Raw genomic sequence first — 51,443 nt, 5'->3', positions numbered from 1 at the left:
TAATTTAAATCTCTTATATTTCATGTGCTTATTTTAATGTTAGTGAGGTTTCCCATAAAAAAACAGTGTTGTTTTAAATTTGATATATAATATCGTTTCGAAACGATATATTTCATATTCTTGTGGTGTTCTTATGGGGCAGTGGTCTAATTTTAAAGTTTTGTGCATCAGGTAAAATAAATGTCAAAAAAAGAAGACATCATTAATACAGCGCTTAATCTCTTTAACTCACATAGCTACAATTCTATCGGTGTGGATCGAATTATTAGTGAGTCTGGCGTTGCTAAAATGACATTTTACAAATATTTCCCTTCCAAAGCTAAATTAATTGAAGAATGCTTAGTGACTAGAAACCAAAATTTGCAGCAGTCTCTCGATGCAACGATTGCTGCGTGTGACCCAAGTGATTATCTCTCACATATTCGCGCAATTTTTGAATGGTATAATACATGGTTTCATACGACAGACTTTAATGGTTGCATGTTTCAAAAAGCAGTCGAAGAAATTTCAAAAATTTATCCGTCATCGCTCCAACCAGCAATTGATTATAAAGAGTGGTTGAAAGGAAAGTTGCGCCAAGCATTGCATCATTTAGGGGTGAAGCAAGATGAACAGTTGGCTGGTTTTCTTTCTAGTATTTTGGATGGAATGACTATTCAAGCTCAAATTGACCCAAATCAAGTGCATTTGGAAGAGTATTGGAAGCGTGTGAATACATTGATTCAGATGGAATTAGTTGCGGCTTAAATTATTAAAAATAAGAATGTAGCATCTAAGAATTACATTCTTATTGATTGAAATCATGCAGACTTTTATAAAATTCAATCAAAAATAAATAAGCGCGATAACCGTTAGATTATCGCGCTTTGCTGATAATAATTTATTTTTCATATCACTCATTATTTGACACTAATGAGTGATATGAATATGAGCAACTTAAACGTGCCTTCTTATATTTTTTTGTACCCTCTGAATGTTTTCGGTCATTCAGTATTTCAGCAAAAATAGACAGACTTGTCTGTTTTGTTGAATTATAGAGAAATTGTGGAGAAAAACAACCAATATGTCTTGAGTTTGGCTGAAATTTATTCATTGCCTCTAGTATTCAATAACTTAAATAGAATTAATTTTTTTAGAATTTAATTTGCTACAGTTTCGAGTACGCTTGGGGGTAAGTAAATTGTAAATTCATTGATCGGTTCAATCAGTACACTATAAGGCTTGAGTTGATCTTCATAGGATATAAGGTTAAGCCTTGCTAACAGCTCAAAGCGCGCGTAGTGCAGTGTTGCGGGTCTAGGATTTAAGCGCTCATGCCACACACGATATGTACCGAGTTTGCCATCACGGCGATGATAAAATCCTGCCAAAGGATGTGTAAGAAAGACTTGGTAACTTTCTAAATCTGGAAAGCCTTCAAAAAACCAGTGGTCATCTTGAGCCTGAATTAAATTCACTTCAGAGCTAGCCCATGCAGATTGGGTTCGCATTTTGTATTGTATGTATAAGCCAGTCGGATCTTGTAGACAGTCAAACTCAATTTGGGCTGGATGCCATGGCAGTTGCCAAACATAGCGTGGAAAGATCAGCGTCCAAGAGTCCAAAGTTGTGCCTAGAAACCAAACACAACGTTCCTGTGTTTCCTGATCAATCACATACACTCGATAGTTGGTTTGTCCCATAGTAAATTTAGGAAAAGGGTAGACGGCGGAGCTAAAGTCAACATCAATAAAAGGAACGACAGACATCAAAGCACATTGTTGGCCTTGATAAAGGATAGTGTCTAATTTAAATCGAGGGGGAATAATGTCTTTGAAGCGTGTAGGGTCGAGTGCATAAGTAATGAGGGCGAAATGCTGAAGTTTACACTGTACATCGAGACCTTTAGGTTGAGGTCTTGGGTGTAAATAGTCTTTAAAATTGAGTTTTGGAAAGGTCATTGTATAAATTTAAGATTTGTTCTTTTGTACAAATATTAGAGAAAAAGACAAGCAGAGTAAATAAAAAAACCGAAGCCTAAGCTTCGGTTTTTTAATATCTTTATACGATCTTACTTTTCAACGAATGCACGTTCAATAACATAATCACCCAGTACACCCATTTTAGGTGATTCTTTTAGACCATGTTGATCGAGAAGTGCTGCAACGTCATCTAAGAACGCTGGGCTGCCACAAAGCATAGCGCGGTCAGTTTCTGGGTTGAAACGTGGTAGTCCAATTTTTTCAAACAATTCGCCAGTTTCAATCGCTGTCGTTACACGACCTTGGTTTGGATATTCTTCACGAGTAACCGTTGGGTAGTAAACCAATTTGTCTTTGATACCAAGTTCTTCAAAGAATTCATGGCTTGGAAGTTCATTTAGGATTAGGTCTTGGTAGGCTAATTCAGAAATGAAACGAGTACCATGTACAACAATGATTTTCTCAAAGCGTTCATAGGTTTCTGGGTCACGAATTGTAGACAAGAACGGTGCAAGACCTGTACCTGAAGAAAGGAGGTATAAGTTTTTCCCAGGGTTCAAGTCGTCGAGAACCAAAGTCCCTGTTGGTTTTTTAGAGATTAGAATCTCATCGCCCACTTTTACTTTCTGTAAGATAGATGTCAATGGGCCATCTGGAACTTTAATTGAGAAAAACTCTAGTTCTTCTTCATAGTTTGCACTGGCAATAGAATAAGCACGCATTAACGGTTTGCCATTTACTTCAAGGCCGATCATCACAAATTGACCGTTTTTAAAACGCAGTGCAGTGTCGCGTGTCGTTTTAAAAGAGAATAAAGTATCATTCCAATGGTGGACGTGAGTAATCTTTTCGACGTTGAAAGCAGCCATTAAAGGTCTCAATAAATTATCAAATTAGAACAGCTTGCTATTCTAATCTAAAATCATTCTCGATAAACTGAATATATTTAATTGAGCTTATTAGAAAAAGTGATGATAACTGAGTTAACCTTGCCAATTATTGGTTATATGCACTCTTCTTATAAAGAAAAGTTTGGTATTCCTCGCCAGCCTAATTTGGTACAAGTGGAATCCTATATTGAAATGTCAGCCCCTTATAATGATCTTTTGGCCTTTGAGGGGATTGAGGCTTTTAGTCACTTATGGTTGGTTTGGCAGTTTCATGACAATAAGAATCAAGAAAAAGCACAGTTTCGTCCACAAGTTCGACCACCTCGCTTAGGGGGCAACAAAAAAATAGGAGTGTTTGCCACACGGAGCATGTATCGTCCAGCGCCAATTGGCCTATCTGTAGTTCAATTAAAAGCGGTAAAAAAAGAAGGGCGGTCAGTTCGTGTGTATGTTACAGGGAGTGATTTGCTCGATGGTACGCCAATTGTGGATATTAAGCCTTATATTCACTATTCAGATGCAGTTTTAGATGCTGAAAGTGGTTATGCACAAGATGAGCCTAAACGAAAGGTGGTGGTGTGGTCTGATCTGGCTTTGCTACAGAAGCAGCAGCTTTTAGCAAATGGCAAAATTTCTATGCAGACAGTACAGGAGCTTGAGGCGGTTTTATCTTTAGACCCACGACCTGCATATCAAGATGATGAAGCGCGAATTTATGGGATGAGATTTGCAAACTTAGATGTGAAATTTAAGGTAAATGAAACGTGTGTGGAAATACAGGAACTTTGAGTTCCTGTAGCCATTAAAACGCTCATCGGTAGCATGCTTTTCAAGTCATTTAGAACTTTAAGTTTTGTTCTAAATAACTTGCTGCAATTGGATTATACAGGTCACAACCTTTATTTAAGCCATCTGCCTTAGCTAAACGTGCGTTTTTCTCTTCGGTAGACATATTGTTTGTGATGAGGTCTTTCTCTGATTGAATGTCATCTGCAAGATTAGACTCTACCCCAGCATTTGCTTTTGAACTTGAATAGTAACTGTCTTTGTATTGAGCATATCCAATGAAAGCATTTGCCTCAGTTCCATCAGGACTGTAATGGTAGGCAAGAACATTTTTAAATTTTGTGAGCTTAAAATACTCTTGTTTAGTTTGGTTGGTAAATCGCTCTGTATATTCTTTAAAGAGACGTTGATATTCATCATCTTTTTCAGCTAAAAGTAAATATTCCTGATTATTAGAATATTGGGTTTCCAGTAGGCAGGTTGAACCTGCTGGGAATTTTAAAGCTTGGTAGGCTTTTAATTTTGTATTGATTTCATCTGAATATTTGACGCTATATTGAGGATAGTTCAAGTTCCAATTCAACTCAGGGTCTACCGTTGCAAGTAGACTTTCGCCTGAAATATCACGTTTGCTGACAGTTGACGTGAATTCTAATCCTGTAGAACCAATTGCTGAATAAGGGCGAAGTTTGAGTTGATTATTGGAAAAGGTCATTTCACCCATTAAAGTGCCATAACGACTATGGGTTGAGCCGAATGTTTGATACTCGCCTTGCGTAGTTAAGTAAATTTCATTTGTATCATCATCTGCATCTAAAGTGGCATAGGCTTTACCATCCACCAGTGTAATTTGCGTATTCAGTACATTGAAATCACCAAATTGATTGAGTTGATCATACCAATAATCAATACGGAATATTTCCCATTGCTGAGCGGTATTTGAATTATTATTTGATGAGTCAGTAGTTGTTGAGTTGTTGCTCGTGCTTGTATTATTTGAGCTATCAGAGCTTCCACCACATGCACTCAGCATGAGTGTGCTAAAAATTGCAAATGATAATATTTTAAATTTCATAAAGTACCCAATTCAAAAAATTTATTATTAATAACGTTGTTGTTTAAAAATAAAGCGGGCTGATTATAGGTTAATAGTATTGAATAAATAAATAAATTTCATAAAAATAAGTAAGTTAAGTTTTTTTAAAAAATCATCCAGTACAGTAAGCCGATTAAAACCATCATATGTAAAATTTGAATCGGTGCAAAAGCAATAAAGTATTGCATCCCTCCTGTTAAAGCGGCATTCACAGATTTGGCAATCGCATGTGCGGCTAAACCAAATATAAAGGCGGATATAACAGCAGTATCTGTGGGGGTACCTTGCATCACCACGGTTGCCATCGCCGCATGGATTTCAAACAAAGAGACCAGTAAAGTTCCTGCAATTAAGCCAGCTTCGCCTAGCCACAGGTGAAGTCCATATACTCCTGCCTGAATGAGAGTTAAGCTCAGGGCAATAATTCCTGCCTCTTTTAAACTAAACATGCGTGAATCACTGCTCAGTTGCTGTTCTTGAGCTGGGGCAGTGCGGACTAAAGTATAGGCAGAGAGTCCTAAAATCAAACATGCGATTAGAGTGGGTAACAGTATTGTTTTGAGCCAGAGCATACTGACGCCCGCCACAATAATGAGCAGTTGCAATAAAGTTGCGATACATGACATCAGAGCAGCACCTGCATTGGATTTGGCCTGTGCCCGACCTGCTCGAACCTCCATGCCCAAGCTAGCAATAGTGGCTGTACTGGATACAAAACCAGAAGCAATGGCGGATAAAATCATGGCATTTTTAGTGCTTAACAATCGTTTGGCGATATGTGCAAGGGCTTGAACAGCCAGAATGAGTGTGACTAATTTTAAAATGATATAAGGATTCAGCACAGCGCCCCATAAAGGCGTATTCGGTGTTAAGGGAAGGGCTATTAAAATGAGAGCCAATAGGAAAATACCGTCTTTAAATTCTGCTTCTGTAATCCATTTTCCTGCAATACTGTGCATGGAGTGTTTAGTCATGAGAATAATGGTCAGCAGTACAGCCAGACCTGCTGCTAAAGGTGTATTCCACAGGCACATGGCGCCAATAAAATAAGTCATTACAAAGGCAAGCTCAGTAGTTGAGCCTAAGTCCTCAGTTTGGTTTTTCATGGAAAATAGGACAATACCTCCAATGATCAGCGCACCCACAATACCAATGGTGACACCAAATAAAAAGCAAATAGCACCAAGAAGGGCACAAATGGCAAAGGAGCGCAGTCCTGCAAAGCTCTGTTGGTTTTCTCGTTGCTTGCTTCTTTCTCGCTCTAGACCAATGAGCAAACCACAGCCCAAAGCTGAGGCCAATGTAAACAGGACGTCAGATAAAGCATAGTTGTCGATTGAAATGGTACTGAAGTCCAAAGCCTACCTCATAAACACAAATGAATCGTTTAAAATATAGGCGAATGCGGGTGGTGGATTCAAGTCAAAATAGAGAAAAAGCGTAGTTATTTCATGATTATATTGATCAGCTGACATGCTTTTTTATATTTATAGGATTTGCCTGTGCTTTGTACAAAATAATCTCGAAAATCTTGCTATAGTGGTGTTCTGTTTGGGGACGTATAACAATGAATTTTAATTTTGAAATTGATACCACTTGGTGCTTAGATCAACTTTTTAAAGATGGGCGAATTACTGAAAAAGAAAAAAATCTCGTACAAACCTCGCACCGTCAACGGGATCAATTAAAGTGGCATCCTTTACAATGGATTGCCCATTTTAATATGCAGGATCAGTCACACCCTCAGTCCAGACTGACGTTGAACCGATTATGTCAATGGTTAGCCGAAAAAACCCAGTTACCGTTTTATGTGATTGATCCACTCAAAGCTGATGTTCAAGCCTTGACTTCGGTGATGTCCCAAGAGTTTGCCTTCCGCAATAAAATCTTGGCCGTAGAGGTTCAACCCAATCAAGTGTTGATTGCGACAGATCAACCCTATATGAAGGATTGGGTAGCGAATTTGGAGCACAATGTCGCACCGAAAAAAATCCAGCGCGTATTGCTCAGCCCAGAACAATTACAACGTTATATGGTGGAGTATTATCAGGTGAGTCGCGCTGTGAGTAATTCACAGAAGTCTGGAATTTATGATCGTGAAAATAAAGGCGTTGAAGCCCTGTTACAATTAGGTGATAGTCAAAATCCTGATGCCAATGATCAACACATTGTTAAATTAGTTGATTGGGTTTTACAGTTTGCTTTTGAACAAAGTGCCAGTGATATTCACCTAGAACCTCGTAAGGACAATGGTAAAGTACGCTTCCGTATTGATGGTGTGTTACATACGATTTATAACATGCCTGCCAATACTTTAACGGCGGTCATTTCGCGAATTAAAATTTTAGGTCGAATGAACGTTGCAGAAAAACGTAAGCCACAAGATGGTCGTTTAAAAACACGTACACCCAAAGGACAAGAAACAGAACTACGTCTTTCAACCTTGCCAACGGCCTTTGGTGAAAAGTTGGTTATGCGTATTTTTGACCCAGAAGTTTTGGTACGTAGCTTTCAGCAGTTGGGTTTTGATGGGCATTTGCTCAGTGATTGGAAGGCACTGACTTCACATAGTCATGGCATTATTTTGGTGACAGGACCAACAGGCTCAGGTAAAACCACCACGCTTTATTCTTCATTGAAACAGTTGGCAACAGAACAGGTGAATGTCTGTACCATTGAAGACCCAATTGAAATGTTAGAACCAAGCTTTAACCAAATGCAGGTCAACACAGGTATTGACTTAGGTTTTGCTGATGGTGTTCGTGCACTCATGCGCCAAGATCCCGACATTATTATGGTGGGGGAGATTCGTGACCATGATACGGCCAATATGGCAATTCAAGCTGCACTTACAGGGCATTTGGTACTTTCAACCCTACATACCAATGATGCGCCTTCTAGTCTAACCCGTTTACACGATTTGGGCATACAACCATTTTTAACTGCAGCCACCATTTTGGGTGTATTGGCACAACGTTTGGTACGGCGCCTATGTCCACACTGTAAAGTGGAAAAACAAATCAATAGCCAAGAGTGGGAGCACCTGACTTTTGATTATATTATGGAGATGCCTGAAAAAGTCTTTACCGCAGTAGGCTGTGAAGAGTGTCGTCAAACGGGCTACAAAGGGCGAGTTGGTATTTATGAGTTTATGCCTATTAGCATAGAGGCTAAACAATTAATTGGTGCAAATGGTGATTTGACTGCACTGCGTCAGCAGGCCAAAAAAGAAGGCATTGAGCCTTTGCGGATTGCAGGGGCAAGAAAAGTGTTAGAGGGAGTCACCACCCTAGAAGAAGTGTTGCGTGTCGTACCTCTCAACTAAGCGTTTAATGTTTTACTTGAAGCTTTCTTAAGATTCAGCTCATCTAATTTTGGTTTAATAACTTCATCAAATAGATCAACAATTAAATAGAGGTACTGGATATGAATATGATGATGAAAGCGTTATTGGTTGCTGGTGTGATTGGTTCGACGACTGTGGCAGTAGCAAATACAGCGGTGAACCAAGCGGCTGTAGCTGCTTCAACGCCAACTACGGTTAAGCATGCATTAACTTTAAAAGATGACAGCCATGTTCAGTTAAAAGGTTATGTGGTCAAAGCCATTGGAGATGAGAAGTATGAATTTCGTGACCAAACAGGTTCAATCACTGTCGATATTGATGATGAATTATGGGGTGGCAAAGCGATTTCGGCTAAAACACCTGTCACTATTATCGGTGAAGTGGATATTGACTATAAACCAACAAAACGCGTTGAAATTGATGTAGATCAAGTGAAATTCTAAACACTCTAGTCCAACCTTAATTGGACTTTCTTAAAAAACCACATGGCTTAGATTTGATCTTAGCCCTGTGGTTTTTGTATTTTTCATCATTTCACGGCATGATTTAAACAACAGGGATAAGGCAGGTTCAGCAGTGCGGATATTGTTAGCAGAAGATGATGCCTCTCAAGCTGAAAGTATTAAAACTTGGCTTGAAATGGATGGTTATAGTGTGGACTGGGTGGAGCGGGGCGACCATGCCATTTTGGCCATTGAACAGCATCAGTATGACTGTGTGCTTTTAGACCGTGGATTGCCACATGCCACAGGTGATGACATTTTGCTGAAAGTCCGTTGCAAGAACCTCTCGACGCCTGTGATTTTTCTCACTGCGCGTGACAGCATTCGAGATCGGGTCGAAGGGCTAGATTTGGGCGCCAACGACTATTTGGTTAAACCCTTTAGTTTGGAGGAATTATCTGCTCGTATTCGCCTACAACTGAGACAGCAACAAAATAGCAGTTCGCATATATTGAGTTATGCCAATATTCAACTCGATCCACAAGCCAAAAGCGTAACTCAAAATGGTCAATCCGTGAATTTGACCGCCAAAGAGTTTCAAATTTTGCATAAATTGATGCTCAAGCCTGAACATGTGGTGACACGTGAGCAGTTAGAAGAAAGCCTATATGCGTGGGGAGATGAAATCGAAAGCAATGCCATCGAGGTTTTTATTTATCAACTGCGGAAAAAACTCGGTAGCCACTGTATTAAAACCATCCGTGGTTTGGGCTATAGAATGAATCAGGACGCATAATGGCTCAACCAATTTCATTACAACGTCAGCTCGTTAAAAGTTCGCTCCTCAGTTCGATACTGGCGGGGCTTTTGGCCTTGCTGATGTTTATCGGAGTGTCGGTTTATCAGACCATGTCTATGCAAGATGAGATCATGGATGAAATGGCCGATATGTTGTTGGCAGATGACTTAACTGTCAGCAATGGTCAGGCCTTGGCTGAACTTAGTGATGAGTTTGATATTCGCTATCGACTCGATAACGCACAACAGCTTTTAACTGCCTCAGAAGATGTGCCAGAAAAAATAACCGTGGATCATTTAAGTTTGGTTTCAGATGCTCCTTATGGCTTTTACTGGTCAGAGCAGAAACTTTGGCGTATTTATAGTGCGCAGGATGAGCATGGATTGCAGGTACAAGTCACTCAGTTGATGTCGGATCGTTTTCAAGCCTTTGGGCACACTATCTTGATTTTTAGTGGGGTATTGCTTTTAGTCTGGTGCGTACAATGGCTATTGATGCACTTTGCGATTCGACGCAAGTTTCGGACGATCCACCAAGTTTCAGAGCAAATTTCAAATAAATCGGTAAATGATTTAGCGCCTATTTCTATGCCAGAACCTGAACTGATTGAACTACAACCGATGTTATCTCAGTTGAATGCTCTATTGGCTCGTTTAGATCAGGCCTTAGTGGCAGAGCAACGCTTTACCGCAGATGCCTCGCATGAGCTACGTTCTCCATTGTCTGCGATACAAATGCGGCTTCAGGTACTCAAACGTAAGTTTCCTGAGCTAGAGCAGGAGTTTAAGCCAATTCAGCAAGATGTGAGCCGTGGGGTACAAGTTCTCGATAATTTACTTTTATTGGCACGGTTAGATCCAGAGCAAAGTCAAAGTTTAGCCAAAAGCAAATTTGATTTTAGTCTGTTAATACAAGATGTAGTCAAAGCCTTACAGCCTTTTGCAGAATCAAAACAGATTGAGGTTCAGATGGTACTTGCAAAAGAGGTCTATGTATTTGCCAATGAACAGCTGTTATTCAGTGCACTACGGAATGTACTTGATAATGCGATTCGTTATAGTCCTGAGCAGGCAAAAGTTTTTGTGACGCTGACGATTGAAAGACAGCAGCTTAGACTGAGTATTGAAAATAGCGGATATGGTGTAGATGTGACAGTTATCCATCGTTTGGGTGAACGCTTCTATCGGGCTTTAGGTACAAAAACACAAGGCTCAGGCTTAGGTCTATCCATCTGTCAAAAAATTGTCGATTTACACGCAGGGCAGTTGTTATTTAGCCCATCTGACTTAGGCGGTTTAAGCGTTGAATTGATGCTGGATGTTGTTAAGGTTTAGAGCATGCTTTTTTAGCGATAAAATTAAAATGAATATTTTAAATCAATTAAAAAGCAGTACGCGCTGACATACTGCTTGTTTCCACGATTATTGTTATTGAATTTTTATAATTCTTATTTGGTTAGAATGAGTCGATTATTGCGTGTGAGTCGTAGACGGTACTCTTCTCCTGCGTGCATAATGCGAATTTCACGGCCTAGGGCAAATAAGTTGTTCGAGTGTAGCATTGGTAGTGAATGGGCTGTTTCGTTACGAGTAAATAAGCTAAATGGTGCGTTCATTCTGGCGACTCCGTGGTGTATATTGAACGTTTTAAATGATAATCATTATCGAATGGGGCTGTCAACATTTTCTCGCTGAAAATATAAAAAACTTCTATATCGTTACATATGGTCACTGAACACACTACACATCTGAAATGGAATCTGATTATGTCAAAACCTCTGGTTCAAGTTGCTATAGCTATTCTTTTACATCAAGGCAAAGTATTGGTGGGATGGCGTCATGCTGAGCAACATCAAGGTAATAAGCACGAATTTCCAGGCGGGAAAGTTGAGTCAGGTGAAACCACAGAACACGCATGTCGCCGTGAGGTTTTAGAAGAAGTTGGAATTGATATTACAGATTGGCATGCCTTTGACAGTATTCAGTTTGAATATGAGGACGTCATTGTGCATTTACATTTGTTTCATGGCATTGTCTCAGATCATCAGCTTTCAGACATTCGTGTGCCTTGGGCATGGTTTAAACGTGCCGAGTTACAGGATTTAAACTTTCCTAAAGCCAATCAGGCCATTTTAAAGCGACTGTATGCTCCGCAGGTGATTAAGATTTCTGAGCAAATTACGCTGTTGAAGACTTTAGCTGAACAGCAAATGATGTATTGGAGAGTGCCTGTAAGCCCTGAGCATCTTTTGAATATAGCGGAACTGAGTGTGGAACAGCTGTCGCGAGTCATTGTGAATGTAAGCATGTGGAAAGAGCTGAACCCTTTACAGCAGCAAGCGATTGCGGCTATACACTTGAAACAATCTCAACTGATGCAACTTCGTAAAGGCGATTTAAAAGTTGGTCAACGTTATATTGCGGCCTGTCATGACACAGAAAGTGCAGAACATGCGCAGAATATTGGCTGTGATGCCATTTTACTTAGCCCTGTACTTGAAACTTTAAGCCATCCGAATAGTGACACTTTGGGCTGGGAGCAGTTTAGTCTGATTGCTCAAAAGATTCACATCCCAATTTTTGCCCTAGGTGGCTTACAGTTAGCTGATTTAGCCAAAGCACAAAGTTATGGTGCTTATGGTATAGCAGGTCAGCGCTCCATTTAATGGAGCGTACTTTTAAGACAGGCTTTTGATTGCAGTCTGGGCTTGTTGAATGGTTTTTTGGTTTTTCTGCATTTGACCAGCTTTTAAGATAATGCTCCAAAGTTGCTTTTTCATGGCATTACTTTGCGCATAACTCAGGCCTCGACGCGCGAGTGATTCTGCATTTGCAGGTTGTTTTTGTTGGTTGGCAATTAGCGCCAAATACAGGAAGGTTTCACTTGACTGTGGGGCGATACGTTGCGCCTGCATAGCAAAACCTTGAGCTTGGTTCCACTGACCTTGGCGGTAAGCGGTTTGTGTTTTTTGCATCAAGTTTTTGAATGCAGGGAGTTGTCGACCATCATCAAACTGCTGTTTGGTCTTTTGTTCAGGAATCACAATTTTTTGACGTTGAATTTCTTCGCGATCATAAGGGTGAATCGTTACACCTGATGGTGTTTGCTGCTCTTTGTTCGGCTCAGCCTTCTCTGGCATTTTTTTATCAGTTTGCTGTGGGAGGCTTTGGCAGCCTGCCACAGTTATGAGGATTGCTAAGATACTTAAACGTTTAAACCACATCAAAATTTAAATCCGTCCTATTTATTCAGGTTGGTAGCTACCGCTTGAAATGACCTGCGTGTCATTTTCTAGGTTGCGTTGCATATTTGATTCACTTTCACGAATATAGTTGTCTATGCTGTCGCCTTGTTCAGGTGTAGCTTGGTTACCATCTGTTTCAGGATTGTAAGTGGGTTCAACTTGATAATGAGGCAAGCCACATGCGGTTGCCTTTCGGGGAATGGTGTTACGAAGTAGAGGAATATACATTGCGCCCTCACAACCTTGGGCAGCAAGATAGCCTGAACTACTGTCAATCCAGTGCCATTGAACATCATCGGGTTGGCGTAAATTGACAGGCTTTTGACGCAGTTGACTCATTACATTTGTCCACACAGGTAAAGCACCTGAAGAACCTGTTAAGCCTGTTTGTTTGTTGTCATCCAGTCCTAACCATACTACAGAAACATAGTTGCCTGAGTAACCTGCAAACCATGAATCACGGGTGTCATTGGTGGTGCCAGATTTTCCTGCAAGCTTGAGCGACGTCGGAAGAGTATTGTACGCAGAGCGTCCCGTGCCCGAAGTCATCACTTGTTGGAGTCCATAGTTCAGGACGTAGGCAGAAGAAGGGTCAATAGTTTGTTGGACGTTTAGACCATAACGGGTCAGTAGGCGACCATTTTGATCGACAACGGTGCGAATCGCTTTGGTTGGGTATTTAAAGCCCCCTGTTGCAAAATTACCATAAATGCCAAGTACCTCCATTGGAGACATGTCTACCGCACCCAAGAAAATAGATGGATAGCTTGGGATGTTGCTAGTCACACCGAAACGTTTTAAGTGATTACTAAATGTTGATAAACCAAACTCTTGACCTAAACGTACGGATGATAAGTTATAAGAATGAGACAAAGCTTGTACCATCGGTACAACTCCATGTTCGCCACCACTATAGTTTTTTGGTGTCCATGACTGACCATTTGACTGAATGCTGATACTACTGTCTTCAACAGGACTAGCCCAGTTATAGCGACCTGACTGAATTGCACTGAGATAAATTACAGGTTTGAGCAGTGAGCCAACTTGACGTTTGGCATCTAATGCGCGGTTAAACCCAGTAAAATCTTGTGTTGATCCTACTGCTGCGACTAATTCACCATTTTCAGGATGCGCAACCAATACAGCACCTTGTAACTCTTTTAAACGATTTGACCCACGACTCAAACGATTAACTGTTGCTTTAAACGAGTCTTGAATTTTGGTCTGGGCAATCGGATCGAGTGTTGTAAAAATACGTAGACCTTGATTGGTTAAATCACCTTCTTGGTATTCGGTACGCAACTGACGACGTACAATGTCTAAGAAATCTGGGAAGCGTGATGGGCCGAGAGTTGGTTTGGCAATCACATTTAAAGGGCGAGCCGTTTCAGTTTCATACTGTTCTTGCGTCAAATAGCCCATGACCAACATGTTGTTTAAAACGATATCACGACGTTTTTTAGCCGCTTCTGGATTACGCCAAGGGTTATATAAGGTTGGACCTTGTACCAAACCAACCAAATACGCTTGTTGTGCAATATTCAGTTCGCGTAAAGGCATGCCGAAGTAGAACTGTGAAGCCAAGCCATAGCCATTAATTGAATAATTACCATTTTGACCAAGATTTACTTCGTTAAGATACGCTTCTAAAATTTCATCTTTGTTGTAGTGAAGTTCAACCAATAAAGCCATAAATGCTTCATTGACTTTACGCTTAATGGTTTTTTCAGGAGTGAGATAGAAGTTTTTCACCAACTGTTGGGTCAGCGTTGAACCACCCTGGCGTTTTCCACCTGTGACATTACTCACAATCGCACGTGCAGTACCACGGATTGAAATACCGTGGTGGCTATAAAAATTACGGTCTTCCGTTGCGATTAAGGCTTCAATTAATGGTTTAGGGACTTTATCGAGTTTAATCAGTACACGGTCTTCGTTATGCTGTGGATAGATCCCACCTATGAGCATCGGCTCTAAGCGTGCAATCCCTGTAGAGGAAGGTTTAGTGGCACTTACTTCAGAGACTTGTTCATCAGCAAAGGTGACTTTAAGTACTTGCTCAGGTTCGACACTATCTCCAAAATCAAAGCCACGTGTATGCACATATAACTCATTGCCAGAACTGACATAATTGCCTGATTTGGTATAGTTTTCAGAGGACTTATAGCCCAAAAGTTTGAGCTCTTGGGTAAAGTCAGCCTGACTAATCGGTGCGTTGGTATACACTTCAAGCGGACGTGCGAATACTTTCGCAGGGATATCCCAACGCTTTCCTTCAAACTTGTCACGAACAACCGAATCTAGTCTTATTAAATAAATACTAAAGACCAAAAAAGCTGCAATGACTAAGATGCAGAAGATCAGTGCAATTATACCGATGCCACGTTCTGACTTCATAAATACTGATAAGATCCTGATAAATTGTGCTAATCATGCGAAGCTTTTCGCTAATTTGCAATAATTAAACTGTGAACAAATTGAAATATAGAGATAAATATTTGTATAGAAGCAGTCACTTTAGTTTTGAATCAATTTAAATAAATAATGCTATGATAGGCGGGAATCTTAGCGGAGCGATGTTGCTGGTGCAAATTTCACATAAAACATTTCGAAACATAGGCTTAATTGGGCGTCCAGATAAGTCTTCAGTCGTCGAAACCTTATGTCTTATTCATGATCATCTTCTCAGTTTAGGGTTACATCCCGTTTTCGATGCGGAAACAGCTGAACTCGTTCCTTATAAAAATACACAAACAGTCAGTCGAGCACTTCTGGGTGAAGTGGTCGATTTGGTGATTGTGGTGGGTGGAGATGGTTCACTTCTTCATGCCGCACGAGCTTTGGTGAAATACAATACCCCTGTAATTGGGGTAAACCGAGGTCGCTTGGGCTTTTTAACGGACATTAAGCCAACAGAAGTGATTTTTAAGCTCGATCAAGTCTTAAAAGGTGAATTTCAACTGGACCGCCGTTTCCTGTTGGAAATGGAAATTCGCTCAAAAGGTGAAACCATTTATGATGCGATTGCCCTAAACGATGTGGTGTTGCACTCAGGTAAATCGGTACATATGATTGACTTTGAGCTCAATATTGATGGCCAATATGTTTATCGTCAACATAGTGATGGTTTGATTGTATCGACTCCAACAGGTTCAACAGCTTATTCGCTGTCTGGTGGTGGACCCATTGTACATCCGAGTATGGATGCGATCGCTTTAGTTCCAATGCATCCCCACACTTTGTCTTCACGCCCAATTGTGGTGGGTGGACACAGTGAAATTAAGATTTTCATTCGTGAAAACCGTGTATTACCGATGGTTAGTGCCGATGGTCAGCACAGCGTATCTTTAAATGTCGGTGATAGTTTACATATTCGTAAACATCCCTTTAAACTGAATTTATTACATCCGCCGGGTTATGACTTTTATATGTCATGCCGAACCAAACTCGGCTGGAATCAAGATTTTGACTCTTTTCAGCAGGATTAAATCATGAATATTGAACAAATGTTAGCTGTGCTCAATCCTGAAATTGTTGAGCGTTTAAGAACAGCGGTTGAAATTGGTAAATGGCCAAATGGGGTTGCGTTAACCAAAGAACAGCGTGAAATTTCGATGCAAGCGGTCTATGCGTGGGAAATGAAACATTTACCCGAAGATGAGCGCAGTGGTTATATCGACCGTGGCACGAAAGAAGAAGGTGAAGAGTGTGATGATGATCATCACCATCAGCATGACGATTTCCAGCCTATCAAATTTATTTAAGTTCTTTTAAAGATAAAAAGCTAAGCCCAGTGCTTAGCTTTTTACTTTAACGTTTATGAGTATCGAACGTGCTTAGTGGAGACGGTTTTGCCATAAACGTTTTGCCTGTTGCATCGCTTCTTCATATTGCTCGCAGATTCCCATGGTATATAGTGCAATGCCAATGGTTTCAGTCACTGCCATTTCACCATATTCGTGCTGTTTTTCACCCAGCCAAACTGCTTTAAACTCGGCCAAATCCAGTTCTTCTTCGATTGGGCTGCGGTTGTTGGTGAGCTTTGGTAGTTCATGTTCGTAAAGTTCACCATTTTTAATACCACAGATTAACGTTTTAGCATCAGGGTTACGTTCAAACTCGCCACCTTCGCCTTTAATGACAGCACTATTTTGATAACCCAGTTTAAATGCTGCTTGTTGATGCGAACCACGATAGGCTGGATGGAAAATAGCTTGCAAAGTTGCTTTGGCATTAAACGGATTGATCAAGCGTGCAAGGGTATGAATAGGTGAACGAAGCCCCATCACATTTCGCAGGGAAATTAGCTCACTTAGAATCGGAGAAATGGCATGTAAGGGTAAATAAGCAAAATTATGTGTTGCTAATTCCTGTTCCACATCTGCTTGGTTTTGGCAAATATTAAAATCGAGATACTCTAATACTTGTTCGGTATAAATACGGTTAATGGTATGACCTGATGCACCATGCATCACAACCTTATAACCCGCTTTGGCTAAAGTCAGCGCTGCCAAAAGAAACCATGGATAGTGCTTACGTTTACCCGCATAAGAAGACCAGTCTAAATCGACATCGAGAGCAGTAAATGGTAGTTGATCACGAGTGGCTTGAACAAAACCTGCCAGTTCATCTACAGACTCCTCCTTCACACGGAGTAACATCAGAAATGCGCCAAGCTGCACATCTAAGACTTGGTTTTTCAAAATCATGTCAAAGGCTTGATAGGCCTCTTCATAACTGAGAGAACGTGCACCGTTTTTCCCTTTGCCAATAATGCGAACAAACTGGGCAAAAGGGTGCTCAGTATCTTTATAAATATTTCTTTTGTTGTTCATGAACAAACCAACGTAAGTGACGGCTATGGTGTGCTATTTTAGATGAACGATCAAAAAAAATAGCACTTTTAATTTTAAATAATTTTTCATCATTAGACTAAAGTATGAGTCATATTGTTTAGATTTTATACATTATTTTTAAAATGAGTTTACTTTGCTTAAAGAATGTTAGGTAAAATTTACTCAATTGTTGTGACTTGCTAGTTTTTAAGTTTCTCCCATTATAGTAGATGTGAATGAACTGTGAATTTCATCACATAGCTAATGTTTGTACAGCATGATTTTTACCCGGTGTTTGGGCGCGGTCCAAACTGTGGGCTTTTTTGTGTTTATCAGAAAGCCTGCTGCCTATAAGGATATGTAGGTATACCGATTTTTTCAGTTTTTTGATTTACAGAAGTATTAGTTATGACTAAGAAACCAATCTATAAGTCACTATATTTTCAAGTTATTGTCGCGATTATTGCGGGTATCTTGGTAGGGCATTTTTTCCCTAGCGGTACGCAAGTTATCAATGGCGTTGAAGAATATGTACCCGGCTGGGGCGAGCTTTTTTATCCTCTAGGTCAAGGCTTTATTAAACTGATCAAGATGATTATTGCGCCAGTGATTTTCTGTACTGTGGTGAGTGGTATCGCGGGTATGGAAAGCATGAAGTCTGTGGGTAAAACAGGCGGTGTTGCGTTACTTTATTTTGAAATTGTATCGACGATTGCATTATTGATCGGTTTACTGGTCATTAACATCTGGAAACCAGGTGTAGGCATGAATGTTGACCCTTCAACACTAGATACTTCGGGTATCTCGAAATTTGTTGAATCGGGACAGCAGCAAACAACTGTCGACTTCTTTATGCACATCATTCCAAACACTGTGGTTGGCGCATTTGCTGAAGGTGAAATCCTACAAGTATTGCTGTTTGCACTCATGTTTGGTTTTGCATTGCATAAATTGGGTGACGCAGGTAAACCAGTTCTTAAGTTTATTGATCAAATTTCGCATGTGTTCTTTAACATTGTAAACATGATCATGAAGCTTGCTCCAATTGGTGCGTTTGGTGCAATGGCATATACCATTGGTAAATATGGTATTGGCAGCTTGGCGCAACTTGCTCAGTTGATCATCTGCTTCTACATTACCTGTTTGCTTTTCATTTTCTTGGTTCTAGGCACAATTTCACGTCTTTGTGGCTTCAGTATTTTGAAAATGATTCGCATGATTCGCGAAGAATTATTGATTGTACTGGGTACGTCATCTTCAGAATCGGTTTTACCGCGTATGTTGAAAAAGCTTGAAATTGCGGGTTGTGAAAAGTCAGTGGTTGGTTTGGTTATTCCAACAGGTTATTCATTTAACTTAGACGGTACCTCAATCTACTTAACGATGGCAGCGATCTTTATTGCTCAAGCGACCAATACTCAGCTCGATCTGATGCACCAAGTGACTTTGTTGGGTGTGTTATTGATTTCATCGAAAGGTGCTGCGGGTGTCACAGGTTCGGGCTTTATTGTAATGGCTGCGACTTTATCAGCTGTTGGTCATATTCCAGTGGCGGGTCTTGCTCTCATTTTAGGTATTGACCGTTTCATGTCTGAAGCACGTGCCTTAACCAACTTGGTGGGTAACTCATTGGCAACGATTGTTGTTGCGAAATGGGTGGGGCAGTTAGACCAAGAAAAACTACATTTTGCACTAGCAAACCCAGATGAAGTAGACCGCCAAATGGCTGTTGAAGAAAATGCTCACGCATAATTTCAGTTCATCTTAAAAAGGAAGCCGAATGGCTTCCTTTTTTTATGCGCATAAAAAAATGGCCTGATGCGGTCATGACAGTTGCATTAAAAATGGCTAGCATGTGAGCTGAATAATAAAACAACATCAACATAAGGAAAAAACATGCTGAATTACGATGCAGACTTAGAGCTATTTCGCGATAATTTTCGTCGCTTTATGAATGAACACATTGCACCGCATTATGAACAATGGGAACGAGAAGGCTTAATGCCGCGTTCGGTATGGAACGCATTGGGTGAAAATGGGTTCTTATGTGTCGATGTTCCAGAGGAATACGGCGGTTATGGCGTTCCAACGCATTATTCGCTGATGTTGGTTGAGGAGTCGGCACGAGCAGGTTTTAGTGCTTTATCGACAGGTATTTCTTGTCACTCCGAAATTGCAGCACCGTATATTTTGCATATTGGAACTGAAGCACAGAAGCAGTACTGGTTACCGCAAATGGTGTCAGGTGAAGTGGTCGGTGCAATAGGGATGACGGAGCCGGGTGCGGGTTCAGACTTACAAGCCATGCGAAGTAATGCGATTTTGCAAGGGGAGCATTATATTTTAAATGGTTCTAAAACCTTTATTTCAAATGGGCAGCATGCTGACCTTGTGGTATTGGCGGTAAAAACTGATCCGCAAGCTCGTGCAAAGGGTGTTTCACTGATGTTGGTCGATACACATTTAGAAGGTTTTAAAAAAGGGACCAATCTCGATAAAATTGGCCTGCATTCGCAAGACACTTCTGAGTTGTTTTATGACAATGTAAAAGTTCCGAAAGATCAATTGTTGGGACAAGCAGGTCAAGGTTTTGCTTATTTGATGCAAGAGCTACCACGTGAGCGTACAGCAATTGCAGCAACCGCTATAGGTGCAATTCGCGGTTCGATTGATGTCACTATTCAATACGTCAAAGAGCGTCAAGCCTTTGGTCAACATATTTCTCAGTTCCAAAATACACGTTTTGTTTTGGCTCAAGCCAAGATTGATGAACAAGCCACAGCAGCTTTTTACAATCAAAACGTGGAGCTTTATATGCAAGGCAAGTTGGATGTAGAAACCGCAGCAGCACTGAAAAGCTTTTCAACGGATATGCAAATGAAGGTGGCAGATAATTTATTACAGCTCTTTGGAGGCTATGGCTATATGAGTGAATATCCAATTTCACGTTTCTTTGTCGATGCGCGTATTCAACGCATCTATGGTGGAACCAATGAAATTATGAAAGAAATTGTCGCACGTAGTTTGTTGGGACGTTAATAGTTACTGAGCGAGAAACCGATCGGTTGGCTAAAGAGCTTGCATTGGTTCTTTAGCGACTGAGTACGAGCAGGCTTTCTTTAATAAAAGCAGGTAAGTCGTGCTGCGTTTGTGATGAAATGTACAAGTTATTGTCATTGACTACCCCTGTATTATATAGCACCGCGCCTGCATCTTCTAAGTCCTGATGAAGGTGGTGGATGCACGTCATACGTCGACCTTTTACGACTCCTGCATGCATCAAAACTTTTGGGGCATCGGCACTGCATAAAATGGGCTTTTGCGTGTTTGCAAATTGCCTGACAAATAGGACATAGCGTTCATCTTGACACAGGTTGTCAGGTGAGAAACCGCCTGGGATGAGTAAGGCATCAAAGTCATGCACTGAGGCATCATCTATACTTTGGTCGATGGTCACAAAGGCTTTACGCTTTTTACCATAAATAATTTTGCCTGCCTGACTTTCAAGATTAATAATACTATGCCGAGCTGCCCGAAATGCTTCAACAGGTTCAGCATATTCGGCATCCTCAAAGTCATAGGTGACTAAGACCGCAATTTTCTTGTGCATGACAGTACCTACAGTTCATTATTGTTTTGTTTTATTGAGACTATAGAGCAATCTGTCGTGCTGCATACTCTCTTTGTTATGAATACGTCAACTTAAGTAAAGCATATTTTAAAACAAAGTCTAACGCACTGAAATACAGATAAATGGTGATTTTTGCCTAGATGTAGCAAAAATTTTCTAAACCAAGTTTAAGTGTTAAAAACATTAGACTTAGATAAAAATTCAATAATCAGGTGAGGTGTGTTTTTAAGGGTGTTCTGCATAATATGTGCAAGCTCAATACAGATTCCTCAGTGATTTTATTGATGTCGATTATTTAGGCAGTTTATTGATTAACTTGATGATTAAATCAACTGTATGTTTTTAGCACTGAAACATGCAAAGTCTTATTGCGCAAGATTTCAAAGCTAACTATTGTTATACTGTTTGCACAATGTATATGAAGGGCGACATAACAATGATCCAAGACGATCAAAACACAACGACTTCTCTTGACCTCAATCAAATCCGTCAGGATATCGACTCTGTTGATCAGCAGATTCAACAACTTATTAACCGTCGAGCAAAACTGGCGGAAGCTGTTGCAAAAGCAAAATTTGCTTCTGAAGAGAATCCAATGTTTTACCGTCCAGAACGTGAGGCGCAAGTTTTACGTAATGTTATGGAGCGTAATGAAGGTCCTTTGTCTGATGTGACTATGGCGCGTCTGTTCCGCGAAATTATGTCTGCGTGTTTAGCGCTTGAAGCGCCACAAAGTATTGCATTTTTGGGACCTGTCGGCACCTATACACATTCTGCAGTTTTAAAGCATTTTGGTCATGATGCTGTGGTTCGTCCTCTACCTACCATTGATGAAGTTTTCCGTGAAGTGGAAGCGGGCAGTGCACATTATGGTTTGGTGCCTGTAGAGAATTCATCTGAAGGTGTGGTTAACCATACATTAGATTGTTTTAAATCGTCTCACTTAAATGTGATTGGTGAAGTTGAATTGCGTATTCACCATCAGTTCCTTGTGTCTGAAAACACCCGCAAAGACAGTATTAAACAAATTTATGCACATCAGCAAACTTTAGCACAGTGCCGTGCATGGTTAGATGCACACTATCCAGGTGTTGAGCGTGTAGCTTTGAGTTCAAATGCAGAAGCGGCGCGTCGTATTCGTACAGAATGGCATTCGGCTGCAATTGCGTCTGAGGTGGCTGCAACCATTTATGATCTTGAAATTTTGCACAGCAATATTGAAGATAATCCAGAAAATACAACGCGCTTTTTAGTGATTGGCCGTGAAAAAGTGCCACAAAGTGGCAATGATAAAACTTCGCTTTTGATTTCAGCACACGATCGTGCAGGTGCATTGCTTGAAATTTTAGCACCTTTTGCAAAGCATAATATTAGCTTGACCAGCATTGAAACCCGTCCTGCGCTGCCTGAAAAATGGGCTTATGTCTTCTTTATTGATTTAGAAGGGCATGTGGAACAAGACAATGTTAAAGCGGCGATTGAAGAGATTCGTCCACTAGTAAAAGAAGTTCGAGTATTGGGTTCATATCCGATAGCAGTATTGTAATCTCCAAGGTGGTTGGGTTTGTAAAGAACTCAACCCTATAACCACTTGTAAGAATGGAAAGGTCACATGTCGTTTGCTCCAGCCAATGAAGGTATTTCAAAGTTAAAACCATATCAACCAGGTAAACCTATTAGCGAATTAGAGCGTGAATTGGGGATTACCGATATTGTTAAACTTGCCTCAAATGAAAACCCTTTGGGTTGTTCTGACAAAGTAAAAGAAGCAGTTGCTGCTGAATTGGCGCAAATTGGACGATATCCAGATGGTGGCGGTTTTATCTTAAAAGATGAAATCCATACTCAGTTTGGTGTGGCGCATAATTGCATTACCCTTGGTAATGGTTCAAACGATTTGCTTGAAATATTTGCGCGCGCTTTTGTTTCTGATAAAGACTCAGTCGTGTTTAGTCAACATGCATTTGCGGTCTATGCTTTGCTCACTCAAGCCATTAATGCTGAAGCAATAGAAGTGCCTGCTCAAGGTTTTTCGCATGATCTTGAGGCGATGGCAGCGGCCATTAAAAGCAATACCAAATTAGTATTTATTGCAAACCCGAATAACCCAACAGGGACTTGGTTTGAAGAAGCTGAATTTGATCGCTTCATGCAAAAAGTACCGAGCCATGTGATCGTGGTTTTAGATGAAGCCTATGTGGAATATTTCCCAGAGAACTTCAACAGTTTAAAATTTTTAGCCCAGTACCCAAACTTGATTGTCAGCCGTACCATGTCGAAGTGTTTTGGTTTGGCAGCCTTACGTGTTGGCTTTGCTTTAGCATCAGCAGAAGTAACAGATTTCTTAAATCGTATTCGTCAACCGTTTAACGTCAACCATTTAGCTATGGTGGCTGCTGTTGCGGCACTGAAAGATAAAGATTTTATTGAGAAATCACGTGTGGTCAATAAAGCTGGCATGGCGCAATTGGAAGCAGGGTTTAAAGCTTTAGGATTAAGTTTTGTGCCTTCACGCGCTAACTTTATTTTGGTGGACATACAAGCCGACCCAACACAGACTTTTAATGCGTTGTTAAAAGAAGGTGTGATTGTTCGCCCAGTAGGAATTGCGCATCATCTGCGTGTGTCCATTGGTACTGAAGCTGAAAATGCGAAATTTTTAACAGCTTTGGCTAAAGTACTTGGTTTAGAGGCGAACACTTAAATTATGTCTGTGCCACTGTTTGAAAAAGTTGCATTTATTGGACTAGGACTGATTGGTTCAAGTCTTGCACGGGTCATGATTGCTGAGGGTTTAGCAAAGCAAATTGTGGCATCAACACGCTCTGAGAGAACCCTACAGGATGCCAAAGCATTAGGCTTAATCCAACAAGGCTATAGTGACCCTGTGGAGGCAGTTCAAGGTGCGGATTTGGTGGTTTTAGCCTTACCTGTTCGTGCAACCCAAAAAGTACTGGAAACCATTAAACCGTATTTGCAAGAACATACGATTATTACCGATGTAGGCAGTACTAAAGGTAATGTAGTCGATGCAGCCAAAGCCGTGTATGGTGAAGCATTGCCCGCTGGCTTTGTACCAGGGCATCCTATTGCGGGTGCAGAACATACGGGTGTGCATGCAGGTAAGGTTGATTTATTTGCAAATCATAAAGTGATTTTGACGCCGCTACCGACCAGTGCTGATTGGGCGGTCGAAAAACTGATTCAACTGTGGCAAGCTGCGAAAGCAGAAGTAATTTGTATGGATGTGGCCAAGCATGATGAAGTCTTGGCGCATACCAGTCATCTTCCACATTTAATGGCCTTTAACTTAGTTGAACAGCTGGCAAACCGTGAAGATAATTTAGATATTTTTCGCTATGCTGCGGGGGGCTTCCGTGATTTTTCTCGAATTGCGGCAAGTGATCCGCAAATGTGGCATGACATCTTCTTTGCCAATAAAAAAGCCATTTTAAATGCCGTAGATGGTTTTGAGAACCAACTGGCAACGATTCGTAAACTCATTGAAGATGAAGATTCACATGCTTTAATGGGCTTACTTGGACATGCACAAGCAGCACGCCAGCATTTTAACCATATGCTTGCTCAAAAACCTTTCATGGAGAACAATAAAGTGACGACACAGCAATTCACCATATTACCGGGTAAAAAAAGTTTCCAAGGTAAGTTTAGCGTGCCAGGTGATAAATCTGTGTCACACCGTTCAATCATGTTTGGTGCAATTGCGGAAGGAACGACGCATGTGACAGGCTTCTTGGAAGGTGAAGATGCGTTAGCGACCTTACAAGCCTTCCGTGATATGGGCGTGAGCATTGAAGGTCCTAAAAATGGTGAAGTGACGATTCATGGTGTGGGCGTAAATGGTCTTAAAGCGCCAGCAAGTGCGCTTTACATGGGTAACTCAGGGACGTCGATGCGTCTGCTTTCAGGCATGCTCTCTGCACAGAAATTTGACTCTGTAATGACGGGTGATGCATCACTGTCGAAGCGTCCAATGGAACGTATTGCTAAACCGTTACGTGAAATGGGTGCTCAGATTCAAACCACAGGTGAACGTGGCACACCTCCTGTTTCTATTACTGGAAATCAAGCTTTACAAGGCATTCACTATGATTTGCCTATGGCATCTGCGCAGGTGAAATCTGGGATTTTATTGGCAGGTTTATGGGCGGCAGGTGAAACATCGGTCACAGAACCAGAACCTACACGTGATCATACTGAACGTATGTTGCGTGCATTTGGTTATGATGTGAAAACAGAAGGCAACCGCATTTCACTACAAGGTGGTGGTAAGCTCGTTGCTACAGAGATTCAAGTGCCATCAGATATTTCATCGGCTGCTTTCTTTATGGTGGGTGCGGCGATCACCGAAGGTTCAGATGTCACTTTAGAGGCGGTAGGCATTAACCCAACCCGTACAGGTGTGATCGAGATTTTGAAGCAAATGGGTGCGGACATTAGGGTTGAAAATGAACGTATTGCAGGCGGTGAGCCGATTGCAGACATTCGTATTCAAGGTACACGTACACTCAAAGGCATCCATATGCCTGAAGATCAAGTGCCACTGGCAATTGATGAATTTCCTGCATTGTTTATTGCGGCTGCCTGTGCAGAAGGGCAAACCGTACTAACGGGTGCGGCTGAACTCAGAGTAAAAGAGTCAGACCGTATTCAAGTGATGGCAGATGGCTTAAAAACGATGGGCATTGATTGTACACCGACTGACGATGGCATTATCATCGAAGGTAAAGGTCGATCAGGTGAGTGGGGCGCGATTTTCACTGGTGGTGAAATTGCATCACATCACGACCACCGTATTGCAATGAGCTTCTCAATGGCAGGCTTACGGACCTCTGGTGAAATTAAAATTGTAGGTACTGAAACGGTTGCAACCAGTTTCCCTACCTTTACGCAATTGAGCAATCAAGCCGGTTTAGCGATTCAAGTCACTGAATAAGACCAAAGCTTAACGACTTTGTTGAATTACAGCCAAGCTTTTGCTTGGCTGTTTTGTTTTTACCCTTTATGCTTAAACCCATATAACAAAAAAGCCTTTAGGATGATTAATGAGAAAATTACAATTTACGGCACAGCATGGACAACCGCATAGCCTAAATGACAATGCTGTAGTACAAAAGCAGGTGCAACAGTTACTGGTTCAAAAATTGGGGCAATTTGGCTTTGAAACGTTGCCACAAAGTGGTGATCAGGTGGCTGTGAGTGTGGATAACCATACTTTGCCGTTGTCTATTACTTGCCAAGGTCATGACAACGAAGGAAACTTGGTATGTGAAATTGCTTCTTATCCTGATGAAGAACAGGACTGGGTAGACCGTATTGCGGAGCGTAGCTTATTGAATCAACTTGCTCAAGCAGTTGAAAATACATTAAAAACAGATAAAAGTTTTACTGAGTTTGAGTGGAAAAATAGTTAGCCGAATGGGGGAAAATGCTGAATATTTTATCATTCAGCATTTTCTGGGACAGAACAAGTTTAATATTTTAATGGGTCAATGCGTCTATTGCATGATGTGCTATAAGACCTACTCCACACGTAACCAAGTCTGGCTACGTCCCACAGCTGAAACCCCTAAATACCCTCGTAAAAAAAGCTTTTTGCCGTTTGGGCTAATTTTTCCTTTCAGGCTATACAGTTTGCCTGAAACGGGATCAATAATTTTGCCATGTGTATAATTAATATTATTGTCAGTTTTTAAACCCGTAATCACTTGCATGCCAATAATCGGTTTATCTGTGTACGGTGCTGGACAGTTGGTGCAAAATTCTTTTGCTATATAACCCGGGCGAGGAGTTGCTTTCAGTGCAGTTCCAGCATAAGTCCCATTGGCTTGCTTTTCAATTTTAACCAGACCTTTCGGTTCGCCTGTCTTATCGTCGATATAGCGCCAAGTTCCTGTAATATCCTGAGCCCAGATGGATGTAGTTGTTACAGCAACTAAAATAGCCCCAATAATTGTTTTCATAAGATCCTTGAATATTTTAAAAATTATTTAAATCTGTAGCCCTATCGAGCCAAGGCATTGATTGTATAATTAATTATTTGAAAAAGGTTATGCAGAATATACCAAGTTAAAAAAGATATAGTTGCATAATGTGCCATGATACGGTTTGAAACTTCACGGATATTTAAATGTGGGGGGGCATGTCGGTTTTGAAGCGATCCAATATGGAGTTCAAAAGAGATCATCAAAAAATATAGAAGATGAAATAAGTGATTAAAAACGCGCTGTCCAGATCAAGACAATAAAATAAAGTGATACCACAATGTGTAATCAAAGAAAAGTGCGAAGTGAAATGCTGGAAAACTCAAGAAAGAAATGTTCTAAAGAAGATCATCATTTCTCTCTTGAACTCCTTTAAGCATTAAATCCACAGAAAACGTGTAATCGCGATACGTAACTGCTTTAAATAACCTGTAAAGAAATGGTTTGCGCCCGGTAATACAGTCACTAAATGGCGCTGTGGTTTAGCCCACTGGATCATATCGGAGAGCAATGTGACATCATCGGCTTCACCATGAATAAACAAGATGTCACCCTTAATGTGTGGGGTAACATAGTGACGTACACCCGCTACAGTTGCCGTTGGTAAGCCACATAAAATAGTTTGTACAGGATGAACATCTACTGGAAGCATAGAGTAGCTTTTTGCCATGACATGTGCACCAAAGCTAAAACCACCTGCATAAAAAGGTAAGTCTGCGTGTTGGCTACGTGCGTAGTGTATAACTTCTAAGGTGTCTATCGTTTCGCCGTGACCTTCGTCGTGCTGACCAGCACTTTGACCAGAACCACGGAAACTTGGGCGATACACAACGCAACCGCGTTCTAAAAACATTTGTGCAAGTAAAGCAGGAACCTTGTGTTGAGGCGTACCACCTTGCAGGGGATGGGGGTGAGTTACTACCGCGAATCCTTTCACTTCACCCTGTGGATAGTCTACAAAAACTTCAATTTGCCCAACTGGACCTTGAATGAACATCTGCTCAGACATAGAAAATAGATACATATAACAGGAGAATCGGCTAGTTTAACCGTTTATGCTTATTAAAAACACAGATTGGCAATAAAATAAGTCTACTGTTATAGTCTGTTTAATTGTTTTTTAATCAGGTTGTCTATGCTCGCCCTTGTTTCTCCCGCTAAAACTCTAGATTACCAAACTGCTTTACCTACCGATCAGTACACACAACCCAGATTGCTACAACATTCCCAAGAATTGATCGAAGTTAGTCGCAAGTTGTCGGCAAGTGAAATTGCAAACTTAATGAGCGTGAGTGAGAAAATTGCCACTTTAAATGTAGAGCGCTTTCGTGATTGGCAGTCAGAATTTAGCTTTGCCAATGCACGACAAGCCATGTTTGCTTTTAAAGGTGATGTTTATACAGGTTTAGATGCTTATCATTTATCTGCAGATGACATTCAATATGCGCAGCAGCATTTAAGAATGTTATCGGGTCTATATGGTTTGTTACGTCCATTGGATTTGATGATGCCTTATCGTTTAGAAATGGGCACTAAACTTACGAACCCTCGCGGACACAATTTGTATGAGTTTTGGGGCAATCACATTACTGATTTAATCAACCAAGATTTAGAACAAGCTGGTTCTCAAATTTTGCTGAATATTGCTTCTGATGAATACTATAGATCTGTGAAAGAAAGCAAAATCCAAGCAGAAGTTATTAAACCTGTGTTTTTAGATCAGAAAAATGGCAAATATAAAGTCATTAGTTTTTATGCCAAAAAAGCGCGTGGTTTGATGGCCCGCTATATGATTGAAAATCAGATTGATCAAATCGAAGGCTTAAAATCCTTTAATACTGATGGCTATTATTTCGATGCAGACAGCTCGCTAAAAGGCGAGTTGGTCTTTAAACGAGATGAACAGGCAACATAACGAAAGGGCATTGCAATGGTGTGGTATATAAAACAGTTTCAGGACTATTGGACACATACCGCAAGCCAGTTGGATTTAACTGTGAGTAGTTGTGAAGAACTTTATGGAGCACTGTGTAGCGCCTATAGTGAATCACAACGGCATTATCATACGGTGCAGCATATTGTTGAGTGTTTAGAGCATTTTCATGACATTAAAACCCACCTAACAGATGCCTTATCCGTTGAGTTGGCGATTTGGTTTCACGATGTCATTTACAATCCGCAAGCAAATGACAATGAACAGCAAAGTGCTGATTACATGAAGCAGGTGCTTGAAAGTGTGCTGGTTGCTGAACAAATGGAAAAGATTTATGCATGGATTTTGGCAACCCAAGCACATGCACCGACAGCTCATTTGGATTTAGCTTATCTACTGGATATTGATCTGGCAATTTTAGCCAGTAATCCTATTCGTTTTGCTGAATATGAACGCCAAATTCAGCAAGAATATGCTTGGGTTGAGCCTCCACTTTATGCACAGAAACGTCAGCAGGTGTTAAGGCACTTTTTAGAAATACAGCCTCTGTATCAAACACCACTTTTCCAAAAGCGCTATGAGCATCAGGCTAAGCAGAACTTAGCCCAAATTTTAAGTGTTTAGAGCCCTTTAAACGCTTCGATGGCACGCACACGGCTGGATTTTAAATCTACGATTGGTTTGGGATAGTCTAGTTCCATATTCGGCTGCCGAGCATAAGGTTCATGAATGCTTTTGGCATCTAAATGTGCAAGCTCTGGTAACCACTGTCGAATATAGTCACCATGACTATCAAATTTCTGCGATTGGCTTACAGGATTAAAGACTCGGAAGTAAGGCACAGCATCGGTGCCTGTGGAGGCACACCACTGCCATCCACCATTATTGGCAGCCAAGTCACCATCTGCCAAATGTTGCATAAACCACTGTTCGCCCAGTCGCCAATCAATCAACAAGTTTTTCGTTAAGAACATTGCGACAATCATCCGCACTCGATTATGCATCCAGCCTGTCGCAAGGAGTTGTCGCATACCTGCATCCACAATTGGAATACCAGTACGACCTTGTTGCCATGCTTTTAAATCCTCGGGTGCATCTCGCCAAACAATTCGTTGTGTGTTGGCTTTAAATGGCAGATGTTTAGAGACATGCGGAAAATCAAATAGAATATGTTGATAAAACTCCCGCCAAAGTAATTCATCTAACCACGTTTGCTGGCCTGTATTATCAATCATAAATTGACCATGTTGAGCACGAAACAGGGCATTGAGACACTGGCGGATAGATAGGATTCCAATATTTAAATAGGTTGAAAGTTGGCTTGTACTATTCAGAAAGGGGAAGTCCCTTTCTTTCTGATAGTCACTAACTTTATGCTCAATAAAATCATCGAGCACCGAAAGTGCATAGGCTTCCGTTTCAGGCCAATAGGCTTTAATTTGATTTAATTCATTCGTATTTGCATCAATCAGTGATTCAATGTGAGGAATGCTTGTATTTAAATCGGTAGGAAGCTGTATGTGCTGCTGTGCAGAAGGGAGTGGGTAGCACTGAGGTAAGCCAATATTTAAACGTTCATAACAGGTTTTTTTAAAAGCGCCAAAGACTTGATAGGGTTTACCTGATTGGTTACGAATACTGTTTAAAGGAAATATCGTCCGATCTTGAAATAGGGTAAATGCAATGGCATGTTGATCGAGACACTTTTGTATTTCAGCATCACGTTTCAGCTCATTTACGCCCACTTCGAAATTTGCAAAGATCTGTTGTACTTGAAGTACATGACATAAGGATGAAAGTTGAACAGGGATATCACGCCACAGAGGAATGTTTAAAATAACCAGTGGAATATTGAGCTCAGCCAGATTTTGTTTCAAATCTTCCAATTGTCGGACATATAAATCTATTTTTACAGGAGCATCATGGTGTAATAGCCATTGTTCAGGAGATAAGATGACTAAAGCAAGCATAGCCCCGTCTTGGCTTGCATGCCAAAGTGCAGCATTATCATGTATGCGAAGGTCTTGTCGAAACCAGATTATGTTCATCAAAAGTTAATCAACTGTAATTTTTTGAAATATAAAATATTACAAAATTGAGCACTTTGATCATATTTTCTTGGCATGTCTTTCACTTAATCTTATGTTATTGAAATAATTAAATCAGAAAAAACTATAAAGTGTGAATATACTTTTTATCAGATAAGTGTATTGACCCTCATGTAATTTGTTATGATTTGTAATCATGCTAAAACAGTTATGGATATTGTGAATACCGTGAAAAAGATTCTAATTCCTATTTTTGTATTAGCTGTTTGTTTGCTTGGTTTTGTTGTTTTTCAGGATACTGAAACTAAAAAGCAACAAGAGCTGAATCAACTCATGAACAGTGCTGAACCTAAAGTACAAAACTTGAGTCCGATCTCAAAGGTAACGGTCGTCCCTGAAAAAGTTACGCGCCCACTTCAAAGTGATGCTGAAGTGGTAATAGAACAGGTCTCGATCAAAGTACTTTGATGTCCATAATTGAATAAAAAACGCATGAATCACTTATCATATTGAATTTTAATCAAAAATAAATTTCAAAACAATTAAAAATCAGTGTGTTATAATCCGCGCCGAGATATCTTGAATTTTAGACTTTGATTCTAAAATGACATTTTTGTTGAAAGCTGCATACGGTTTATGCGGCTTTTTTGTTTAGGTATATATGGTGTAAGTTTCAACTTAAATCATTCATGGCTAAATAAACTTTTCCTGAGTTGAGGAAATTTGGCATATCCATTGCTTTAACTTGCAAAAATTGAATTAGATGTTCAGTGTGTTGAATCTAGCAAATTTTGAAAAGTTATACAGTTTTAAAAGTTTATTTACAGGGGCTAGGTCATGACGACTCCTAATCCATCTTCAGAAAATATGCTCGAGCGTATGTTCAAACTGAGTGAAAATAAAACCAGTTTTCGTACAGAGCTTCTTGCAGGTGTAACCACATTCTTAACGATGTGTTACATCATTATTGTGAATCCAATGATTTTATCCGAAACGGGGATGGATCATGGAGCTGTCTTTGTAGCAACTTGTCTTGCAGCCGCAATTGGTTGTTTAGTGATGGGCATTGTTGCGAATTATCCTATTGCACTCGCACCAGGTATGGGTTTAAACGCTTACTTTACCTATTCGGTATGTTTGGGTATGGGGGTACCTTGGCAGACCGCTTTAGCAGCCGTGTTTGTATCAGGTTTTATATTCATTGCGATCAGCATGTTTAAAATCCGTGAAGCTATTGTGAATGCAATTCCAATGTCACTTAAGCTTGCAATTGGTGGTGGGATTGGTTTATTCCTTGCATTAATTGCTTTAAAAAATGCAGGGATTATTGTTGATAATCCAGCAACTTTGGTGGGATTAGGTGACTTAAAGCAACCAACTGTTCTTTTGGCTTTATTCGGTTTCTTAATGGTGGTTGTGCTACATCACTTTAAAGTGCGCGGTGCAATTATTATCAGTATTCTAGCTTTGACTGCTATTTCAACTGCATTGGGTTTAAGCGAATTTAAAGGTGTGGTGGGGGAGATTCCATCAATTGCTCCGACATTCATGCAGATGGATTTCAAAGGTCTTTTTACTGCGAGTTTAGTGGGTGTTATTTTTGTATTCTTCTTGGTCGATTTATTTGACTCAACGGGGACATTGGTTGGTGTGTCACACCGTGCAGGTTTACTGAAAGATGGTAAGCTTCCACGTTTAAAAAAGGCTTTGTTTGCAGACTCAACTGCAATCGTTGCGGGTGCAGCATTAGGTACATCTTCAACAACGCCATATATTGAGTCTTCAGCAGGTGTTGCTGCGGGTGGTCGTACAGGCTTAACCGCAGTTGTGGTTGCAGTGCTTTTTATTCTATGTTTATTCTTGGCACCATTAGCTCAGTCTGTACCTGGTTTTGCAACCGCTCCAGCTCTGTTATTTGTTGGTGTGTTGATGATTCAGGGGATTACCCATATTGATTGGGATGATATTACTGAAGCAGTACCTGCGTTTTTAACTATTGTCTTTATGCCATTTACTTACTCAATTGCAGATGGTATTGCAATGGGCTTTATCAGCTATGCATTGGTTAAACTGTTCACAGGTAAGGCAGCAACTGTACCGTATATGGTTTGGATTGTTGCTGTGCTTTGGGCACTGAAATTTGCAATGTTTGGTGGCTAATTCACCAAATATTGATAAGGGTGTAAACTCCGTTTACACCCTTTTTTATTTTTTAAAGAGGAAGAGATATGAGTCAATTGGAGCTCATTCGTGCTTTACCAAAAGCAGAACTGCATGTGCATATTGAAGGGACATTTGAGCCAGAACTCATGTTTGCAATTGCACAGCGTAACCAAATAGACATTCCCTATAAGTCGGTTGAAGAAGTAAAGCAGGCTTATAACTTTCATAACTTACAGTCCTTTTTAGACATCTATTATGCAGGTGCAAATGTACTGATTCACGAGCAAGACTTTTATGATTTGGCTTGGGCGTACTTTGAAAAATGTGCTGAAGACCGCGTAGTACATACCGAAATGTTCTTTGACCCTCAGACACACACTGATCGTGGTGTTGCATTTGAAACCGTGATCAATGGTTTACAACGTGCTTGTGATGATGCCAAAGCAAAATTTGGCATTAGTTCGCATTTGATTATGTGTTTCTTACGTCATTTAAGTGAAGACGCTGCATTTGAAACTTTAGCGCAGGCATTGCCTTATAAAGATCAAATCATTGGTGTAGGCTTGGACTCAAGCGAAGTTGGGCACCCTCCTGCAAAGTTTGAACGTGTCTTTGCTAAAGCACGTGAAGCAGGCTTTTTAGTGGTTGCGCATGCAGGTGAAGAAGGCCCAGCAGAATATGTGTGGGAAGCTTTAGATTTGCTTAAAGTGAATCGTATTGACCACGGTGTACGTTCTGAAGAAGATCCTGTATTAATGCAGCGTTTGATTGCAGAGAAAATGCCACTGACAGTTTGCCCACTCAGTAACTTAAAGTTATGTGTCGTTGATGATATGGCACAGCACAATATCCGCCGTTTATTGCAACAAGGTGTGCAAGTGACAGTAAATTCAGATGACCCATCGTACTTTGGTGGTTATATGAATGATAACTTTATTGCGATTACAGATGCATTAGACTTAACAGCAGCTGAGCTAAAACAGTTGGCGCTGAACTCTTTTGAAGCGTCGTTTATTTCGACAGAAGAGAAGCAAAAATGGGCGGCTGAAATTGCAGCCATTGCTTAATCTAATGTTGCTTTAAAGACAGAGTTCGCTCTGTCTTTTTTATGTGAGGTCGATATGAAAAAAATCATTGCATTGCTTGTGGTTATTTTTGCACTTTTTGCAGTTTATTTACTTAAAACAGATACAGGGTTAACTCAAAAGTTATTAAAGCCAGTGGTGGTATATCAGTGCGGTGTAGAGTTGGAGTCGACACGCTTATGGAAAGTCAGTACAGCATTGATTGGTGAAGAAAAAAAGAATCAACTCCAAACACAAATCTGTGGCTGCGTGGGTGAAAATGCATTAAAGGATATTCCCGCAACAACCTTATTACATGCAGTGGTTGATGAGCAAGTCAAAAAACAGGTAGTACAACAGGGCGTATTGAATACGCTTAAAGGATGCGTGGTGGATGAAGTCCTAAAAGCAACAGATTGATGCTTTTAGGCTGATTCAACTTGGTCTTACTTTGCTTGTTTGGTCATGCTGTTTAATACGTTATCTTTATCGATAAAGTGGTGTTTCAGCGCTGCTGCAATATGACCTACCAACAGTAATCCAGCTGCCCATGAAATCCAAATATGTAAAGGTTTTACGATCGCGAGTAACTCTGGATTGTCTTGTACTAAACGGGGAATTTCAAAAAGGTACAAAACCGGTGCAGGGTGTCCAGCACTCCAACTAAATAAACAACCAGTAATTGGCAAAGCCAACAAAATGAAATATAAAGCCAAATGACCAAGGTGTGCCAGTTTTTGCATTAGCGGGGACATACTATCAGGCAGTTTAGGCGCAGGGTGTGTATAGCGCCAAAAGATACGAATCACCACCAGAAAAATAATCGTGGTGGCAATGTTCTTGTGTAAGGTAATGACATCCCCTTTAAAGCTACCATCAGCATCATAACTTAAGAAATTTCCGCTATAAAACCCAATCAGCCACGCGACAATAAAGATAATTGCCATCAGCCAATGTAGAACTTGAGCGGTACGCGTGTAATGGGTATTTACTGTGTTCATTAGATTCACATCCATTTTTATGTTGCGCTATTTTATAGAACTATAGATATTGCAAAAATATACGAGATGCAACATAGCGTTGAAATTCTGCAACGCTGTTTAGATGAGTGGTGCGAATGATCTAAAATTATGCAATGGATTAAGTATGATCGGTGCATTTACGAAATAGTATTTCCGAAATGCGAGAATCTTCGGCACAATACGCTGAATTTTAACTGCAAGAAAAGGATAAATCAGTGAAAAAATGTGTCGCAATGTTAGCCCCTTTGGCTTTGGTTCTCTCAGCATGTACCACGACAGGTACTCCGTCAACGGCTGAAACCACAACTCAACAGTTAGGTACCGCGGCGCTCAAAATTGCCATTAATGCAAAATGCACCACTGAGCTGAATAATTTACCCGCATGGAAAACTGCGACTAAACTTATGACGGCTGATCAAAAAGCCGATATCCAAACTGAAATTTGTGGTTGCGTGAGTGATAAAGCTCCACAAAATATTACAGCAGTTGATGTTGCAACGGCAGCGATTGATCCAGCAGCCCGTACAACAATTATTAGCAATGCTGTGACGAAGACCATCAATGCATGTGTGGCTGAAGCGGTCAATTAATCACTGAGTGGCGGGTCAAGAGGTGAGATGAATTCGAACTTCTTGATCAATCTTTTGTACTTTTATTTATTTATCTTTTATATTGAACTGAATAATAAAAATTGAAGCATTATTTGATCAATAAAAAAAGGTATATATGTATGAAAAATAATAAATTAATCATGGGTTTATTCAGCTCTGTTTTGCTGACTGCTTGTGTGTCGAATCCATTATCGAATTCAAACTCAGATGGTTTTTCTGTCATTAAAATGGCGTCTCATGCAAAATGTATGGATGAAATTGAAAATAATCCAACTTGGCTTATGACGAGTAAGTTGTTTTCTGACGATCAAAAACAAAAGAAAAAACGTAAAGTATGTAACTGTGTAGGTGAGAACTCACCAAAGGTCTTGTCCAAAGAGCAACTGGCCTTGGCCGCGATTGATCCTAAAGCAAAGGCGACCTATACCGCTTTAGCAACAACTAAAACTACCGCCACCTGTGCATCCGAAGTGTTAAACTAGACGCAAGAAATTGTTATTAATATTGAGAGTGGCTGTTATCAGCCATTTTTTATGAGAGTAGAATATGCAAATTGCTGGTGCAGATGAAGCAGGGCGTGGCCCTTTAGTGGGTTCGGTCGTTGCAGCTGCTGTGATATTAGATCCGAATAATCCCATACAGGGCTTAAATGACTCTAAAAAATTGACCGAAAAAAAACGTGAAAAACTTTTTGTTGAAATTCAGGAAAAAGCATTGGCATGGGCGATTGCTGAAGCGAGTGCTGCTGAAATTGATGAGATCAATATTTTACAAGCTTCATTACTTGCGATGCGCCGTGCGGTGGAGAAGCTGGCAGTGCAACCTGACCATGTCTTGGTTGATGGTAATAAAATCCCACAAGGCTTGAGCATGAGTTGTGAAGCAATCATTGGAGGGGATGCTTTACATGCTGAAATTTCAGCAGCGAGTATTCTGGCGAAGGTGACACGTGACCATCAAATGATTGAATTGGATTGCAAGTATCCACAGTTTGGTTTTGCCAAACACAAAGGTTATCCAACTAAGGCACATTTTGAAGCGATTGCTGAACATGGGGTGATTGATGAACACCGCCGTAGTTTTGGACCTGTAAAGAAAGTGATCGAGGCACTTGAGCAAAAAAAGATGCCATAAAAATTTAAAGCGGCTGATCGAGCCGCTTTATGTCAGAAAACTTCAACCTTAACGGTTGTAGTTGTTCTGCTGTGCACCATCATCTTCATAAGCAGGTTGGTAATCCTGATCCAGATGTTGAAGGTGCTCATGCATAGCACGTTCATGCTGAATGCGTTGATAGATCTCTTCACGATGTACAGATACTTCTTTGGGAGCATTGACACCAATACGAACTTGGTTGCCTTTGACACCAAGCACAGTAACGCTTACTTGATCCCCAATCATTAATGTTTCACCGACACGTCGGGTCAAAATCAGCATGTTTATCTCCTTGCAAAACGCTAAACCTGCAGTTGTACTAAAATAAATACATAATTTTTTGTATTTAAAAAAATTTAAACAAATGTTCAATACAACTACATGACATTCTGTTTTTTTTAATGTCTAGCAGTATTTGGCATAACATAGGTTTAAATTTAAGAAAGCCTCGGGTTTAATATAACAGAGCCACTATAGAAAAAACTATAGTGGCTCTGAAATTTTGTAGTCTTTTGCAAAAACTGTCAGACAATGACAAGTTTTTCACTCGATTACTTAAGCACGGGCACTTGACTCGCCATGTTCACGGTCTAAACCGAAAGCCGTGTGCAAAGAGCGAACAGCAAGTTCTAAGTAATTTTCTTCAATAATCACAGAAATTTTGATTTCTGATGTTGAGATCATCAAAATGTTGATGCCTTCATCAGCAAGAGCAGTAAACATTTTACTTGCAACGCCTGCGTGAGAGCGCATACCTACACCTACGATTGACACTTTAACAATGTCATCACGTGTAGCAACTTCGCGAGCACCAATAGCTTGAGCGGTTTCTTCAAGAATTTTTGTTGCTTTAGCAAGTTCACCACGGTTTACCGTGAAGGTGAAGTCGGTCGTACCGTCTTCCTCAACATTTTGGATAATCATATCCACTTCAATGTTGGCATTACCAATTGGCGATAGAATTTTAGATGCAATACCTGGTTCATCAGGAACACCTAAAATCGTAAGTTTAGCTTCGTCACGGTTAAATGCGATACCAGAGATGATTGGTTGTTCCATGTTGTCTTCCGCCTCAGTGGTGATTAGTGTTCCGACGTTTTTCTTAAATTCTTCGTCGAATGCGCCATCATCGTCATTATCAAAACTTGATAATACGCGTAAAGGCACTTGGTATTTGCCCGCAAATTCAACCGAGCGAATCTGCAAAACTTTAGAACCAAGTGATGCCATTTCCAGCATTTCTTCAAATGAAATGCGGTCTACTTTTTTCGCCTTTGGCGCAACGCGTGGGTCAGTGGTATAAACACCATCTACGTCTGTGTAGATTTGGCATTCATCTGCTTTTAATGCAGCAGCTAAGGCTACACCTGAAGTATCTGAACCACCACGGCCAAGTGTTGTTGTGTTGCCATTCAAATCAAAGCCTTGGAAACCAGCAACTACAATAACGCGGCCTGCATCTAAATGTTCAGTCATCACATCTGTATCAATCGACTCAATACGTGCTTTGGTAAATGAACTGTCCGTTTTAATGCCGACTTGGCGACCAGTGAGCGACTTAGCTTCAACGCCAATAGAATTGAGCGCCATAGCTAACATTGAAATCGTTACCTGTTCACCCGTAGAAACCATTTGGTCTAATTCTCGTGGGTCAGGGGTTTCGGTAATGGCTTTCGCTAAAGCAAGTAGACGATTGGTTTCGCCACTCATTGCTGATACAACCACTACAACCTTGTGGCCGTGGTCATGCCAACGCTTTACACGACGAGCAACATTTAAAATGCGCTCTGGAGTACCCATAGAGGTACCGCCATATTTTTGAACGATTAATGCCATAGTTGTTCCATATAAACCATGACCCTGAATGCATCATTCAAGGTCAGTTACACAAAAGGTGAAGTTTTATTTCGCTTCAAGCCAAGCAGCTAAATCTGCCATCACTGTTGCAAACTTCTCGTTTAGTGGCGCGCCACCTTGTGCTAAGTCAGGTTTGCCACCACCTTTACCACCGAGCTCAGTTGCTAGATGTTTGATGATGTCACCTGCTTTAATAGAAGCAGTAAAGTCTTTTGCTACAGATGCAATCAGGCTGACTTTGTCACCTTCAACACCTGCAAGGACAATGACTGCATTTTCTAATTTTGATTTCACACCGTCATGTAGATTGCGAAGTGATTTCGCATCCATGTTTTGAACAGTCGTGATCAGTGTTTGACGACCCGCAAGCGTTTGAACTTGGCTAAGCAGTTCAGCAGCTTGGAAGCTGGCAAGTTTTTGATTGAGTTGCTCAATTTGTTTTTGCAAGCTTGATGCAGTGTCGACTAAAGCTTCAACTTTTTCTAAAGTTTGGTCTTTTTGAGCTTTCAATAAACCATTGATGGTATTGATATCACGGTCAGCTTTTTGAGCAACTTCAATGGCTTTTGTACCTGTTACCGCTTCAATACGACGTACACCTGCAGCTACACCACCTTCAGAAGTGATTTTGAATAAGCCGATGTCGCCCGTGCGTTTAACGTGAATACCACCACACAGCTCAATTGAGAAGTTTTTTTCTTCAATGATTGAACCCATTGAAAGTACACGAACTTCATCGCCATATTTTTCACCGAACAACATCATCGCGCCTTTTGCTTTCGCAGATTCGATGTCTAAAAGCTCAGTAGAAACTGTAGTGTTGGCAATTACTTCAGCGTTTACAAGACGTTCAATTTCTTGAAGCTGTTCAAATGACACAGGTTGATCGTTGGCAAAGTCAAAACGTAAGATGTCTGAGGCAACCAATGAACCTTTTTGTTGTACGTGTTCACCTAAGATTTGACGTAGTGCAGCATGTAAAAGGTGAGTCGCAGAGTGGTTACGCGCAGTTGCAGCGCGGATGTCTGCTTTCACTGTCGCTTCTACATGTTGAGCAAGCTTAATGCTACCGACTGTCACGATCCCTTGGTGTACAAAAGCACCACCCGATTTCTTGGTGTCTTGGACTTCAAAAATACCCGTGTCATTTTTGAAAATACCTGTGTCACCAATTTGACCGCCGCTTTCTGCATAGAACGGGGTTTGGTTCAGTACGATGAGAGCTTCGTCACCTTCAAGCACTTCATCAACTTGTTCGCCATCTTTGTAGATTGCGATAATTTGACCTTCGCCAACCGTTGCGTCATAGCCGTCAAACTGAGTTTCGCCTTCAACTTTAACCACGCTGTTATAGTCAATGGCGAATTTACCTGCATCACGTGCACGTTGACGTTGTGCAGCCATTTCAACTTCAAAGCCTGCTTCATCAATGGTCAAATCACGTTCACGTGCGATGTCAGCAGTCAGGTCAGTTGGGAAACCGTAAGTATCATACAGTTTAAACACCACTTCACCTGGAATCACTGAACCTTTCAGTTGAGCCAATTCGCCTTCAAGCAATTTCAAACCTTGCTCTAAGGTTTTAGCAAATTGTTCTTCTTCTTTCAGTAATTGTGCTTCGATACGGACTTTCTGTGCTTCAAGTTCTGGATAAGCTTGACCCATCACTTCAATTAAAGGTTGCAACATTTTATGGAAGAAGGAGCCAGTTGCACCGAGCTTGTTACCATGACGAACTGCGCGACGGATAATACGGCGTAGTACATAACCACGACCTTCATTTGATGGGTTTACACCATCCGCAATTAGGAATGAACATGAACGTGCGTGATCGGCAACGACTTTAAGTGAAGCAGGGTACTGAACTGGTGTACCTTTTTCGTGTGCTTCTGCTTCAAGTGCTGCGGTATCTAAACCAATAATTTCAGCGGCCGCTTTGAGTAAGTGCTGGAATAGGTCAATTTCGTAGTTAGAGTTAACATGTTGTAAAACAGCAGAAATACGCTCTAAGCCCATGCCTGTATCGACAGAAGGCGCTGGAAGAGGGTGCAATACGCCATCCGCAGTACGGTTGAACTGCATGAAAACGTTATTCCAGATTTCAATGAAACGGTCGCCATCTTCTTCAGGTGTGCCCGGTAAGCCACCCCAGATGTGGTCGCCATGGTCAAAGAAGATTTCAGAACAAGGACCACAAGGACCTGTATCACCCATTGCCCAGAAGTTATCTGATGCGTATTGGCCACCTTTGTTGTCGCCAATACGAATAATACGAGATGCATCTAAACCAATTTCTTTGTTCCAGATGTCAAATGCTTCGTCGTCAGTGTGGTAAACCGTTGCATAGAGTTTGTCTTTAGGCAGTGCTAACCAAGCTTCACCTGTTAGAAAATCCCATGCAAATTTGATTGCATCACGTTTGAAGTAGTCGCCAAATGAGAAGTTACCTAACATTTCAAAGAAAGTATGGTGACGTGCGGTATAACCGACGTTGTCTAAGTCGTTATGTTTACCACCTGCGCGGACACACTTTTGTGAAGACACCGCACGTACATAATCACGTTTTTCTAGGCCTAAGAAACAATCTTTAAATTGGTTCATACCCGCGTTGGTAAACAACAAAGTAGGGTCGTTGGCGGGAACTAGAGAACTCGACGCGACACGTGTATGCCCTTGCGATTCAAAGTAGCTTAAAAAAGCTTCGCGAATTTCAGCTGATGTCATAAAACGAGTACTCACAACCAAGTCACTCCATAATTTCGATTTGGCTAATAGTAGCTGAAGCAAGTCTTATTCTAAATACGCTGACTTCAGTTACTGGCTTAAAAATTTTAAAACGCCAAATTATAACGGAAAAAGGATGTTGCACCAATCACTTTAAGGCGAATTGATGACATTTCTATGTATTCAATCGTTCTTTGATTTTGCAGGTTAATGTTGGATATTTATATCATTTGATAGAAAGAAAGCAGGTTGATAGGTCTAGTCAGGCAGGTCAATTTGTGACTTAAGGGTTCATATTCATCATCTTCACTGATGAATCATAGAAAAAGAAAGCTTAACCAAATCTATATAAATCCATTAATATAGGCCAGCTTTATCTTTCATCATTTTATAAATAAGGGCAAGTCATGCAACGAGTGGCGATAAATGGATTTGGTCGAATCGGACGTAATGTATTACGTGCTTGGTTTGAAAATCCAAAGAACTTTCAGTTTGAAATCGTCGCGGTAAATGATGTGGCAGATGTAGAAACCTTATTGCATTTATTTAAATATGACACGACTCATGGGCGCTTTCCAGGGAAAGTCGATTTAAGTTATGAAAATGAAAGAATTTATTTACATTTGTCTAAAGATCAGGCGCAGCTCAAAGTTGAAGTATTGTGTCAGGCAAACCCGCAAGATCTACCTTGGGCCAGTCTCTATGTCGACGTGGTTCTAGAGTGCACAGGTTTATTTCGCTCGCGTGAAGCAGCAACAGAGCATATCCATGCAGGTGCAAAACGGGTCATTATTGGCGCGGCACCTTTTGACTCAGTTGATGCCGCAATTGTGTATGGGGTGAATCACCATGAGGTCAAAGCCAGTGACCAAATCATTTCCAGTGTGTCATGTACCACGCAGGCCTTAGTGCCTTTGGTTAAAATCATTGATGATGCTTTTGGTATTGATACTGCGCTCATGACGGAAATTCATGCGGTCACTGCCGATCAGTCTGTATTGGATCATGCGCATCGGGACTTAAGACGTGCTCGTGCTTCAGGTCAAAACATTATCCCGACTACATCGTCTGCTTTAGGTGCTTTAAAACAAGTCATGCCAAAAATGGCCGATCGTATTGATGGTTATTCCATCCGCGTACCGACCATTAATGTGGCGGCAATTGATTTGACCTTTATTTCGCAAACACCGATTACCGATCATAAAATCAATGAAGTGTTGATTCAGGCGGCGAAGTCAGACTACCGTGAAATTATGGATGTGACCGATGAACCCTTGGTGTCTTCGGATTTTAACCATTCACCATATTCACTCATTGTTGATTTAACGCAAACAATGGTGGTAGGGCATCAAGCCAAAGTCTTTGCGTGGTATGACAATGAATGGGGCTATGCAAACCGCTTATTGGATTTGTGTGAATCTTTTAGTGCGTCATTAATCTAAAGGACTTTTCTACAGTATCTTTTACTCTGAAAACAAGATGATAGACATAGACCGCATACAGACTTGTGGGTATGATGAGTGTATAAACGAAAATAAAGAAGAGTGGTGCTTATGTTGATCTTAATTTGGGGATTTATTTTGTTGTTGGCGGTCGCAGTGGTGTTTTTAATTTGGTTTCAATTTAAAAATCAGACAGATAAAACTGACCCCTACGCAGAGCTACATCAGCTTCAGGAAAAAGTACACCATCTTGAAGAAAATTTAAAAAAGACTTTAGAGATTATGCAAGATCTTGCAAAAAAGATGCATGTGCAACAGGAAGTGATCGAGCAGACCACCTCTAAGTTGCAAAAAGTTGAGCTACAAAACGCTGAGTTGGTGAATATTCTCGCTAAAGCCGTACAGCCTGAACGCTAAAAATTAAGTTTAGATGAGCACGGTACGCAATAATGCCGCGCTCAGCATACTAATCACAACGGTTGGTAAGAGTGAAAATCGTGAAGCTGCAAGCAAAGTGATAGCGATGGCGAGTAGATCTGCGACATTGTCCTTCACAAAATAAGGCGCAATCACTGAAATTAGTACACAGCCTGGGACAACTTCTAAAATTTTCCGCTGTTTATTGGTAAGTGTTTTATTTTTCAGCAAAACATAGCCCAATATACGTGTCAGATAAGTGGTGGCTGCAACCAATAGAATTGCAACAAGAGTCGTGCCGTGAATCATAGCTCATCCTCCTGAATAAATATGAAAGCAGAGGCGATGCCACAGATTGCACCAATAGGCACATACCAACCCGTCGGTAAATATAAATAAGCAATCGCTGCACTAATGAGACTAACCAGCCAAGGGCGTGCCGCGCTGAAGCCTTTCCACATGCCACGCAATAAAACCAGAAATACCGCAGCAAAGGCCATATCAAAACCGTAACTGTGTACATCTCCAAGTAAAGGACCAAGAATGGCACCTAAACTGGTAAAACTGACCCACATCAAGTACAGGGCAAAACAGATGCCTGCGTAGTAAGACATGCTAAAGGCCTGTTGTAGCCCAAATCTTTTCTTTTGTTCTGCATCGGCAAGAGCTGCTGCCCAACTTTCATCACACATGAAAAACAGAGCAGGGAAAACCTGTCGATTGGGCAAATGGCGTAAATAGGGCACGAGACTTGCACCCATGAGTAAATGACGGCTGTTGACTAGAAAAGTAATGAAAATTAAAACGAGAAAATTTGGTGGGTTGGTCCAGACCTCCAGCACAGCAAATTCGGAACCGCCCGCAAAGTTTAGGCCAGTAAAGAGTGGGACTTCTAAATGGCTAAAGCCTTTTTGAGTGGCTTGTGTTCCCAAGACCAAAGCAAAAGGAATAATGCCCAGCAGCATCGGGATAGACGTTTTAATTCCACGTTTAAACTCGACATAATCGCTGGAGTCATTAAGTTCCTGAGTCGTATTTCTAAAGGAGAGCATTTTAAATCGCCTATACGTGCTATGTTTTGGTGCGGTAGGTGAATAATTTTAGGGTTTTTCCGAAGATATTTTTTACTTTATTTAGCTTAATATTAGGGTTGTTTAGCATAATATGCTTTAATTGGTTAAATATGAGCAAAATTATGCTTTAGGGGTGGAATTTATGGACCAAACAGATAAACGTATATTACAAGTACTACAAGTCGATGGAAAACTTCAAAATAATGAGTTGGCTCAGCGCATTGGACTGTCTGCCTCACCGTGTTTAAGACGAGTAAAGCAGCTAGAAGAAGATGGGATTATTCGGGCTTATGTGGCGTTGGTTGATCCTGCCAAGGTGAATTTGCGATTGACCGTATTTGCACGGATTTGGCTCAAAAGTCAGGACCCACAAACTGTGAACCAATTTGTCGAGTCGATTCGTGAAGTTCCAGAAGTGGTTGAATGTCATTTAATGGCAGGGGATTGTGATTTCTTTTTACGTATTGTAGTTGCAGATTTGGATGCCTATCGACAGTTTCAAATTCACCGTCTGAATAAAATTCCCAATATACAAAGTATAAAAACAGAAATTCCGCTGCAAAATATTAAACAAACGACTGAGTTACCCTTAGCTTAACGGGTTTAGTCGTGATGTATATTATCCAAGTTGAGTGCAAGCGCGATTAGAAACCTGTTCTGCAAATCAAAGGCGATTTTCCGCTTGGCAAACTTGATCACTACTCTGTGGGTTTCTACGTGAAAGGATGAGTTGTGAGTTAAATTTATAGCTCAATCGTTTTGACTACGCTGTCTACGGAATATTGTCCCCATGCGGAGAGCTGTTCAATAAAGTCATTCAATTGTCTTTGATGAAAGTGGCAGGTCAGCATATAGCATGCGGAGCCACAAACTTTATATGCATATTCAACTTGATCAAACTGTGCTAAAAAAGTTTCAAACTGTCCAAATTGATTATTTTCCATCATGATCCGAATAAATTGGGTCGTCTCATAATTTAAATCAACCGTATATTTTTGAATGAGACCTTCGTTTTGCATTTTTGCAATACGATTTCCCACCGCTTGACCTGTGCGATGAACCAATTCACCAATGTCTTTATGACTTAATCGGGAGTCATTTTTAAGAATCTTTAAGATTTTTAAGTCAATTGGATCTTGATTTGACAGCATAGATGATCGTTCTTTCACTCTGAAAACATTTATAGATACATTCTTTCATATTCAACTGCAAGAGCTGGTTTATTTTACTTATTCTATGGCATTGATACATCAGACTGAAATGAAGATGAGAGGGTGATTTAAATGAATAAAACAGCACTAGTTATTATTGATGTTCAAAATGATTATTTTCCACAAGCTAAGATGGCGCTATATCAGGCTGAGCTAGCATTAAAGCAGATTAATCTTTTGGAAGACGCATTTTTGAAAAATAAACAGCCAATTATCTATATTCAGCATATTTTTAATCAACCTAATGCCCCATTTTTTGAAGCGGGCACGTTTGGTGTTGAATTACATTCAGGCTTGCAATTGACAGCAGATTCAATCGTGGTTGAAAAACATTATCCGAATAGTTTTTTTGAAACCAATCTAAAGACGGTGTTGGATCAGCTTGGTGTTGAAAAATTAGTGATTAGTGGCATGATGACGCATATGTGTGTAGATGCAACTTCCCGTGCTGCCGCGGAGTTTGGCTATGATCCAGTGGTTATTGCAGATGCAACAGCAACACGTGATTTGAGTTATGCCAATAAAACTGTGCAAGCAGAGGATGTACAGTCTGCATGTTTAGCAGCATTTCAAATGTTTTCGACGGTGCTGTCAGTAGATGAGTATTTAAACTCATAATTCTTAGATTTGAGTTGCTATGTTGAGGCAAAAGTACACAAGTGATTGGGCGTGTACTTTTGCTTTGGCAACTTACTCTTCGTTTAAAAAGCCTTCTTTAATTTCTTTAGGCAGATCTGCATGCCACCATGCATAAATACTGGCTTTAATTTCTTCATCTTCTTCCGGATCATTTAACGGTTCATCGTCTTCGCGGACAAGCTCGTCTCCGTCGAACTTAAACCAAAACTCCCACGGATCATCATCGCCACAGCCCCATGCTTGTGTGTGAATGTCTGGAAGCAAGGCTTTCAAGAAGAATAAAATCGCTTCAATGAACTCATCGCCTGCTGAGCCATGAACAAAATGGGCAACTGAATAGCCTGCAATAGTGCCTAATGACTCAGGACCCAGATCAAACTCGATGTTATCAATCGTATTTAAAATATCTTCAGCCAGTTCAACACCATGTTCAGGGTTAATGTCACAGGTTAAAGTCGTAAATTGGCCTGCATCACCACGATGTTCTTGGAACAGCCGGTCTAATTTTGCCATGATTTGAGCATTTGCATGCTTGTAATATAAGTTGCTGTGCAATTCCATCAAACGTTCCCCAAGTGAAAATAGTGTGATTAAAATGGTCTATATAATGTGGTGTTGTATTTATTCTTGCTGTTGAATTGAGCAGGAGTATAAAATAACTTGCTTTTTTCGCAAGCAGTCTGTTAATGGGAAATAAAATATAAAACAATGTTTTAAATGATTTTTTTCAATATGTGACATGCTTCGGTATAGTCAGTAGTCGTTTGGGTTGGGATTTTGAGATGATTTAAAATCTAGTTAAGAATGAATGATTCAAAAGCAACAGATTTTATAGCGCGCTGGTTGTTAAAGTTGAAACGATAAATTAAATTTTCCGAAATTGTCTAATGCACAGCACATTGTATCGTGATAGACTAAGAGAAATCGGGTGTGCCCCGATTTTTTTATGCGGATTCGTTCCGCGCTGACAAGATTTTAGGTTTACAACATGCCCATTTCAGAGACATGGTTATTACCTGATGGTGTAGCTGATGTACTGCCAGAACAGGCGCAAGTGATTGAAACTTTGCGTCGTCAAGCATTAGATTTCCTCGCAACACGAGGTTATCAGTTGGTGTACACGCCATTCATTGAATATATCGAATCGTTATCTTCTCTTTCAGAATCGAATCAAGATTTAGACTTAGCCACTTTTAAAGTCATTGACCAGTTATCTGGTCGTTTGCTTGGTGTGCGTGCCGATATGACACCACAAGTGGCTCGTATTGATGCGCATGTACATCCAGTTGAAGGCGTTGCTCGCTATTGCTATGCAGGAACAGTCCTACATACCAAACCACAAGGCTTTAATACCACACGTGCGCCTTTACAATTAGGTGCTGAGTTATTTGGTTCAGATAGCATTGATGCTGATGTTGAACTGATTGACGTGATGATTAGCTTACTTGCGAAAGCAGGCTTTGCAGATGGTATTCACTTGGACTTAGGTCATGTGGGCTTATTCCGTAGTTTGGTGAAAGTTGCAGGCTTAAACAAAGCAACTGAACGTCAACTTTCTGATTTATATCAACGTAAAGCATTGCCAGAGTTGGCTGAATTTACTCAAGATTTGAACTTTGGTGCAGACTTTTATACTTTAGGGCGTTATGCAAGTGACTTAGATGCTTTGCAAACGCATTTAAGTGCAGCAGTGATTGCCGATGCTGAGTTTAAGCAAGCTTTCGACGCATTAAAAACCACACAGTCTGAAATTCAAGCGCGTTGGCCAAACCTACAGATGGGTATTGATGTGGTTGAACTTCGTTCATATCACTACCATACGGGCTTAATGTATGCTGTTTATGCGCCTAATCGTGCTGCGCCATTGGCACAAGGTGGGCGTTATGACGGAATTGGCGAGCACTTTGGTCGTGCACGTCCAGCGACAGGTTTTAGTTGTGACTTGTATGCGCTTAGCGCAGGGCGTTTTCAGCAAAACAGTTTAGTTGTTGCGCCGAAAGGAACACAAACAGATTTGCTCCAAGCGATTGAACACACACGTGCCAAAGGCATGAGCGTGATTCAACTTTTGGGTCAGGATGATTTAACTACACTTCCATATGCGACGCACCAATTGGTGAATGTTGCAGGTCAATGGACTGTAGAACAGATTTAATCACTTCTTCAGGTCAGTTAAAGCCTGAAAAGTTCTTCAATTTTAACAGCATGATGCAATGAGGCTATTATGGGCAAGAATGTTGTGGTACTCGGTACCCAATGGGGCGACGAAGGTAAAGGTAAAATCGTCGACCTGCTCACAGATCAAGCGGCTGCGGTCGTTCGTTATCAAGGCGGACATAACGCAGGTCATACACTTGTCGTTGGTGGTAAGAAAACTGTATTACACCTCATTCCATCTGGTATTTTACGTGAAAACGTACTGTGCTTAATTGGTAATGGTGTTGTACTTTCTCCTGAAGCGCTCATCAAAGAGATGGACATTCTTGAAAAAGAAGGCGTGCCAGTTAAAGAACGTTTACGTATTTCACCAAACTGTCCATTGATTTTGCCAAACCATATCGCATTGGATCAAGCACGTGAAATTAAGCGTGGCAATGCAAAAATTGGTACAACAGGTCGTGGTATTGGCCCTGCGTATGAAGACAAAGTTGCACGCCGTGCAATTCGTGTTGCAGACTTGGTACGTGGTGGTGAGCATCTTAAAGCTCAGCTGACTGAATTACTTGAATACCATAACTTCCAATTAACCCAATTCTACGGTGTAGAAGCAGTTCAATTAGAAGATGTGCTTGCGCTTTGTGATCAATGGCGTGAAGTGGTTGCACCACTCGTGATTGATGTTACAGGTGAGTTGCATAAATACCGTAAAAATGGTGACAATATCATGTTTGAAGGTGCTCAAGGCTCACTTCTTGATGTTGACCATGGTACATACCCGTATGTAACGTCTTCAAACACCACAGCTGGTGGCGTAAGCTCAGGTTCAGGTTTGGGTCCATTACACCTTGACTATGTATTAGGTATCACAAAAGCATACACGACACGTGTCGGTGCAGGCCCGTTCCCAACTGAGTTGGTTTACGATGCTGCAAATGACGTAGGTGACGCTATTGGTAAGCACTTAGGGACGATTGGTTCTGAGTTTGGTGCATCTACTGGTCGTCAACGTCGTTGTGGTTGGTTTGATGCGGAAATCTTACGCCGTTCTGTGGAAGTCAATTCACTCTCAGGTATTTGCTTAACTAAACTAGACGTTCTTGATGGTCTAGAAGAAGTGAAAATCTGTGTAGGTTATGAAGCTGCTGATTCTGGTTGTGTTGGTTCTTCTGATGCGTTGGCATTTGAAACTTTAAAACCAATTTATGAAACGATGCCAGGTTGGTCTGAGTCTACTTTTGGTGCGAAATCAGTAGATCAGTTACCACAAGCAGCAATCAACTACGTTAAACGCCTAGAGCAATTAATTGAATGTCCAATCGACATTATTTCTACTGGTCCAGACCGTGAAGAAACAATTATCTTGCGTCATCCGTTTGAAGCTTAAGCGCTAAACGCCCATAAAAACCCTGCCTTTTGTGCAGGGTTTTTTAATGGGTGCTACAGGAGAAAGTTAGGCATTAAGCTTATATTTAATATGGATATAAACAGTTGAACTACTATAGTTTTCCAGACTAAAGTTGCATGAATAAGCACGACATCATGTATAAGTGCTTGTTAGAATAAAATTCAAGATAAACAGATGAGCAGGCAGGATGCAAAAGAATATCGCAGGAACTATTTTTTACTCACTACTTTTTGCTATGGGTGGTGCGCCAACAATCGCGATGATGATTATTCAGGGGCAAACCACTGATCCTGATGTTATTTATAGTGCGCTGATTGGGCTGTCTGTGATTATTGCTTGTATTTTGGTGCCAATCATTCTTATTCAAAATGCATTTTTATTTGCTAAACGTAAAAGTCAAACGCTTGAAGAAAAAATTGAGCCATTAAGCCATCTATATTTAGGCTTAAATATTCTGTGTCTGGTCTATTGGCTTCTGATTCAGTTTCTGTAATAACTTTAAGTTTGGAGTCTGACATTTGTTGTGAATTTGGCTTTGTTGAATATGCATAGTGATGAAGCTGTTTTTACATAATTGCTATGATAAAACATGCTTATGATATTTAACACTTTAGATCTACTCATTATAATTCAACACATTATGTGAAGTGCTTTGAAATGGATGGAGTTAAGCCATAATGAAAAATAAAATATTAATGAGTCTGTGCGCAGCAACGGTGGTCACCATTTCTGGTTGTGCAACTTTTGCGGAGGTTGCAGGTGCGGATACAGCAACTTTAAATGCAGCAGCAACTCAAGGTTTTAACAAAACTGTAAATGAAGCAAAAACCAACAAAACTTTGGACACTTCATCAAGCACGTACAAGCGTATTTATGGTGTATTCAATCGCTTGAAGCCTTATGCTGATCAGATGAATCAAACAGGCACTCGATTTGACTGGCAGTTGGCTGTACTTAAGTCAAATCAAGTCAATGCTTATGTAGCGCCTGGTGGTAAGGTGGTGTTCTATACGGGTATTGTGGATAAGTTGAACCTTACTGATGCTGAAATTGCAGCAGTGATGGGACATGAGATGGTGCATGCTTTAGAAGAGCATTCAAAGAGTAAAGTTGGTGCGCAAGCATTAACTGACTTGGCTTTGGGTATTGGTCTCAGTGCTGCTGGCGTGGGTCAAACTGGGACAGCTGCGGCGCAGTTAGGTAGTCAGATTGGTATTGGCCTGCCGTATTCGCGTAGCTTAGAAAGCCGCGCAGATGAGGGCGGTTTAATGTTGATGGCGCGTGCAGGCTATAACCCACAAGCGGCAATTAGCTTATGGGAGAAAATGAATAAGCTCGATGGGGCTGGTGGTTCTTCATTCCTTTCGACGCACCCATCAAATAGTCAGCGTATTGAAGCAATGCGCAAGAACTTAGCTGCTGCACAAGCAGTTTATAATCAAAGACGTTAATTTCTTTTTGAGCAAAAAAGGACGCTAAAGCG

52 protein-coding genes are annotated in these 51,443 nt (G+C 40.7%); 32 read left to right on the top strand and 20 right to left on the bottom strand.

Annotated features, from left to right (window positions below; translation table 11 throughout):
- Nucleotides 1–180: 180 nt before the first annotated feature.
- Nucleotides 181–747: a TetR/AcrR family transcriptional regulator gene (locus DPG01_RS13175; protein WP_110975398.1), complete on the top strand. Its 567-nt coding sequence runs from the start codon at nt 181–183 to the stop codon at nt 745–747.
- 392 nt (nt 748–1,139) lie between these two features.
- Here the strand turns inward: DPG01_RS13175 and DPG01_RS13170 are convergent, their stop codons facing one another.
- Entirely contained in the window at nt 1,140–1,940 is an 801-nt protein-coding gene (locus DPG01_RS13170; RefSeq protein ID WP_110975397.1) for a DUF2071 domain-containing protein, read from the bottom strand.
- Nucleotides 1,941–2,050: 110 nt separating this feature from the next.
- On the bottom strand, nt 2,051–2,830 hold the full coding sequence (locus DPG01_RS13165) for a ferredoxin--NADP reductase (protein ID WP_086207896.1): 780 nt from the start codon (nt 2,828–2,830) through the stop codon (nt 2,051–2,053).
- A gap of 102 nt (nt 2,831–2,932) precedes the next feature.
- On the opposite strand from DPG01_RS13165, the gene tsaA reads away from it, so the two are divergent.
- Nucleotides 2,933–3,640, top strand: a complete 708-nt coding sequence (gene tsaA / locus DPG01_RS13160; protein WP_086207895.1) for a tRNA (N6-threonylcarbamoyladenosine(37)-N6)-methyltransferase TrmO — start codon at nt 2,933–2,935, stop codon at nt 3,638–3,640.
- 49 nt (nt 3,641–3,689) lie between these two features.
- Here tsaA and DPG01_RS13150 read toward each other — a convergent pair whose 3' ends face one another.
- Together DPG01_RS13150 and DPG01_RS13145 are read right to left on the bottom strand one after the other, a co-directional pair.
- Nucleotides 3,690–4,712, bottom strand: a complete 1,023-nt coding sequence (locus DPG01_RS13150) for a hypothetical protein (RefSeq protein WP_228157004.1) — start codon at nt 4,710–4,712, stop codon at nt 3,690–3,692.
- Nucleotides 4,713–4,837: 125 nt separating this feature from the next.
- The gene (locus DPG01_RS13145) at nt 4,838–6,091 is read right to left on the bottom strand and encodes an MgtC/SapB family protein (RefSeq protein ID WP_110975396.1); all 1,254 of its coding nucleotides are present in this window, start codon (nt 6,089–6,091) and stop codon (nt 4,838–4,840) included.
- A 209-nt stretch (nt 6,092–6,300) separates the two neighbouring features.
- Here DPG01_RS13145 and DPG01_RS13140 point away from each other — a divergent pair, with 209 nt between their 5' ends.
- The 4 genes from DPG01_RS13140 (at nt 6,301) to DPG01_RS13125 (ending at nt 10,655) form a co-directional block, all read left to right on the top strand.
- Nucleotides 6,301–8,058: a GspE/PulE family protein gene (locus DPG01_RS13140; protein WP_086207893.1), complete on the top strand. Its 1,758-nt coding sequence runs from the start codon at nt 6,301–6,303 to the stop codon at nt 8,056–8,058.
- 101 nt (nt 8,059–8,159) lie between these two features.
- Entirely contained in the window at nt 8,160–8,522 is a 363-nt protein-coding gene (locus DPG01_RS13135; RefSeq protein ID WP_086207892.1) for a NirD/YgiW/YdeI family stress tolerance protein, read from the top strand.
- Nucleotides 8,523–8,655: 133 nt separating this feature from the next.
- Nucleotides 8,656–9,318 carry a response regulator transcription factor gene (locus DPG01_RS13130; protein WP_110975399.1) on the top strand — a complete coding sequence of 221 codons (663 nt, stop codon included), beginning with the start codon at nt 8,656–8,658 and terminating at the stop codon, nt 9,316–9,318.
- Nucleotides 9,318–10,655, top strand: a complete 1,338-nt coding sequence (locus DPG01_RS13125) for a sensor histidine kinase (RefSeq protein WP_110975395.1) — start codon at nt 9,318–9,320, stop codon at nt 10,653–10,655. The genes DPG01_RS13130 and DPG01_RS13125 overlap by 1 nt, the downstream gene beginning before the upstream one ends.
- 113 nt (nt 10,656–10,768) lie before the next feature.
- Here DPG01_RS13125 and hemP read toward each other — a convergent pair whose 3' ends face one another.
- Entirely contained in the window at nt 10,769–10,936 is a 168-nt protein-coding gene (gene hemP / locus DPG01_RS13120; RefSeq protein WP_004696105.1) for a hemin uptake protein HemP, read from the bottom strand.
- Nucleotides 10,937–11,086: 150 nt separating this feature from the next.
- Between hemP and DPG01_RS13115 the strand changes: the two genes are divergently transcribed.
- Nucleotides 11,087–11,986 (top strand): NUDIX domain-containing protein, encoded by a 900-nt coding sequence (locus DPG01_RS13115; RefSeq protein ID WP_110975394.1) that lies wholly within the window; start codon nt 11,087–11,089, stop codon nt 11,984–11,986.
- Between the two features lie 12 nt (nt 11,987–11,998).
- Here DPG01_RS13115 and DPG01_RS13110 read toward each other — a convergent pair whose 3' ends face one another.
- The gene (locus DPG01_RS13110) at nt 11,999–12,544 is read right to left on the bottom strand and encodes a tetratricopeptide repeat protein (protein ID WP_110975393.1); all 546 of its coding nucleotides are present in this window, start codon (nt 12,542–12,544) and stop codon (nt 11,999–12,001) included.
- Nucleotides 12,545–12,565: 21 nt separating this feature from the next.
- Nucleotides 12,566–14,962, bottom strand: coding sequence for a penicillin-binding protein 1B (mrcB, locus tag DPG01_RS13105; RefSeq protein WP_110975392.1), 2,397 nt, complete (start codon nt 14,960–14,962; stop codon nt 12,566–12,568).
- Nucleotides 14,963–15,114: 152 nt separating this feature from the next.
- On the opposite strand from mrcB, the gene DPG01_RS13100 reads away from it, so the two are divergent.
- Both DPG01_RS13100 and DPG01_RS13095 read left to right on the top strand, forming a co-directional pair.
- Nucleotides 15,115–16,053, top strand: a complete 939-nt coding sequence (locus DPG01_RS13100) for an NAD(+) kinase (RefSeq protein ID WP_171264389.1) — start codon at nt 15,115–15,117, stop codon at nt 16,051–16,053.
- 3 nt (nt 16,054–16,056) lie between these two features.
- A complete protein-coding gene (locus DPG01_RS13095) occupies nt 16,057–16,329 on the top strand; it encodes a YeaC family protein (RefSeq protein WP_110975391.1) in 273 nt (90 codons plus the stop codon).
- A 72-nt stretch (nt 16,330–16,401) separates the two neighbouring features.
- Here DPG01_RS13095 and DPG01_RS13090 read toward each other — a convergent pair whose 3' ends face one another.
- On the bottom strand, nt 16,402–17,400 hold the full coding sequence (locus DPG01_RS13090; RefSeq protein WP_086207884.1) for a glycosyl transferase family protein: 999 nt from the start codon (nt 17,398–17,400) through the stop codon (nt 16,402–16,404).
- A gap of 408 nt (nt 17,401–17,808) precedes the next feature.
- Between DPG01_RS13090 and DPG01_RS13085 the strand changes: the two genes are divergently transcribed.
- The gene (locus DPG01_RS13085) at nt 17,809–19,152 is read left to right on the top strand and encodes a dicarboxylate/amino acid:cation symporter (protein WP_086207883.1); all 1,344 of its coding nucleotides are present in this window, start codon (nt 17,809–17,811) and stop codon (nt 19,150–19,152) included.
- 144 nt (nt 19,153–19,296) lie between these two features.
- Nucleotides 19,297–20,439 carry an acyl-CoA dehydrogenase family protein gene (locus DPG01_RS13080; RefSeq protein ID WP_110975390.1) on the top strand — a complete coding sequence of 381 codons (1,143 nt, stop codon included), beginning with the start codon at nt 19,297–19,299 and terminating at the stop codon, nt 20,437–20,439.
- A gap of 52 nt (nt 20,440–20,491) precedes the next feature.
- On the opposite strand, the gene DPG01_RS13075 is transcribed toward DPG01_RS13080, so the two are convergent.
- Nucleotides 20,492–21,010 carry a DJ-1/PfpI family protein gene (locus DPG01_RS13075; protein ID WP_110975389.1) on the bottom strand — a complete coding sequence of 173 codons (519 nt, stop codon included), beginning with the start codon at nt 21,008–21,010 and terminating at the stop codon, nt 20,492–20,494.
- A gap of 457 nt (nt 21,011–21,467) precedes the next feature.
- Here DPG01_RS13075 and pheA point away from each other — a divergent pair, with 457 nt between their 5' ends.
- From pheA to DPG01_RS13055, 4 genes are all read left to right on the top strand, one after another.
- Nucleotides 21,468–22,577: a prephenate dehydratase gene (gene pheA, locus DPG01_RS13070; protein ID WP_110975388.1), complete on the top strand. Its 1,110-nt coding sequence runs from the start codon at nt 21,468–21,470 to the stop codon at nt 22,575–22,577.
- 66 nt (nt 22,578–22,643) lie between these two features.
- Entirely contained in the window at nt 22,644–23,735 is a 1,092-nt protein-coding gene (hisC, locus tag DPG01_RS13065) for a histidinol-phosphate transaminase (RefSeq protein WP_086207879.1), read from the top strand.
- Between the two features lie 3 nt (nt 23,736–23,738).
- Entirely contained in the window at nt 23,739–25,988 is a 2,250-nt protein-coding gene (locus DPG01_RS13060; protein ID WP_110975387.1) for a bifunctional prephenate dehydrogenase/3-phosphoshikimate 1-carboxyvinyltransferase, read from the top strand.
- Between the two features lie 109 nt (nt 25,989–26,097).
- Entirely contained in the window at nt 26,098–26,466 is a 369-nt protein-coding gene (locus tag DPG01_RS13055) for a hypothetical protein (RefSeq protein WP_086207877.1), read from the top strand.
- A gap of 108 nt (nt 26,467–26,574) precedes the next feature.
- Here the strand turns inward: DPG01_RS13055 and DPG01_RS13050 are convergent, their stop codons facing one another.
- Nucleotides 26,575–27,015, bottom strand: a complete 441-nt coding sequence (locus DPG01_RS13050; protein WP_110975386.1) for a DUF2147 domain-containing protein — start codon at nt 27,013–27,015, stop codon at nt 26,575–26,577.
- Nucleotides 27,016–27,415: 400 nt separating this feature from the next.
- On the bottom strand, nt 27,416–28,045 hold the full coding sequence (locus DPG01_RS13045; protein WP_110975385.1) for an alpha/beta hydrolase: 630 nt from the start codon (nt 28,043–28,045) through the stop codon (nt 27,416–27,418).
- 126 nt (nt 28,046–28,171) lie between these two features.
- Here DPG01_RS13045 and yaaA point away from each other — a divergent pair, with 126 nt between their 5' ends.
- Complete coding sequence (gene yaaA, locus DPG01_RS13040; protein ID WP_110975384.1) at nt 28,172–28,951, top strand: peroxide stress protein YaaA; 780 nt, start codon at nt 28,172–28,174, stop codon at nt 28,949–28,951.
- A gap of 15 nt (nt 28,952–28,966) precedes the next feature.
- Nucleotides 28,967–29,593, top strand: coding sequence for a metal-dependent hydrolase (locus DPG01_RS13035; protein ID WP_110975383.1), 627 nt, complete (start codon nt 28,967–28,969; stop codon nt 29,591–29,593).
- On the opposite strand, the gene DPG01_RS13030 is transcribed toward DPG01_RS13035, so the two are convergent.
- Nucleotides 29,590–31,017, bottom strand: coding sequence for a cryptochrome/photolyase family protein (locus DPG01_RS13030; RefSeq protein ID WP_110975382.1), 1,428 nt, complete (start codon nt 31,015–31,017; stop codon nt 29,590–29,592). The two genes, DPG01_RS13035 and DPG01_RS13030, sit on opposite strands and share 4 nt — an antisense overlap.
- A 228-nt stretch (nt 31,018–31,245) precedes the next feature.
- Between DPG01_RS13030 and DPG01_RS13025 the strand changes: the two genes are divergently transcribed.
- From DPG01_RS13025 to DPG01_RS13010, 4 genes are all read left to right on the top strand, one after another.
- Nucleotides 31,246–31,485, top strand: a complete 240-nt coding sequence (locus tag DPG01_RS13025) for a hypothetical protein (protein WP_228146951.1) — start codon at nt 31,246–31,248, stop codon at nt 31,483–31,485.
- A 369-nt stretch (nt 31,486–31,854) separates the two neighbouring features.
- Nucleotides 31,855–33,177 carry an NCS2 family permease gene (locus DPG01_RS13020; RefSeq protein ID WP_110975381.1) on the top strand — a complete coding sequence of 441 codons (1,323 nt, stop codon included), beginning with the start codon at nt 31,855–31,857 and terminating at the stop codon, nt 33,175–33,177.
- 68 nt (nt 33,178–33,245) lie between these two features.
- Nucleotides 33,246–34,247: an adenosine deaminase gene (locus DPG01_RS13015; protein ID WP_110975380.1), complete on the top strand. Its 1,002-nt coding sequence runs from the start codon at nt 33,246–33,248 to the stop codon at nt 34,245–34,247.
- A gap of 54 nt (nt 34,248–34,301) precedes the next feature.
- The gene (locus tag DPG01_RS13010) at nt 34,302–34,664 is read left to right on the top strand and encodes a hypothetical protein (RefSeq protein ID WP_110975379.1); all 363 of its coding nucleotides are present in this window, start codon (nt 34,302–34,304) and stop codon (nt 34,662–34,664) included.
- Between the two features lie 26 nt (nt 34,665–34,690).
- On the opposite strand, the gene DPG01_RS13005 is transcribed toward DPG01_RS13010, so the two are convergent.
- Nucleotides 34,691–35,245 (bottom strand): cytochrome b, encoded by a 555-nt coding sequence (locus DPG01_RS13005; protein ID WP_110975378.1) that lies wholly within the window; start codon nt 35,243–35,245, stop codon nt 34,691–34,693.
- A gap of 236 nt (nt 35,246–35,481) precedes the next feature.
- Here DPG01_RS13005 and DPG01_RS13000 point away from each other — a divergent pair, with 236 nt between their 5' ends.
- The 3 genes from DPG01_RS13000 (at nt 35,482) to rnhB (ending at nt 37,011) form a co-directional block, all read left to right on the top strand.
- On the top strand, nt 35,482–35,856 hold the full coding sequence (locus DPG01_RS13000; RefSeq protein WP_110975377.1) for a hypothetical protein: 375 nt from the start codon (nt 35,482–35,484) through the stop codon (nt 35,854–35,856).
- Nucleotides 35,857–35,996: 140 nt separating this feature from the next.
- Entirely contained in the window at nt 35,997–36,359 is a 363-nt protein-coding gene (locus tag DPG01_RS12995) for a hypothetical protein (RefSeq protein ID WP_110975376.1), read from the top strand.
- Between the two features lie 64 nt (nt 36,360–36,423).
- Nucleotides 36,424–37,011 (top strand): ribonuclease HII, encoded by a 588-nt coding sequence (gene rnhB / locus DPG01_RS12990; protein ID WP_086207864.1) that lies wholly within the window; start codon nt 36,424–36,426, stop codon nt 37,009–37,011.
- 48 nt (nt 37,012–37,059) lie between these two features.
- On the opposite strand, the gene csrA is transcribed toward rnhB, so the two are convergent.
- The 3 genes from csrA to alaS all read right to left on the bottom strand — a co-directional run bounded on the left by csrA (nt 37,060) and on the right by alaS (nt 41,628).
- Nucleotides 37,060–37,314 carry a carbon storage regulator CsrA gene (gene csrA, locus DPG01_RS12985; RefSeq protein WP_086207863.1) on the bottom strand — a complete coding sequence of 85 codons (255 nt, stop codon included), beginning with the start codon at nt 37,312–37,314 and terminating at the stop codon, nt 37,060–37,062.
- A 273-nt stretch (nt 37,315–37,587) separates the two neighbouring features.
- Nucleotides 37,588–38,868, bottom strand: coding sequence for an aspartate kinase (locus tag DPG01_RS12980; RefSeq protein WP_086207862.1), 1,281 nt, complete (start codon nt 38,866–38,868; stop codon nt 37,588–37,590).
- A 66-nt stretch (nt 38,869–38,934) separates the two neighbouring features.
- The gene (gene alaS, locus DPG01_RS12975; protein ID WP_171327415.1) at nt 38,935–41,628 is read right to left on the bottom strand and encodes an alanine--tRNA ligase; all 2,694 of its coding nucleotides are present in this window, start codon (nt 41,626–41,628) and stop codon (nt 38,935–38,937) included.
- Between the two features lie 392 nt (nt 41,629–42,020).
- Between alaS and DPG01_RS12970 the strand changes: the two genes are divergently transcribed.
- Together DPG01_RS12970 and DPG01_RS12965 are read left to right on the top strand one after the other, a co-directional pair.
- Entirely contained in the window at nt 42,021–43,055 is a 1,035-nt protein-coding gene (locus DPG01_RS12970; protein ID WP_110975374.1) for a type I glyceraldehyde-3-phosphate dehydrogenase, read from the top strand.
- 111 nt (nt 43,056–43,166) lie between these two features.
- Nucleotides 43,167–43,472, top strand: a complete 306-nt coding sequence (locus DPG01_RS12965) for a hypothetical protein (RefSeq protein ID WP_110975373.1) — start codon at nt 43,167–43,169, stop codon at nt 43,470–43,472.
- Nucleotides 43,473–43,481: 9 nt separating this feature from the next.
- Here the strand turns inward: DPG01_RS12965 and DPG01_RS12960 are convergent, their stop codons facing one another.
- Both DPG01_RS12960 and DPG01_RS12955 read right to left on the bottom strand, forming a co-directional pair.
- Nucleotides 43,482–43,781 (bottom strand): AzlD family protein, encoded by a 300-nt coding sequence (locus DPG01_RS12960; protein ID WP_086207858.1) that lies wholly within the window; start codon nt 43,779–43,781, stop codon nt 43,482–43,484.
- Nucleotides 43,778–44,524 (bottom strand): AzlC family ABC transporter permease, encoded by a 747-nt coding sequence (locus tag DPG01_RS12955; protein ID WP_086207857.1) that lies wholly within the window; start codon nt 44,522–44,524, stop codon nt 43,778–43,780. The genes DPG01_RS12960 and DPG01_RS12955 overlap by 4 nt, the downstream gene beginning before the upstream one ends.
- A 163-nt stretch (nt 44,525–44,687) precedes the next feature.
- On the opposite strand from DPG01_RS12955, the gene DPG01_RS12950 reads away from it, so the two are divergent.
- Nucleotides 44,688–45,143: an Lrp/AsnC family transcriptional regulator gene (locus tag DPG01_RS12950; RefSeq protein ID WP_086207856.1), complete on the top strand. Its 456-nt coding sequence runs from the start codon at nt 44,688–44,690 to the stop codon at nt 45,141–45,143.
- A gap of 145 nt (nt 45,144–45,288) precedes the next feature.
- Here the strand turns inward: DPG01_RS12950 and DPG01_RS12945 are convergent, their stop codons facing one another.
- Nucleotides 45,289–45,696 carry an Lrp/AsnC family transcriptional regulator gene (locus tag DPG01_RS12945; RefSeq protein WP_086207855.1) on the bottom strand — a complete coding sequence of 136 codons (408 nt, stop codon included), beginning with the start codon at nt 45,694–45,696 and terminating at the stop codon, nt 45,289–45,291.
- Nucleotides 45,697–45,828: 132 nt separating this feature from the next.
- Here DPG01_RS12945 and DPG01_RS12940 point away from each other — a divergent pair, with 132 nt between their 5' ends.
- Complete coding sequence (locus DPG01_RS12940) at nt 45,829–46,374, top strand: cysteine hydrolase family protein (protein ID WP_110975372.1); 546 nt, start codon at nt 45,829–45,831, stop codon at nt 46,372–46,374.
- 72 nt (nt 46,375–46,446) lie between these two features.
- Here DPG01_RS12940 and DPG01_RS12935 read toward each other — a convergent pair whose 3' ends face one another.
- Nucleotides 46,447–46,956, bottom strand: a complete 510-nt coding sequence (locus DPG01_RS12935) for a hypothetical protein (protein ID WP_086207853.1) — start codon at nt 46,954–46,956, stop codon at nt 46,447–46,449.
- A 427-nt stretch (nt 46,957–47,383) separates the two neighbouring features.
- Here DPG01_RS12935 and DPG01_RS12930 point away from each other — a divergent pair, with 427 nt between their 5' ends.
- The 4 genes from DPG01_RS12930 (at nt 47,384) to DPG01_RS12915 (ending at nt 51,411) form a co-directional block, all read left to right on the top strand.
- Nucleotides 47,384–48,550: an ATP phosphoribosyltransferase regulatory subunit gene (locus DPG01_RS12930; protein WP_086207852.1), complete on the top strand. Its 1,167-nt coding sequence runs from the start codon at nt 47,384–47,386 to the stop codon at nt 48,548–48,550.
- A 69-nt stretch (nt 48,551–48,619) separates the two neighbouring features.
- Nucleotides 48,620–49,939, top strand: coding sequence for an adenylosuccinate synthase (locus DPG01_RS12925; protein ID WP_086207851.1), 1,320 nt, complete (start codon nt 48,620–48,622; stop codon nt 49,937–49,939).
- Nucleotides 49,940–50,147: 208 nt separating this feature from the next.
- On the top strand, nt 50,148–50,453 hold the full coding sequence (locus DPG01_RS12920; RefSeq protein ID WP_086207850.1) for a hypothetical protein: 306 nt from the start codon (nt 50,148–50,150) through the stop codon (nt 50,451–50,453).
- Between the two features lie 184 nt (nt 50,454–50,637).
- Entirely contained in the window at nt 50,638–51,411 is a 774-nt protein-coding gene (locus DPG01_RS12915) for a M48 family metallopeptidase (protein ID WP_086207849.1), read from the top strand.
- The last annotated feature ends 32 nt before the right edge of the window (nt 51,412–51,443 follow it).

This window comes from Acinetobacter sp. WCHAc060042 (assembly GCF_003231195.1).
Classification (GTDB): Bacteria; Pseudomonadota; Gammaproteobacteria; order Pseudomonadales; family Moraxellaceae; genus Acinetobacter.
This window is presented reverse-complemented; position numbering and strand designations above follow the sequence as displayed.

Excerpts from the sequence above, each read along its gene's own strand:
- DPG01_RS13175 (WP_110975398.1), top strand. The coding sequence starts at position 181 with ATGTCAAAAAAAGAAGACATCATTAATACAGCGCTTAATCTCTTTAAC.
- DPG01_RS13170 (WP_110975397.1), bottom strand. The coding sequence starts at position 1,940 with ATGACCTTTCCAAAACTCAATTTTAAAGACTATTTACACCCAAGACCT.
- DPG01_RS13165 (WP_086207896.1), bottom strand. The coding sequence starts at position 2,830 with ATGGCTGCTTTCAACGTCGAAAAGATTACTCACGTCCACCATTGGAAT.
- tsaA (WP_086207895.1), top strand. The coding sequence starts at position 2,933 with ATGATAACTGAGTTAACCTTGCCAATTATTGGTTATATGCACTCTTCT.
- DPG01_RS13150 (WP_228157004.1), bottom strand. The coding sequence starts at position 4,712 with ATGAAATTTAAAATATTATCATTTGCAATTTTTAGCACACTCATGCTG.
- DPG01_RS13140 (WP_086207893.1), top strand. The coding sequence starts at position 6,301 with ATGAATTTTAATTTTGAAATTGATACCACTTGGTGCTTAGATCAACTT.
- DPG01_RS13135 (WP_086207892.1), top strand. The coding sequence starts at position 8,160 with ATGAATATGATGATGAAAGCGTTATTGGTTGCTGGTGTGATTGGTTCG.
- DPG01_RS13125 (WP_110975395.1), top strand. The coding sequence starts at position 9,318 with ATGGCTCAACCAATTTCATTACAACGTCAGCTCGTTAAAAGTTCGCTC.
- hemP (WP_004696105.1), bottom strand. The coding sequence starts at position 10,936 with ATGAACGCACCATTTAGCTTATTTACTCGTAACGAAACAGCCCATTCA.
- DPG01_RS13115 (WP_110975394.1), top strand. The coding sequence starts at position 11,087 with ATGTCAAAACCTCTGGTTCAAGTTGCTATAGCTATTCTTTTACATCAA.
- DPG01_RS13110 (WP_110975393.1), bottom strand. The coding sequence starts at position 12,544 with ATGTGGTTTAAACGTTTAAGTATCTTAGCAATCCTCATAACTGTGGCA.
- mrcB (WP_110975392.1), bottom strand. The coding sequence starts at position 14,962 with ATGAAGTCAGAACGTGGCATCGGTATAATTGCACTGATCTTCTGCATC.
- DPG01_RS13100 (WP_171264389.1), top strand. The coding sequence starts at position 15,115 with ATGATAGGCGGGAATCTTAGCGGAGCGATGTTGCTGGTGCAAATTTCA.
- DPG01_RS13095 (WP_110975391.1), top strand. The coding sequence starts at position 16,057 with ATGAATATTGAACAAATGTTAGCTGTGCTCAATCCTGAAATTGTTGAG.
- DPG01_RS13090 (WP_086207884.1), bottom strand. The coding sequence starts at position 17,400 with ATGAACAACAAAAGAAATATTTATAAAGATACTGAGCACCCTTTTGCC.
- DPG01_RS13085 (WP_086207883.1), top strand. The coding sequence starts at position 17,809 with ATGACTAAGAAACCAATCTATAAGTCACTATATTTTCAAGTTATTGTC.
- DPG01_RS13080 (WP_110975390.1), top strand. The coding sequence starts at position 19,297 with ATGCTGAATTACGATGCAGACTTAGAGCTATTTCGCGATAATTTTCGT.
- DPG01_RS13075 (WP_110975389.1), bottom strand. The coding sequence starts at position 21,010 with ATGCACAAGAAAATTGCGGTCTTAGTCACCTATGACTTTGAGGATGCC.
- pheA (WP_110975388.1), top strand. The coding sequence starts at position 21,468 with ATGATCCAAGACGATCAAAACACAACGACTTCTCTTGACCTCAATCAA.
- hisC (WP_086207879.1), top strand. The coding sequence starts at position 22,644 with ATGTCGTTTGCTCCAGCCAATGAAGGTATTTCAAAGTTAAAACCATAT.
- DPG01_RS13060 (WP_110975387.1), top strand. The coding sequence starts at position 23,739 with ATGTCTGTGCCACTGTTTGAAAAAGTTGCATTTATTGGACTAGGACTG.
- DPG01_RS13055 (WP_086207877.1), top strand. The coding sequence starts at position 26,098 with ATGAGAAAATTACAATTTACGGCACAGCATGGACAACCGCATAGCCTA.
- DPG01_RS13050 (WP_110975386.1), bottom strand. The coding sequence starts at position 27,015 with ATGAAAACAATTATTGGGGCTATTTTAGTTGCTGTAACAACTACATCC.
- DPG01_RS13045 (WP_110975385.1), bottom strand. The coding sequence starts at position 28,045 with ATGTCTGAGCAGATGTTCATTCAAGGTCCAGTTGGGCAAATTGAAGTT.
- yaaA (WP_110975384.1), top strand. The coding sequence starts at position 28,172 with ATGCTCGCCCTTGTTTCTCCCGCTAAAACTCTAGATTACCAAACTGCT.
- DPG01_RS13035 (WP_110975383.1), top strand. The coding sequence starts at position 28,967 with ATGGTGTGGTATATAAAACAGTTTCAGGACTATTGGACACATACCGCA.
- DPG01_RS13030 (WP_110975382.1), bottom strand. The coding sequence starts at position 31,017 with ATGAACATAATCTGGTTTCGACAAGACCTTCGCATACATGATAATGCT.
- DPG01_RS13020 (WP_110975381.1), top strand. The coding sequence starts at position 31,855 with ATGACGACTCCTAATCCATCTTCAGAAAATATGCTCGAGCGTATGTTC.
- DPG01_RS13015 (WP_110975380.1), top strand. The coding sequence starts at position 33,246 with ATGAGTCAATTGGAGCTCATTCGTGCTTTACCAAAAGCAGAACTGCAT.
- DPG01_RS13010 (WP_110975379.1), top strand. The coding sequence starts at position 34,302 with ATGAAAAAAATCATTGCATTGCTTGTGGTTATTTTTGCACTTTTTGCA.
- DPG01_RS13005 (WP_110975378.1), bottom strand. The coding sequence starts at position 35,245 with ATGAACACAGTAAATACCCATTACACGCGTACCGCTCAAGTTCTACAT.
- DPG01_RS12995 (WP_110975376.1), top strand. The coding sequence starts at position 35,997 with ATGAAAAATAATAAATTAATCATGGGTTTATTCAGCTCTGTTTTGCTG.
- rnhB (WP_086207864.1), top strand. The coding sequence starts at position 36,424 with ATGCAAATTGCTGGTGCAGATGAAGCAGGGCGTGGCCCTTTAGTGGGT.
- csrA (WP_086207863.1), bottom strand. The coding sequence starts at position 37,314 with ATGCTGATTTTGACCCGACGTGTCGGTGAAACATTAATGATTGGGGAT.
- DPG01_RS12980 (WP_086207862.1), bottom strand. The coding sequence starts at position 38,868 with ATGGCATTAATCGTTCAAAAATATGGCGGTACCTCTATGGGTACTCCA.
- DPG01_RS12970 (WP_110975374.1), top strand. The coding sequence starts at position 42,021 with ATGCAACGAGTGGCGATAAATGGATTTGGTCGAATCGGACGTAATGTA.
- DPG01_RS12965 (WP_110975373.1), top strand. The coding sequence starts at position 43,167 with ATGTTGATCTTAATTTGGGGATTTATTTTGTTGTTGGCGGTCGCAGTG.
- DPG01_RS12960 (WP_086207858.1), bottom strand. The coding sequence starts at position 43,781 with ATGATTCACGGCACGACTCTTGTTGCAATTCTATTGGTTGCAGCCACC.
- DPG01_RS12955 (WP_086207857.1), bottom strand. The coding sequence starts at position 44,524 with ATGCTCTCCTTTAGAAATACGACTCAGGAACTTAATGACTCCAGCGAT.
- DPG01_RS12950 (WP_086207856.1), top strand. The coding sequence starts at position 44,688 with ATGGACCAAACAGATAAACGTATATTACAAGTACTACAAGTCGATGGA.
- DPG01_RS12945 (WP_086207855.1), bottom strand. The coding sequence starts at position 45,696 with ATGCTGTCAAATCAAGATCCAATTGACTTAAAAATCTTAAAGATTCTT.
- DPG01_RS12940 (WP_110975372.1), top strand. The coding sequence starts at position 45,829 with ATGAATAAAACAGCACTAGTTATTATTGATGTTCAAAATGATTATTTT.
- DPG01_RS12935 (WP_086207853.1), bottom strand. The coding sequence starts at position 46,956 with ATGGAATTGCACAGCAACTTATATTACAAGCATGCAAATGCTCAAATC.
- DPG01_RS12930 (WP_086207852.1), top strand. The coding sequence starts at position 47,384 with ATGCCCATTTCAGAGACATGGTTATTACCTGATGGTGTAGCTGATGTA.
- DPG01_RS12925 (WP_086207851.1), top strand. The coding sequence starts at position 48,620 with ATGGGCAAGAATGTTGTGGTACTCGGTACCCAATGGGGCGACGAAGGT.
- DPG01_RS12920 (WP_086207850.1), top strand. The coding sequence starts at position 50,148 with ATGCAAAAGAATATCGCAGGAACTATTTTTTACTCACTACTTTTTGCT.
- DPG01_RS12915 (WP_086207849.1), top strand. The coding sequence starts at position 50,638 with ATGAAAAATAAAATATTAATGAGTCTGTGCGCAGCAACGGTGGTCACC.